Raw genomic sequence first — 56,438 nt, 5'->3', positions numbered from 1 at the left:
CCTGCTCGCGCCAAAGGCGTTCCGTCTGCGACGGTCCCCTGCCTCGTCGAGCTAATCCGAAGAACATGGCACTCACTATCGAGCCCGGAAAGTCGGCCGTACATGGACCATCGGAGCCGATTTTCGGGTAAACCCGGACTAGTTCCTCGGGATGCCGGGGGCCCAGCGGATGCCATGCGACAACGCGGCGGCTTCGGCGCGAGTGCTGACGCCGAGCTTGTTCAACAGGCTGTGCACGTGGTTCTTGACGGTGTGAACGGCGATGCAGAGCTGGTCCGCGATGTCCCGATTGGACATGCCCACCCTGAGCATTTGCAGGATCTGGGCCTCACGCGCCGTGAGAACTAGTTCCCGCCTCGCGGGTTCCCGCTCCGCGGCCAGGTCCGACAATCTTCGAAGTAGGACTGCGGATACCCTTGGCGAACAGAATGACTCGCCCGTTGCGACCTTGGCCATCAGCTCGAGCAAGTCCTCGAACGATTGGTTGCGGGTGTGATATCCGGCCACGCCGGCCTCCGCGCATGCCACGATCGACGCCTCGTCGTCCTCGGACACCCCCAGGACGACGAGCCTCGCCTCCGGGAACGTCGACGAAGCGGCATCCAACAGCGTTCCACTGTCGGCGGTCGCGACGTTGACGAGGATCACATCCGGGAACGTGTTCCGCACCACCGTGACCAACGTCGGCAGATCCCACGCCACACTCACGATGGCGCCGCTTGCCGCGATCGCGGTGGCGAGATTGCCGCGGAACAGCGCACAGTCGTCGACGACGAGGACGCGAAGATCAGGGGGGAGCACCGGAACCGTCGATTCCGCCGGTTCGGTGTTCGCCGTGCCAACCACGGATAGTCCCGTCGTCCGCCCATTGACACCAAGGACTTCGGCGCGACCGACTGCACCGCCACCGTCGGCATCGTGCTTGGATGCGACCACCGGTCTCGCAGAGCCGGCTGCATCCAGCGTCCAGTAGGGCGGCGCCACCGACCCGTAGGCCTTCACGGCGCTGGACCCGAACCGGAGCGTTGCGGGGTGCGAAGATCCAGCCCGGCTCCCGGGGGCTTGGGGAGCAGAACCGTCCGCGTCATCTGCCCAACCCCTCTTCGTGAAGCCGATCCCGCACCGGCCGCCATGAGCGATGAGAGCGAAGGGTAGTGCACGCCGATGCCGTCCACAAGAGTCAGATGTGCCCCAAAACGAAATCTTGGCGAAGTCGCATGTCTTTGCCATCACAACGGATCGCTGCGACGTCCTCGGTCGTTAGTCTCGCCAGATGCACGATCTCCGCAGGTAATCGATGCCGTTGATGCCGTCGCCTGCGCGTCCGACCGTCGACACGCCAGCCTGCTCGCGTTCCCCAAACCAGCGCGAGCGATATCGCGCCGCTAGGGCTCAGCCGAGGATCAAACCCGACGTCGGCACGCCGGTGCCCGCGGTGACCAGAACGTGCTCGACGTCCGGAACCGGGTTCACCGAGGTGCCACGCAGCTGCCGGACACCCTCCGCGATGCCGTTCATACCGTGGATGTAGGCCTCGCCGAGCTGGCCGCCGTGAGTGTTGATGGGCAGCCTGCCACCGATCTCGATGGCGGCGTCGGCGATGAAGTCCTTGGCCTCACCCCACCCGCAGAACCCCAGTTCCTCCAACTGAATCAGGGTGAAGGGGGTGAAGTGGTCGTAGAGGATGGCGGTTTGGATGTCGGTGGGCTTCAATCCGGACTGCGCCCACAGCTGCCGTCCGACCAAACCCATCTCGGGCAATCCGTCGAGTTCGGGACGGTAGTAACTGGTCATCGAGTACTGATTCGGACTGGACCCCTGCGCGGCCGCTTCGATCACCGCGGGACGATGCTTGAGGTCCTTGGCCCGCTCGGGCGAGGTGATCACCAGTGCGACACCGCCATCGGTCTCCTGGCAGCAATCCAGCAGTCGCAACGGCTCGGCGATCCACCGCGAGGCTTGATGCTCCTCGATGGTGATCGGCTTCTCGTAGAAGTAGGCCTTCGGATTCTTCGCCGCGTGCTTGCGATCGGCGACCGAGATCGCCCCGAAATCCCGGCTGGTGGCCCCGGACAGGTGCATGTACCGCTTGGCGATCATCGCGACTTGTGCTGCGGGCGTTGACAATCCGTGCGGATAGGAGAACGAGTTGTCCACCCCTGTCGAATCCGCGTTCTCCACCAGGCGCATCTGGACCTGGCCGAATCGCATCCCCGACCGCTCGTTGAACGCGCGGTAGGCGACCACGCAGTCCGCGATGCCCGTCGCGACGGCCATGGCCGCCTGCTGCACGGTGGCACATGCCGCGCCACCGCCATGGTGAATCTTGGAGAAGAACTTCAGCTCGCCGATGCCCGTGGCCCGCGCGATGGCGACCTCGGTGTTGGAGTCCATCGTGAACGTCGTCATGCCGTCGACGTCCGCCGGAGTGAGGCCCGCGTCGTCGATCGCGTCGAGCACCGCCTCCGACGCCAGGCGCAACTCACTGCGACCCGAGTTCTTCGAGAAGTCGGTCGCGCCGATGCCGACGATGGCCGCCTTGCCCGACAGAGCACTCACGCGCCTTCTCCGATCGTCAACGTGGCGGTCGCGATCACGTGATCGCCGAGGCTGTTGCTACCAGTCACCTTCAGGCTGACCAGGTCTGCGTCGACCGCGGTGACCTCACCGGTGAACGTGACCGTGTCGTAGGCGTACCACGGCACCCCGAGCCGGAGGCCGATCGACTTGATCACCGCGGACGGTCCCGCCCAATCGGTCACGTACCGCTGCACCAGCCCGGTGTCGGTCAGGATGTTGACGAAGATGTCCTTGGAGCCCTTTGCCTGCGCCTTGTCGCGATCGTGGTGCACGTCCTGATAGTCGCGCGTCGCGATGGCCGTCGACACGATGAACGTGGGGTCGCCGTAGAGCGTCAACTCGGGCAGCTTCGCGCCCACCTCCACCACCGGAGTCCTCATGCCGCACCTCCCGCGGGTTCCCACGCATAGTTGGTCCACGCCGGGCCGACGTCGTTGGCCGGGAAGTCGAGATAGAGGACCTGCACGGGCATCCCGATCTCCACCGTCGACGGATCGACGTTGCGAAGCTCGCCGAGCATCCGCACCCCCTCCGCCAGTTGGACGAGGGCGATGACGAACGGTAGGGACCGGCCGGGCACCTTCGGCGCATGGTGCACGACGTAGCTGAACACCGTGCCACGACCGCTCGCGACCTGGTATTCGGTCTCGGCCTCCCTGTCCAGCCAGAGCGCGGGCACGGGCGGGTGCTGTAATGAACCGTCTGCCCGCTTCTGGATGCGCAGTTCGTGCTCGTTGACCCCATCCCAGAAGAACTTGGTGTCCCTCGAGGAGGCCGGGCGCATCGCCGCATCCGGATCCAAGTCCGCCGGCACCGAGGACACCGATTCGGCCGAGGCCGGTTCGGCCGACGCGTCCTTGGGGATGAATTTCATGATGCGCCACATCATCTCGGCGACGTCCTCGTCACCGACCGACCAGGTGATGGTCTGCGTGATGAAGAACGCCTCGCCGAGCGCGGTCTGCTTCGGGCCGACCACGTCGGTCAGTTCGGCAGCGACGCCGACCTCTTCGCCCGGCCGCAAGTAACGGTGGTAGGTCTGCTCGCAGTTGGTGGCGACGACGCCGACATAGCCTGCCTCGTCGAACAATTCGAGAATCTTGCCGAGTGGGTCGTCGTCGGGACGGACGCCACCGAGCCCCATCATCGTCCACACCTGGATCATGGCCGGGGGCGCGACGACACCGGGGTGACCGGCCGCCCTGGCCGCGTCCTCGTCGCGATAGATCGGGTTCCGGTCGCCGATCGCGTCGGTCCAGTGGTCGATCATCGGCTGATTCACCGGATGTCGACCCTTGCGCGGCTTGCTCCTGCCCTCGGCCTTGACCCGTTCGGCGGCAGCTCTGATGTCGTCGACACTCATCGTGGCACCCGCGGCACCCGCAGCCCCGATGCCGCGATCATCTCGCGCATCACCTCGTTGACACCGCCGCCGAAGGTGATCACCAGATTGCGCTTGGTCTGGCTGTCGAGCCACTCCAGAAGCTCGGCGGTCGCGGGCTCGGCCGGATTGCCGTACTTGCCGACGATCTCCTCGGCCAATCGTCCGACGCGCTGAATGCGTTCGGTGCCAAACACCTTGGTGGCTGCGGCATCTGCCACCTCGATGGTCTCGGCACCCGCCGCGACCTGCCAGTTGAGCAGTTCGTTGATCCGCCAGATCGCCTTGATCTCACCGAGCAGGCGCCGCACGTCGTCGTGGTCGATCGGCGTCACCCCGTCGGCACCCGGCTTCGAGGCCCACGCGTACAAGTGGTCGTAGATGCCGGCCACCTTGCCCGCCGGTCCGAGCATGACGCGCTCGTGGTTGAGCTGGGTGGTGATGAGCCGCCAGCCGGCGTTCTCCTCCCCCACCAGCATGTCGACCGGCACCCGGACGTCGTTGAAGTAGGTCGCGTTGGTGTGGTGCGCGCCGTCGGACAGGATGATCGGAGTCCAGGAGTACCCGGGATCGGTGGTGTCCACGATGAGGATCGAGATGCCCTTGTGCTTCACGGCATCCGGGTCGGTGCGCACGGCCAGCCACAGGTAGTCGGCGTCATGCCCACCGGTGGTCCAGATCTTCTGGCCGTTCACGATGTACTCGTCGCCATGGCGGACGGCGGTCGTCCGCAGCGACGCGAGGTCGGTACCCGCCTCCGGCTCGGAATAGCCGATCGCGAAATGCACGTCACCGGCGAGGATCCCGGGCAGGAACTTCTTCTTCTGCAACTCGGTACCGTAGACCTGCAGCGTGGGACCGACGGTCTGCAGCGTCACCGCGGGCAGCGGCACGTCGGCGCGCGCCGCCTCGTTGACGAAGATCTGCTGCTCGATCGGGCCGAAGCCCAACCCGCCGAACTCCTTTGGCCAACCCACGCCGAGCTTGCCGTCGGAGCCCATCCGTTTGATGATCGCCCGGTAGGCCTTGCCGTGCCGGTCGACCTCCATCTCGGCGGCCTCTTCCGGCGAGATGAGCGTCGAGAAGTACTGCCGCATCTCGGCTTGCAGCTGGCGCTGCTCGGGGGTCAGTTCGATGAACATGCCTAGCTCCCGTCGCTTCGCTCGCCCGCTGCGGCGCCCACCAGCTCCAAACGGTGCGCGGGACCGCCCAACAACCTGGTGAGGTCCTTGATCGTCGAGTAGTACCGATTCATCGGATAGGTGATGTCCATTCCCATCCCGCCGTGCAGGTGATGACAGGTCTGCATCACCGGCGGCGCCTGCGAGGTGAGCCAGTAGCCCAGCACGTCGAGGTCGTCGTCGGCGGCGCGCCCCTCCGCCAGCCGCCACACCACCGACGTCGCGGCCAGGCCGATGGTGCGGGAGGCGATGTAGACCTCGGCGAGTTGAGCCGCCACGGTCTGGAACGTCGACAGCGGCCTGCCGAACTGCTCACGCTTGGCCACGTAGTCGGCGGTCAGCCGGAGCGCACCGGCGACGAGTCCCGCGGCGAATGCACCGATTGCTGCGAGCGCCAGCTGGTTCACCCGGTGCGGCTGGGCACCCCCGAGCACGTCGGAGTCGGGCACCGCGACGTCGGCGAACTCGACCACGTACTCGTCGGAGTGATTCGACGACGGAGTCTTGGTCAGCGTCACTCCGTCGGCGGTCGGCGAGACCACGACGACACCGTCGCTGGTGGTGACGACGAGCCAATCCGCTTGTTCGGCAAAGGGAACGCCGATCTTGGTACCCGACAGCCGGCCCTCCGACAGCGTCGTCCGCGGCCGGTCGGGCAACGCCGAACCCGGCTCGTTGAGCGCGGCGCTCAACACACCGCCCCCGGCGACTCCGGCCAGGAAGCGGTCCTGCTGTTCGTCTGAGGCCAAGTCCAGCAGCGGCAGGAGTCCGAGCCCGAGCGTCGCCAGTGCGGGGCTCACGGTGCCGTGGCGTCCGATCTCGGTCAGCGCCGTGGTGATCTCGGGAAGTCCCAGCCCATCACCGCCGAGACGCTCCGGCAGTCCGAAGGCGATCACGCCACCGGCGACGAGGGCGTCCCAGCCGTCGTTGCGCTCGAGTGCAGACGTCACCACGTCGGCGACGGCCTGCTGCCCTTCGTCTGGACTGAAGTCCACCCGAATCCTCCTTGATTCGATTGCGGCTCAGGCGCTTGCGCCGGAGTAGTCGACCTGCCAGTGCTTGATCCCGTTCAGCCACCCCGACCGTAGCCGCTCGGGCTCGCCAACGGGCTTGAGATCGGGCATGTGGTCGGCGACCGCGTTGAAGATGAGGTTGATGGTCATGCGGGCGAGATTGGCACCGATGCAGAAGTGCGCTCCGGTGCCGCCGAAACCGACGTGCGGGTTCGGATCTCGCAGGATGTCGAAACGGTGGGGGTCGGCGAAGACGTCTTCGTCGAAGTTGGCCGAGCGGTAGGACATCACCAGCCGCTGACCCCTCTTGATCGGCACGCCCGCGAGCTCGGTGTCCTCCTTGGCAGTGCGCTGGAAGGCCGATACCGGGGTGGCCCAGCGGATGATCTCGTCGGCCGTGGTCGACGGCCGTTCCCGCTTGAACAGCTCCCACTGCTCGGGGTTGTCGGCCATCGCGATCATCCCGTGGGTGATCGAGTTGCGCGTGGTCTCGTTGCCTGCGACCGCAAGCATGATGACGAAGAACCCGAATTCGTCGTCGGAGAGCTTCTCGCCCTCGACGTCGGCTTGGATCAGCGTGGTCACGATGTCGTCGGTGGGGTTCTTGCCCCGCTCGTCGGCCATGGCCATGGCGTACATGATGAGTTCCATCGACGATTGCGCGGGATCGACGTCGGCGTACTCGGGATCGGTGCCACCGGTCATCTCGTTGGACCAGCGAAACAGCTTGTCGCGGTCCTCCTGCGGCACGCCGAGCAGCCCGGCGATGGCCTGCAGGGGCAGCTCGCAAGAGACCTGCTCGACGAAGTCGCCACTGCCCTCCGCGGCCGCGGACTTCGCGATGTTCTGAGCGCGCTGGGCGAGTTCCGCCTCGAGCCGCCCGATGGCCCTCGGGGTGAACCCGCGGGAGATGATCTTGCGCAGCCGGGTGTGGTGCGGTGCGTCCATGTTGAGCATGACGCTGCGCTGCAACTCGACGGCCTCCCGCGTCATCTCCTTGGGCCACGTGGGAATGGCGCCGTTCTCCCAGCTGGAGAAGACGTCGCTGCGGCGGGAGACTTCCTTGACGTCGGCGTGCTTGGTGACCAGCCAGTAGCCGTGGTCCTCGAAGCCGCCGGCGCCGTCGGGGATGTCGACCCAGTGGATCGGCTCGGACTTGCGCAGCTCCGCGAGCTCCGCGACCGGCAGGCCGGCGAGGTTGACGTCCGGATCGAGGAAGTCGAAGTCACTGGGGATGTTGAGGGGTGCCATGCATGCGCTCCTAATTGCAACGTGTTCTAGTGCCATTGAAACACGGCTCCGGTGCAGATCAAAGGCGTGGTGGCATCGTCGCTTGTCAGACTTATGAAACGTGTTCTAGCCTGGCGTGATGGGTAACCCTGTCATCGTCGAAGCCACCCGCAGCCCCATCGGCAAGCGCAAGGGATGGTTGTCCGGGCTGCATGCCACCGAGCTTCTTGGGGCGGTGCAGAAGGCCCTCGTGGACAAGGCCGGCATCGACGCGGGCGACGTCGAGCAGCTCATCGGCGGCTGCGTCACGCAGTTCGGTGAGCAGTCCAACAACATCACCCGCGTCGGCTGGCTGACCGCTGGATTGCCCGAGCACGTCGGCGCCACCACCGTCGACTGCCAGTGCGGCAGCGCCCAGCAGGCCAACCACCTCATCGCCGGATTGATCGCCGGTGGCGCCATCGACATCGGCATCGCGTGCGGGATCGAGGCCATGAGTCGCGTCGGGCTGGGCGCCAACGCGGGACCGGACCGCTCGATCATCCGGGCGGCGTCCTGGGACATCGACATGCCCGACCAGTTCACCGCGGCCGAACGAATTGCCAAGCGGCGCGGCATCACCCGTGAGGAGATCGACGCGTTCGGCTTCGCCTCGCAGCACAAGGCAAAGGTAGCCTGGGCCGAGGGACGATTCGACCGCGAGATCTCCCCGATCGAGGCTCCGGTCCTGGACGAGAACAAGCAACCCACCGCCGAGCGAGCCCTCGTCACCCGCGACCAGGGTCTGCGCGACACCACGCTCGAGGGCCTGGCTGCGCTGAAGCCGGTGATGGAGGGCGGCATTCACACCGCAGGCACGTCGTCGCAGATCTCCGACGGAGCGGCGGCCGTGCTGTGGATGGACGAGGACAAGGCCAGGGCGCTGGGCTTCACGCCGCGGGCCCGGATCGTGAGCCAGGCCAACGTCGGCGCCGAGGCGTACTACCACCTCGACGGCCCCGTCCAGTCCACGGCCAAGGTGCTGGAGAAGGCCGGCATGAAGATGGGCGACATCGACCTCGTCGAGATCAACGAGGCATTCGCATCAGTGGTGCTGTCCTGGGCGCGGGTGCACGAGCCCGACATGGACCGGGTCAACGTCAACGGCGGTGCGATCGCCCTGGGGCATCCGGTCGGCAGCACGGGCGCCCGGCTCATCACGACCGCGCTGCACGAACTCGAGCGCACCGACAAGAGCACCGCGCTGATCACGATGTGTGCCGGCGGTGCACTGTCCACGGGCACCATCATCGAGCGCATCTGAGGTGGAGAGCGGGGAATTCGAGGCTCGCCGCATCGCGGCCCAGGCATACATCAGCGCGCTGGCCGATCACCGGGCCGACGACGTCCCCTTCGCGCCGGACTGCACCAGGATCGAGGTCGGCGTGAAGACCGGATTCTCGGGAGAACACCTGCGCCGCAGCCTCAATCGCGGCCCGCAGTACCGCATCATCGAGTCGACGACGGTGCCCGACTTCACCGTCGTCGGCACCGCACTGCGAGCCCGCTTCGACGTCATCACCAAGCCCTCGGTCGCCGGCCGCCGGGTGTGTGCGCACGTCGACGAGACCTTCACCTTCACCGCCGACGGCCAGATCCAGCACATCCGGGCCAGCATCCGGCCCTTCATCAAGAGGTAGCGTCCAGCACCATGGCAAACCCGCCACGCGCACTGAACTCCAAGCCGACCGACGTCGTCATCAAGTGGATGTCACGGGCCCAGACCTGGGTCTACAAGAAGTCGGGCGGCAAGCTCGGCGGCAAGTTCCTGCGCGGCGCCGCCGTCGGCATCCTGACCACCACCGGCCGCAAGACCGGAGAGCCAAGAGAGGTGCCGCTGCTCTATCTGCGCGAGGGCGGCCGAGTCGTGTTGGTGGCATCGTCGGGTGGACGCGACAAGCACCCGCCGTGGTACCTGAATCTCGTGGCCGATCCGCGGGTCACCTTTCAAGTCGGTGACGAGGTGCTCGCGCTCACCGCGCGCGACGCGACCGAGGACGAACGTGCCGAGTACTGGCCGAGACTCGACGCCATGTACCCGGACTTCGAGAGCTACCGTTCCTACACCGACCGGGTCATCCCGGTCGTCATCTGCGATCCCGCCTGACGGTGTTCACCGGCGATTCGTCGAGCTAGGCGCCGTACACGGGCACCGGCGGCCGCGCCTTGGCCAGCAGGTCGGTGACGACGGGAGCGAGTTCGGCCGGATCCCAGCGGGCCCCCTTGTCGATCTGCGGACCGTGCGCCCATCCCTCCGCGACGCGGATGATCCCACCTTCGACCTCGAAGACCTTGCCCGTGACGTCGCGCGACTCAGCGCTGCCCAGCCACACCACCAGCGGCGAGACGTTCTCCGGCGCCATGGCGTCGAATTCGGCGTCCTGGGTGGACATCATCTCGGCGAAGACCGTCTCGGTCATCCTGGTACGTGCCGACGGAGCGATCGCGTTGACGGTGACGCCGTAGCGGCCCATCTCGGCCGCCGCGACCAGCGTCAGGGCGGCGATGCCGGCCTTGGCAGCGCTGTAATTGGCTTGTCCCACACTGCCTTGCAAGCCCGCACCGGAGCTGGTGTTGATGATGCGGGCGTCGACGGAGTGACCCGCCTTGGACTGCGCCCGCCAGTAGGCCGCGGCATGCTTCATCGTGGCGAAGTGGCCCTTGAGGTGCACGGCGGTGACGGCGTCGAATTCCTCCTCACTGGTGTTGGCGAACATCCGATCGCGGACGATGCCGGCGTTGTTCACCAGGACGTCCAAGGCGCCGAAGCTGTCGAGCGCGGTCTGGACGAGGCCTTCGGCCTGGGCCCAGTCGGCGACGTTGGCGCCACTCGTAACGGCTTCGCCACCGCCAGCGGTGATCTCGTCGACGACACCCTGGGCGGCGCTGCCGCCACCCGCAGGAGAACCGTCCAGCCCGACGCCGATGTCGTTGACCACCACGCGGGCGCCCTCGGCTGCGAACGCCAGCGCATGCGCGCGACCGATTCCGCCGCCCGCTCCGGTGACGATGACCACCCTGCCGTCGAGCAAGCCCATGTCCGTTGTCTCCCTTGACTATTTGATTGCGTTGGTAGTGGCGAGGTAGTGCGGCGGTTCGCCGCCTCCGTGGACCTCCAGCGATGCGCCGCTGATGTAGGAAGCCACGTCGCTGGCGAGGAAGGCGGCAGCCCACCCGACGTCGGCCGGTTTGGCGAGCCTGCCCAGTGGCACGTTGGCCGAGATGGCGGCGATCGATTCGGCGTCGCCGTAGAAGAGCTCGGCCTGCTCGGTCTCGACCATCCCGACGACCAGTGAGTTCACCCGCACCTTCGGTCCCCATTCGACCGCGAGCGTAGCGGTCAGGCTCTCGACCCCCGCCTTGGCCGCGCCGTAGGCCGCGGTCCCCGGTGTCGGTCGGCGTCCACTGACGCTGGTCACGTTGACGATCGAGCCGCCGTCGGTCTGCTTCTGCATGTGCTCGTTGGCGTGTTGCGACACCGAGAGCGGGGCAAGGAGATTGAGCTCGACGATCTTGGTGCTGAACCTCGGCGAGGCATCGGCGGCCAGCACGTAGGGCGAACCACCCGCATTGTTGACCACCACGTCGATCCGTCCGTGCCGCTCGACGATGGTGTCGACGAGCGTGGCGACGGAGTCGTCGTCGCGGACGTCGCAAGCCAGGAATTCGTACGGCAGCCCGTCGACGGGACGGCGCGCGCACGTCACGACGGTGGCACCCTGACCTGCGAAGACGGCACTGATGCCGGCGCCGACCCCTCGGACGCCACCGGTCACCAGGACGACCCGGCCTCCGAGTCCAAGATTGATGTCAGCCGCGTCGGTCACTGTGCTAGCGTACCAAGCAAGTGCTTGCTTAGGTAGCCGGCCCTGGAGGAGCTGAGGAATCCGCATGACGATCAGTACCAAGACCGTCGAACCGGGGATCGTCTCGGTCACCGTCGACTACCCGCCCGTCAACGCGATCCCGTCGCGCGGCTGGTTCGAACTCGGTGACGCCATCACCGCCGCCGGTCGCGACCGCAGCACCCACGTCGTGATCCTGCGCGCCGAGGGCCGCGGCTTCAATGCCGGCGTCGACATCAAGGAGATGCAGAACACCGAGGGGTTCACCGCCCTCATCGACGCCAATCGCGGTTGTTTCCATGCCTTTCGAGCGGTGTACGAGTGCGAGGTGCCCGTCGTCGCGGCCGTCAACGGCTTCTGTGTGGGCGGCGGGATCGGGCTGGTCGGCAACTCCGACGTGATCGTCGCCTCCGACGACGCGAAGTTCGGTCTGCCCGAGGTCGAGCGCGGCGCCCTCGGGGCGGCCACCCACCTGTCCCGGTTGGTTCCCCAGCACATGATGCGCCGGTTGTTCTTCACCGCGGCCACCGTCGACGCCGCGACGCTGCATCAGTTCGGTTCGGTGCACGAGGTGGTGCCACGGGCCGAGCTCGACGAGGCCGCCCTGCGCGTCGCCCGCGACATCGCGGTGAAGGATACCCGGGTGATCCGGGCCGCCAAGGAGGCACTCAACCTCATCGACGTGCAACGGGTGAACGCCAGTTACCGCATGGAACAGGGTTTTACGTTCGAACTCAATCTGGCGGGCGTCGCCGACGAACACCGGGATGCCTTCGCCGGGACCTCGAAGGGCAGGGAATGACCGACAAGACGACAACTTTGGACGAGGCCGTCTCATCGATCGAGAGTGGCATGACCATCGGCCTCGGGGGTTGGGGCTCACGTCGCAAGCCAATGGCCTTCGTCCGGGCACTGCTGCGCACCGGTGTCACCGACCTCACGGTAATCACCTACGGCGGGCCGGATCTCGGGCTGCTGTGTTCGGCGGCCAAGGTCAAGCGCGTCTACTACGGCTTCGTCTCCTTGGACTCGCCGCCGTTCTACGACCCGTGGTTCGCCAAGGCCCGCACCACCGGAACCATCGAGTCGCGCGAGATGGACGAGGGCATGGTGCGGTGCGGCCTGCAGGCGGCAGCACAGCGGCTGCCGTTCCTGCCGATCCGCGCCGGGCTCGGCAGCGACGTGCGTGCCTTCTGGGGTGACGAGCTCAAGACGGTGCGTTCGCCGTACCCGACGGGGGACGGCTTCGAGGAGCTCGTCGCCATGCCGGCGCTGACGCTCGACGCCGCCTTCGTCCACCTGAATCTCGGTGACGCCCAGGGCAATGCGGCCTACACGGGGATCGACCCCTACTTCGACGACCTGTTCCTCATGGCCGCCGAGAAGCGCTTCGTGTCGGTCGAGCGCATCGTACCCACCGACGAGCTGGTCGCGGCAGTACCGCCGCAGGCGCTGTTGGTGAACCGGATGATGGTCGATGCGGTCGTGGAGGCACCGGGCGGCGCCCACTTCACCACCGCCGAGCCCGATTACCGGCGTGACGAGAAGTTTCAACGGCACTACGCCGAAGCTGCGTCCTCCGATGAGTCGTGGGCCGAATTCGTCGGCACCTACCTCTCGGGCAGCGAGGCCGACTATCAGGCCGCCGTGCGCCGATTCGCCGAGCAGCAGGAGGCCTCGAAGTGACGACCCCGACCCGCGCCGAGGTGTGCGCCGTCGCGTGTGCCGAATTGTTCCGCGACGCCGGCGAGATCATGGTCAGCCCGATGGCGAACATGGTGTCGATCGGCGCGCGGCTGGCTCGGCTGACCTTCTCCCCCGACATCCTGCTGACCGACGGTGAGGCCCGATTGCTGGCCGACACCCCCGCGCTGGGCGCCACCGGTGCCATCGAGGGCTGGATGCCCTTCGGGCGCGTCTTCGAGACGCTGGCATGGGGCCGTCGCCACGTCGTCATGGGCGCCAACCAGATCGATCGCTACGGCAACCAGAACCTCTCGGCCTTCGGGCCGCTGCAACACCCGACCCGGCAGATGTTCGGCGTCCGCGGTGCACCAGGCAACAGCATCAACCACGCCACCAGCTACTGGGTGGGCAACCACTCCAAGCGGGTGTTCGGCACCGGGGTCGACATCGTCTCCGGGATCGGCTGGGACAAGGTCGATCCCGCCAATCCGGCGTACCGATTCGTCGACGTCTACCGCGTGGTGTCCAATCTCGGCGTGTTCGACTTCAACGGACCCGAGCACCAGATGCGCGCGGTGTCTCTGCACCCCGGGGTCGAACCCGACCAGGTCGCCGAGAACACCTCCTTCGAGGTGCACGATCTGGAGTCGGCGGAGCAGTCCCGGGTGCCCACCGCCGACGAGCTCGAGCTGATCCGCACCGTGATCGACCCGAAGTCGCTGCGCGACAGAGAAGTACGGTCATGAGCGCGCTCCGGACACCGTTGACCGAGCTGCTCGGCATCACCCATCCGGTCGTGCAGACCGGCATGGGTTGGGTGGCGGGCGCGCGACTCGTGGCGGCCACGTCCAATGCCGGCGGTCTTGGCATCCTCGCCTCGGCCACGATGACGCTCGACGAGCTGGCGACCGCCGTCACCAAGGTCAAGGCGACCACCGACAAGCCGTTCGGCATCAACATCCGGGCCGATGCCGGCGATGCGGGTGAGCGCATCGACCTCCTGATCCGCGAAGGAGTCAGCGTCGCCTCCTTCGCCCTAGCCCCCAAACAGGACCTGATCGCCAAGCTGAAGGAGGCCGGCGTGGTGGTGATTCCGTCGGTCGGAGCCGCCAAGCACGCCAAGAAGGTGGCGGGCTGGGGTGCCGACGCGGTGATCGTGCAGGGCGGCGAGGGCGGCGGTCACACCGGTCCGGTGGCGACCACCCTGCTGCTGCCGTCGGTACTGGATGCGGTGGACATCCCCGTCGTGGCCGCGGGCGGCTTCTTCGACGGCCGAGGATTGGCCGCGGCGCTGTCCTACGGCGCGGCCGGCGTGGCCATGGGAACCCGGTTCCTATTGACGTCGGATTCCACCGTGCCCGACGCCGTCAAGCAGCGATACCTGGAGGCCGCGCTCGACGGCACGGTGGTGTCCAAGCGCGTCGACGGCATGCCACACCGCGTGTTGCGCACCGGCCTCGTCGAGAAACTCGAAGGTGGGTCGCGGGCCCGGGGTTTCGCGGCGGCGGTGTCGAACGCCCAGAAGTTCAAGAAGATGTCGGGCATGACGTGGGCGTCGATGGTCAAGGATGGCCTGGCCATGCGACACGGCAGGGAACTGACCTGGTCGCAGGTCGTCATGGCGGCGAACACGCCGATGCTGCTGAAGGCCGGCCTGGTCGAGGGCAACACCGACGCCGGCGTGCTGGCGTCGGGGCAGGTCGCCGGCATCCTGACCGATCTGCCGTCGTGTGCAGAGCTGGTTCCGGCGATCGTGGCCGAGGCCGTCGCCCATCTGCGCGCCGCCGAGAGCTACGTCGTCGACTGAGCCCGATTGAAGCCATGGACTTCATCTGGTGCTAATGAAGCTATAGTCTTCATATGCAGAAGGTGAAGTCGGATCCTTCATCGAAGGCGACGTTGATCGGTGACGTGGTGGCGTCGCGGAGTTCCGCCGACCGCCGCGCCCTGCACCGCGGGCTGACGGCGGCCCTCGCCGACGTCGCCGGCGGCGCCATCGACCGTCCAGCATTCACGGTCGGCGACGAGTTCCAGGGCAGCTACCCCACGGTCGGGGCCGCGATCTCCGCCGCGTTCACGCTGCGGCTCGCGGTCGCGCCAGGCATCGACGTCCGCTTCGGCATCGGCTGGGGCGAGACCACGGTGCTCGACGCCGACTCGGGCATCCAGGACGGGCCTGGATGGTGGGCGGCGCGCGAGGCGATCGAGTGGACCGCGGCCACCCAGCAGCAGGCGACGTTGGCGCTGGTCCGCACTTCCTATCGGACGGCAGACCCGGCCGGTCCACCGGCGGAGGCGATCAACGCGGCCCTGATGTGTCGGGACCATCTGCTTGGATCCCTCGATGACAGGTCCGTCCGCATTCTGAGAGGTCTCGTGCAGCAGCGATCGAAACGCGAACTCGCCGCCGAGGAGGGAATCAGCGCGTCGGCGGTATCGCAGCGCTCGGCTCGCGACGGGCTCGACCTCATCGTCGCGGCGTCTCGGCGACTGGCGGAGATCCGATGAGCGCGCTGGCCGTGCTTCTGATCGCGGTCGGGATCGGCGACGTGTGCCGTCGCCTGGCGGACAACCGGTGGGTGGCCCCGGTGGTCGCCGTCGCGACGGTCGTGGCGTGTGCGCTGCTCGGTGGGCTGTGGCACGCCGGTGACGTCGTCCTGCTCGTCGGCGCGGCGGCGGCCGGCGTCGCGTGGTTGCTGCTGTGCGATCGCGTCGAGCGGACCGGGCAGCGACACGTCACGCCCCTGGTGGTGCTGGGCGGGGCTGCGGTGGCGTTGATCCTGTCGTCCGGCCTCGGCTCCGACGTCCACGGGGCGATCGCCCGCTGGCTCACCTGGGCCGGGCAACCGGTCGACACCGACGCCAACCGGTTGCTGATGGTCGTCGGCGTCATGCTGGCCCAACTGGCGACGGGCAATGAGCTGGTGCGCCTGGTGCTCGGATCGGTGGGCGCCGTGCGGCCGGCGGGCCAACCTCAGGCCTCCGATCAGCTCAAGGGCGGCCGGCTGCTCGGACCCATGGAGCGCGTGCTGATCGTCGGGCTGGGCCTGGCCGGGCAGCTGACCATGGCGTCGGCGGTGGTGGCGGCCAAGAGCATCATCCGGTTCCCGGAGATCAGCGCCAACCGCGGCGATAAGGGCGACTCCACACGCGTCGGCATCGACGACGTCACCGAGTACTTCCTGGTGGGCAGCTTCGCCAGCTGGATCGTGGCGTTCGGCGGCTTGGCGCTCGTCCACTGAGCCGCGCGAGTGTGAATCTCACGACGCCAAACCTCGATGATCCGTCGCCAGTTTCACGATCGCGGGGACGGCCGCGCCACGCTCGCGCAAGGCCGCCTCGACCCGTGCCACGTACGTCGGCCGGCGGTGCCGCAGGAGGTCCCGGCTCACACGGATGATCACCCAGCCCAGCGCGGCCAGCTCGAACTGCTTGTCGATGTCACGCTGCCGAACCGCCGGATCGGTCCAGTGCTGCGCCCCGTCGTACTCGATGCCCACCTTCGACTCGCCGTACGCCATGTCGAGCCGTGCAATGAACTCGCCGTAACGGCCGAGGACGCGAAACTGGGTTTGCGGGCGAGGCAGACCCGCGTCGACGAGAGCCAGCCGGGCCACTGTCTCCTGCGGCGACTCGGCGCCGCCGTCGACCAGCGGGAGGATGCTCCTCAGCCGCCGGGCGCCCCGCGCTCCCGGGTGGTGGGCGGCGACGCGTTGCACGTCGCCGACTGTCAGCCGGGTCGCATTCGCAAGGGCGTCGAGCCGTTGCACGGCCAGCACCCGGGCCGCGGTATGCCGCCCGATGTCGAAAGCCGTGCGGGCCGGCGTGGTGGCCCGCATCCCCCCGACACACTGCACCTCCTCTGCGGCAAGCGATTCGGTCCGTACGACGAGCAGTTCCGGCGGTCTGCGGTTGTCGTGGATGAGCTCGGCCGGTCGAGCACCGTCGATCCACTTGACGCCCAGCATCGCGGCCGCCGACGACCCAGCCAGGACGCCGCGTCGTCCCGACCACAGCCACGCCGCCACGGCGCGTTGACGAGCGGTCGGGTCGATGCCGCGCGGCACGTACACACCCGGATAGAGCGCGACGAAGGACTTCCGCATCGCACGCTCGGAGATGGCGCCGCGCGCCACGACTTCGGCACCGATGAACGGCCACGGGAGTTCGGTCATGGCCGCATCCTTGCGGCCGACACCGACCAGATGGCCTGCCACTCAGGCATTCATCCACGAGCGCGAGTGTGAATCTGACGACGAGATTGGGCTGAAGTCGTCGCCAGATTCACACTCGGCGCTAGAGACGCTCGATGATCGTGACGTTCGCGGTGCCGCCGCCCTCGCACATCGTCTGCAGGCCGTAGCGACCACCCGTGCGCTCCAGCGTGTTCAGCATCGTCGTGAAGAGCTTGGCGCCGGTGGCTCCCAGCGGATGACCCAGCGCGATCGCGCCACCGCTCGGGTTGACCTTGGCGTAGTCGGCCTTGGTCTCCTGCAGCCACGCCATCACCACGGGGGCGAAGGCCTCGTTGATCTCGACGGTGTCGATGTCGTCGATCGACAGGCCGGTCTTCTCCAGCGCGTACTGCGTCGCCGGGATGGGGCCGGTCAGCATCAGCACCGGGTCCGCACCGCGGGCGCTCACGTGATGGATGCGGGCGCGCGGCGTCAACCCGTGCTCGGCGACGGCCTGCTCGGAGGCAAGCAGCACCGCGCTGGCGCCATCGGAGATCTGACTGGCCATCGCCGCGGTCAACCGACCACCCTCGACGAGGGTCTTGAGGCCGGCCATCTTCTCCAGCGAGGTGTCCCGCGGACCCTCGTCGGTGACGAATCCCGCCCCATCGATCTGAACGGGGATGATCTCGTTCTCGAAGTAGCCGGCGCGGATGGCCTCCTGCGCGCGTTGGTGACTCGTCAGGGCGTACTGCTCCATCTCCTCTCGGGAGATGTTCCACCGCTCCGCGATCAGCTCAGAGCCACGGAACTGCGAGATCTCCTGATCGCCGTAGCGGTGCAGCCAGCTCTTCGACTCGTTGGTGGGCGAGGTGAAGCCGAACTGCTCGCCAACGATCATTGCCGAGCTGATCGGAATCTGGCTCATGTTCTGCATGCCACCGGCCACGATGAGGTCCGCCGTTCCGGACATGATCGCTTGAGCGCCAAAGGAAATGGCCTGCTGACTGGAACCGCACTGCCGGTCGACGGTGACACCGGGCACCTCTTCGGGGAAGCCGGCGGCCAGCCAGGAGAGCCGGGCGATGTTGCCCGCCTGCCCGCCGATGGCGTCGACGCAGCCGGCGATCACGTCGGTGACGGCACCGGGGTCGACGTCGTTGCGGTCGAATAGCCCCCGCCAGGCAGCCGCCCCGAGGTCGACGGGATGAACGCCCGCGAGCGATCCGTTGCGCTTGCCGACTGCGGTGCGAACGGCATCGATGACGTACGCCTGCGCCATGATCAATCTCCTTCGGTGGTGATTCCGCCAAGAACGATGGCGAGGTATTGCCGCCCGACCTGCTCGGCCGTCAGAGGCCCACCGGGTTGGTACCAGCGGACCGACACCCAGGTGGTGTCCCGGATGAAGCGATAGACGAGGTCGACGTCCAGATCGGGCCGAAAGCGCCCTTCGGCGACGCCCTGCTTGAGGATGTCCACCCACATCGTCCGCTGCTGACGGTTGCGCTCATCGACGAACCCGAACTGCGGCAGCGATGAAAGTCGTTTGGCCTCATCCTGATAGATGACGACCTGGGCGTGACGGTGCTCGATGGCCTCGAACGACGCCATGAACAGACCCTCGACGCGCTTGAGCGGATCGGTCTCGGTCTCGACGATCTCCTGGTATCTGCCGAACAACCAATCGAGGAAGTCCCGCAGCACCTCCTCGACCATCTGCTCCTTGGACTTGAAGTGGTGATAGAGGCTGCCGGAGAGGATTCCCGCGGAATCGGCGATGTCGCGGACGGTGGTGGCCCGCAGTCCGCGCTCGGCGAACATCGCCGCGGCGAGGTCGAGCAACTCGTCACGGCGACTCGGAAGCGCCCTGTCCACCAGACGAGAGTATCAACCAAGCGCTTGCTTGGCCAGTCGTGGGTCCACCCGGACGTCAGGCGCGCTGACTGGAGACCGAAATTACCTCACCGGTGAGGTAGCTGGAGTAATCGCTGGCGAGGAACGCCATGGTGGCCGCCACCTCCCACGGCTCGGCCGCCCGGCCGAAGGCCTCGTCCCCGGCAAGCCGGTCCAGCAGCTCCGAGCTGCTGGTCTTCTCCAGGAACTCGTGCCGCGCGATGCTGGGTGACACGGCATTGATCCGCACCCCGTACTCGACGGCTTCGATTGCGCTGCAACGGGTTAGCGCCATCACCCCGGCCTTCGCCGCGGCATAGTGAGACTGCGAGTGCTGCGCGCGCCAACCGAGCACGCTCGCGTTGTTGACGATCACGCCGCCGTGCCCGGCATCGCGGAAGTACCGCAGCGCGGCCCGGGTTGCCCGCATCACGGAGGTCAGCGTCACGTTCAGGACGCGATCCCACTCCTCGTCGGTCATGTCGATCACCGGCGTCTGCCCGCCGAGACCGGCGTTGTTGATCAGGACGTCCAGCCGGCCCATCGAGGCCACCGAGTCGGTGATCAGTGCGTCGACGGCCGCGGTGGACGTCACGTCGCAGACCACCGATTCGACCCGACCAAGGCCGAGTCCGGCGAGCTCGTCCCTGGTCTCCCCGAGGCGCCGCTCGTGGAAGTCCGACACCACGACGTCGGCCCCCTCGGCCAGCGCGCGCCGGGCCGCCGACGATCCGATGCCCGTGCCCGCAGCGGCCGTCACCAGGACGACCTTGCCCGTGAGCAGCCCGTGCCCCTCGACTTCCTTCGGTGCGATGGAAAGATCCACTAGCCCTTCACCTCTCGAGGCAGACCGAGCACGCGCTCGGAGATGACGTTGCGCTGAATCTCGTTCGAACCGCCGTAGATGGTGTCCGAGCGCGAGAACAGGTAGAGCCGTTGCCATTCGTCGAATTCGCCACCGTCGAGCAGCAGCCCCGCCTTACCCCGGACCTCCATCGCGATCTCACCGAGCTCGCGATGCCAGTTGGCCCACAACAACTTCGACACCGAGTCCTGCCCGGGACGCTCCACGTCCATCGTCGCCAGCGCGTAGGATCGCATCCGCTGCAGACCCACCCACGACCTGGTCAGTCTCTCCCGGATCACCGGATCGTCGATCGCCCCGGCGTTCTTGGCGAGGTCGACGATGCCGGAAAGCTCACGCGCATAGCGGATCTGTTGTCCGAGCGTGGATACGCCCCGCTCGAAGGTGAGGGTGCCCATCGCCACGCGCCAGCCGTCCCCCGGCTCACCGACCACCAGGGAGGCGTCAGTACGGGCGTCGTCGAAGAAGACCTCGTTGAACTCGGAGTCACCGGTCAGCTGGACGATCGGGCGGATCTCGACGCCGGGCTGGTCCAGCGGCACCAGCAGATAGGACAGGCCGGCGTGGCGCTTGGCGCCCCTCTCGGTGCGCGCGATCACGAAGCACCACTGCGCCCAGTGCGCCAGCGACGTCCACACCTTCTGTCCGTTGATGACCCATTCGTCACCGACGAGCTCGGCGGTCGTGGCTACGTTGGCGAGGTCGCTACCCGCGCCCGGCTCGGAGTACCCCTGACTCCACAGCTCGGTGACGTCGAGGATCCTCGGCAGAAAGCGTTGCTGCTGCTCGGGCGTGCCATAGGCAATGAGGGTCGGGCCCAACAGCTCCTCACCCAGGTGATTGACCTTGTCGGGGGCGTTGGCGAGGGCGTACTCCTCGTAGAAGGCGACGCGGTGGGCCACCGAGAGTCCACGGCCGCCGTGTTCCTCGGGCCAGCCCAGGCAGGTCAATCCGGCCGCGGCGAGATGCTGGTTCCACGCGCGACGTTCGTCGAACGCCTCATGCTCACGACCCGGTCCGCCGAGACCCTTCAGCGCCGCGAATTCGCCGACCAGATTGTCGGCGAGCCATTGCCGGACCTCGGCCCGGAATTCCTGGACCTCTATCACCCCTGTAGGCTAACCTACCAAGCACTTGCTTTGTTAGAGGGAGTCGATGATGCCCCATCCGAGGACCATTCCCGGGGTCCTGGACCGGATCAGCGACGAATTCTCCGACCATCCCGCACTCGTCACCGAAGACCGGAGCCTCACCTACGCCGAGCTGAGGACCGAGGTGCGACGAGCCGCCGCGGCGATGATCACCCTCGGCGTGCAGGCCGGTGACCGCGTCGCCATCTGGTCCCCCAACACGTGGCACTGGGTGGTCGCCTGCCTGGCCACCCACTACGCCGGCGCCGTCGTGGTGCCGCTCAATACGCGCTACACCGCCAGCGAGGCGACCGACATCCTCGCCCGCACCCAAACCCCGCTGCTGATCGGGATGGGCCGCTTCCTCGGCACCGATCGGACCGCCGAACTCGACCGGGCCGCACTGCCCGCGCTGCGGCACGTGGTGCGGGTACCGATCGAAGAGTCCGACGGCACGTGGGACGAGTTCATCGCGCGCGGAACCGATCTCGATGCGGCCGACGCGCGAGCCGCCGCGGTCACGCCGGACGACGTGTCGGACGTCCTGTTCACCTCCGGGACCACCGGGCGCAGCAAGGGCGTGCTGTGCGCGCACCGGCAGTCACTCGACGCCCCCGCCGCGTGGGCCGCCTGCGGCGAGCTCACCAGCGCCGACCGCTACCTCTGCATCAACCCGTTCTTCCACAACTTCGGCTACAAGGCCGGGATCCTGGCGTGCCTTCAGACCGGCGCGACGCTGATCCCGCAGCTCACCTTCGATCCCGAGCAGGCCATGCAGGCGGTACAGGACCAGCGCATCACCGTGCTGCCCGGCCCGCCCACCATCTATCAGACCCTGCTCGACCACCCCAAGCGCGTCGACTACGACCTAACCTCATTGCGATTCGCGGTAACCGGCGCGGCCGTAGTGCCGGTGGTGTTGATCGAGCGGATGCAGGGCGAACTCGACATCGACATCGTCCTGACGGCCTACGGTCTCACGGAGGCAAGCGGATTCGGCACCATGTGCCGGGCCGACGACGACGCGGTAACGGTCGCGACGACGTGCGGCCGGCCGATCGCGGACTTCGAGTTGCGGATCGACGGGGCCGATGAGGGCGAGGTGCTGCTGCGCGGCCCGAACGTGATGCTGGGGTATCTCGACGACCCCGAGGCGACCGCGGCGGCCATCGACGCCGATGGATGGCTGCACACCGGTGACGTCGGAAGGCTCGACGCCAGGGGCAACCTGAGCATCACCGACCGCCTCAAGGACATGTACATCTGCGGCGGGTTCAACGTCTATCCGGCCGAGATCGAGCAGGTGCTGGCGCGCCTGGACGGGGTCGCCGACAGCGCCGTGATCGGCGTACCCGACGCGCGACTCGGCGAGGTTGGCAAGGCGTTCGTCGTCCGCAAGCCTGGCTCCGAGCTCGACGAGGCGACGGTGATCGCCCACGCCCGCGAGCACCTGGCCAACTTCAAGACCCCGCGCTCGGTCGTCTTCCTGGACGTGCTGCCCCGCAACTCTGGCGGGAAAGTACTCAAACCTCAACTGCGAGAGCTGAAGTGATGGATCTAACGTTCGACGATGCCACCGAGGGATTCCGCACCGAAGTCCGCGACTTCCTGGCGGCCAACCGGTCGCACTTCCCGACGAAGTCCTACGACACCGCCGAGGGATTCGAGCAGCACCGGCGCTGGGACCGGGTGCTGTTCGACGCCGGACTGTCGGTGATCGCCTGGCCGCAGAAGTACGGCGGTCGCGACGCGACACTGCTGCAGTGGATCGTGTTCGAAGAGGAGTACTTTCGCGCAGGAGCGCCGGGACGCGCCAGCGCCAACGGCACCTCGATGCTGGGCCCCACGCTGTTCGCCCACGGCACCGAGGAGCAGCGGATGCGCGTGCTGCCCAAGATGGCCAGCGGTGAGGAGATCTGGGCGCAGGCCTGGTCGGAGCCCGACTCCGGCAGCGACCTGGCATCGCTGCGCTCGACGGCCACCAGGACCGATGGCGGCTGGAAGCTCAACGGCCAGAAGATCTGGAGTTCGCGGGCGCCGTTCGGCGACAGGGCCTTCGGGCTGTTCCGCTCCGACCCGGCTGCTCAGCGGCACAAGGGCCTGACCTACTTCATGTTCGATCTGCGGGCCGAGGGCGTCACGGTGCGGCCGATAGCCCAGCTCGGCGGTGACACCGGCTTCGGGGAGGTCTTCCTCGACGACGTCTTCGTGCCGGACGACGACGTCATCGGTGCGGTCGACGACGGCTGGCGGGCGGCGATGAGCACGTCGAGCAATGAACGCGGCATGTCGCTGCGCAGCCCGGCCCGGTTCCTGGCTCCCGCCGAGAGGCTGGTCGCGGCATGGCAATCCCACCGCGACCCCGCCTACGCCGATCGGGTCGCCGACGCGTGGATCAAGGCCCAGGCCTACCGGTTGCACACCTTTGGCACGGTGACGCGCCTGGCCGGCGGCGGTGAGCTCGGCGCCGAGTCGTCGGTGACCAAGGTGTTCTGGTCCGATCTCGACGTCGACCTGCACCAGACCGCCCTCGATCTTCGCGGCGCCGACGCCGAACTCGCCGACGACGCCTGGACCGACGGTCTGCTGTTTGCGCTCGGCGGCCCGATCTACGCCGGCACCAACGAGATTCAGCGCAACATCATCGCCGAGCGACTGCTGGGTCTGCCTCGGGAGCCGAAATGAGAGTTCAACGTGCACTTTGATCTAGACGCATCGCAACGCGACTTCGCCGCCAGCATCGACGGTGCACTCACCGCCGCCGACGTACCCGCCGCCATTCGCGCCTGGTCCACCGGTGACACCGGACCCGGCCGCAAGGTGTGGGCCACGCTGGCCGACCTCGGGGTGACGGCGCTGGCCGTGCCGGAGGACTACGACGGCATCGGCGCCCATCCGGTCGACCTGGTGGTGGCAGCCGAGCGCCTTGGCCGCTTCGGCGTACCGGGTCCTGTGACCGAGTCGATCGCCGTCGCGCCGATCCTGCTCGCCGGCGACGACCGCGGCGCGGCCCTGGCCTCTGGCGAGCTGGTCGCCACCGTCGCGATGCCACCGCACGTCCCCCGCGCCGTGGACGCCGACACGGCGGGGCTGATCCTGCTGGCCGTCGATGGCGGGGTCCGCGACGGACGCGCGGGCGAGCAGCATCGGTCGGTCGACCCGGCCCGGCGGCTCTTCGACGTGACCGGCTCCGGCGCCGTGCAGAAGACCGACACGGCAACGGCTTTCGAGTTCGGTGCGCTCGCCACCGCCGCGCAGCTGATCGGCGCCGCCCAGGCGATGCTCGACGGCTCGGTCGAGTATGCCAAGCAGCGCAGTCAGTTCGGCCGCATCATCGGCTCGTACCAGGCCGTCAAGCATCGGCTCGCCGACGTGCACATCGCCGTCGACCTGGCCAGGCCGCTGGTCTACGGTGCCGCCCTTTCACTCGGGGACGCATCCCCCAACACCGCCCGCGACGTCAGTGCCGCCAAGGCCGCCGCCGGTGACGCCGCACTGCTGGCCGCGCGGACCTCACTTCAGGTGCACGGCGCGATCGGTTACACCCAGGAGCACGACCTGTCGCTGTTGCTACTGCGGGTGCAGGCGCTGCGGTCGGCCTGGGGCGACCCGACGTGGCACCGCCGTCGCGTCCTGGAGGCCTTGGCGTCATGAGCGAAGAACGGGAGATGTTGCGCGACACCGTCGCATCGATCGTCGAGAAGCACGCGTCGTCCGAGGCGGTGCGGCGTGCGATGGAGTCCGAGCGCGGGTACGACGAGTCGTTGTGGACGCTGCTGTGCGAGCAGGTCGGTGCGGCCGCCCTCGTCATCCCAGAGGAACTGGGCGGGGCCGGTGGTGAATTGGCCGACGCCGCCGTCGTCATCGAGACGCTGGGGCGCGCCCTGGTTCCCACCCCCCTGCTGGGGACGACGCTCGCCGAGCTCGCGCTGCTGGCGGCCGAGGAGCCCGACGCCGGTGCCCTGGCGGGGCTGGCCGAGGGCACCTCGATCGGCACCGTCGTCTTCGATCCGGGTTTCGTGCTCAACGGTGACGTCGCCGACGTCGTCGTCACCGCCGAGGACGGTCGCCTGAGCCGGTGGACCAACGTGTCGGTCGACCCCGTCGTGACGATGGACCCGACACGGCGATTGGCCCGGCTCTCGGGCGGCGACGTCGCGGCGATCGGGCCGGACCCGGGGCTCGCCGACCTCGCCGCCATCCTGCTGGCGGCCGAACAGATCGGTGCTGCGTCAAGGTGTCTCGACCTGACCGTCGCCTACACGAAGGAGCGGGTGCAGTTCGGCCGCCCGATCGGCAGCTTCCAGGCGCTCAAGCATCGGATGGCCGATCTCTACGTCCTGGTGCAGTCGGCGCGGGCGGTGGTCGACGACGCGGTCGCCGAGCCGTCGCCCAGCTCGGCCGCCCTGGCCCGAGTGCTGGCCAGCGAGGCATTCGGCGCCGTCGCCGCCGAGGCCATCCAGATGCACGGTGGTGTCGCCATCACCTGGGAGTACGACATCCAGCTCTACTTCAAGCGGGCGCACGGCAGCGCCCAGCTGCTCGGGCCGCCGCGGGACTATCTGCGTCGGCTCGAGTCCGAGGTGCTCTGACCTGTCGGTCGTCCGTGGCAGAATCGAACTCATGTTCGATGATGGCGAAGCCGGCGCGCGCGATGAAGCCGCGCTGATCTCGCGGATCTCTGCGCTCGAGCTCTCGAAGTCGGCCGCCGCGGCCGAGCAGGCGGTGTTGACCGCCGAGCTCGACAGCAAGCGGCGCGCTCGCGAGACCGCCCGCGGGGTCCCCCCGTCCAAGCGCGGCAAGGGCCTGGCCGGCGAGATCGCACTGGCACGCCGGGATTCACCCCACCGCGGGGGCCGTCACCTAGGTTTCGCGCGTGCACTGGTCCACGAGATGCCCCACACCTTGGCCGCGTTGAAGGCTGGGCTGCTCTCCGAATGGCGGGCCACGCTGATCGTGCGGGAGTCGGCCTGCCTGACCGTCGAGGATCGCCGCGAACTGGATGTCAGGATGTGCGCCGATCAAGGCGCCCTGGAAGGCAAGGGCGACAAGCGGATCGAAGCCGATGCGAAGACGATCGCCTACGAACTGGATCCTCGTGCCGTCGTCGACCGTGTGGCGCGCGCCGAGACCGAGCGCCGCGTCGGCATCAGACCAGCACCGGACACGATGACCTGGGTGACGGCGCTTCTTCCGATGGCGCAGGGCGTTTCGGTCTACGCCTGCCTCTCGAGGGCCGCAACCGCCAACGGTGACGGACGCAGCCGGAGCCAGGTCATGGCCGACACCCTGGTCGAACGCATCACGGGTCGACCCGCCGAGGTTGCGACTCCAGTCGCCGTCGAACTCGTCATCACCGATGAGACGCTGCTCGGTGGCGACCCGGCCCCAGCGCGGGTACCGGGGTATGGGCCGATCCCCGCCGTGATCGCCTGCCGGCTGGCCGCCGACGCCGCCACCGACGAACGCTCCAGGGCCACCGTGCGCCGCCTGTACCGCCACCCCACCTCGGGTGCGCTGATCGCGATGGAATCGAGAGCCCGGTTGTTCCCGAAGGGAATGGCCCGCTACATCGCGGTCCGCGACGACACGTGCCGTACCCCCTACTGCGACGCGCCGATCCGGCACGCCGACCACGCCACCCCCAATGCCCGCGGTGGGCCGACGAGCATGATGAACGGCCTTGGGGAATGCGAGGCCTGCAACTACGCCAAGGAGGCTCCCGGTTGGCGGGTGCATACCTGGTGTGACGCCGATGGGCTGCACACCGCTGACTTCATCACTCCTACCGGTGACCGTCACCGATCCAAGGCGCCGCCTCTCCTCGGTGATCTGGTCCCCATCAAGGCCAGCGGTATCGAGATCCGTCTCGGCGACCGACTCGCTGGGCACCACGCCGCGTGATCAAGGTTCCACTGACCCGCTAGCGTGGCTGGCATGAGCGATCGCGTCGCGTTGCGTGCCGGCATCCCGCCGTTCTACGTGATGGACGTGTGGCTCGCGGCCGCCGAGCGCCAGCGCACCCATGGTGACCTGGTCAACCTGTCCGCCGGTCAACCGAGCGCCCAGGCACCCGCCCCAGTCCGCGCCGCGGCGACCACCGCGCTGGCCGAGCATGACTTGGGATACACCGTCGCACTAGGCATTCCGGAGCTGCGCGAGGCGATCGCGGACTTCCATCTGGCACGCTACGGCGTGACCGTCCAGCCTGAGGACGTCGTCGTCACCACGGGCTCGACCGGCGGCTTCCTGCTCGCCTTCCTCGCCTGCTTCGACGTCGGCGACCGCGTCGTCGTCCCCAGCCCCGGTTATCCCTGCTACCGCAACATCCTGGCGGCGCTGGGCTGCGAGGTCGTCGAGCTGCCGTGCGGCCCCGATACCCGCTTCCAGCCGACGGTCGAGATGATCGCGGCAATCGAGCCACCGGTCAGGGGCGTGGTGCTCGCCAGTCCGGCCAATCCGACCGGCACCGTCATCGCTGCGGGTGACCTGGCCGAGATCGCCACCTGGTGCGAGACCCAGGGTGTTCAGCTGGTGAGCGACGAGATCTATCACGGGCTGGTGTATCCGGGTGCGCCTGAGACCAGTTGCGCGTGGGAGACCTCACGCGAAGCCATTGTGGTGAACAGCTTTTCGAAGTACTTCGCGATGACCGGATGGCGGCTGGGATGGCTGCTGGTGCCGCCTGCGCTGCATCGCGCGGTCGACCGGTTGACGGGCAACTTCTCCATCTGCCCGCCGACACTTCCGCAGCTGGCGGCGGTCGCGGCCTTCGACCCGAAATCGATCGCCGAGGCCGACGCGCTGGTCGAGGGATACGCCGTCAACCGCGAGATGCTGCTGCGCGGCCTTCCCGAGATCGGCCTCCCCCGGCTGGCCCCCGCCGATGGCGCCTTCTACGTCTACGCCGACGTGTCCGAGTATTCGACGGACTCGCTGGACTTCTGCGCCCGACTGCTCGCCGACACCGGGGTGGCGATTGCACCCGGGATCGACTTCGACACCGTGCACGGTGGCGGGTACGTGCGAATGTCGTTCGCCGGAGCCACGACCGACATTGCCGAGGCGTTGACGCGCCTCGGGCCCTGGCTCACCGCGCAGCGGTGACTCGCTACCGCGCGCTCCAGCCGCCGTCCATCGTGTAGGACGCCCCGGTCACCATGCCCGCGTTCGGCGATGCGAGCCACCCGACCAGCGAGGCCACCTCCTCGGGTTCGACCAGTCGCTTGATCGCACTCTCCGACAGCAGGATCTGTTCGAGCACCTGCTGCTCGGGAATGCCGTGGGCGTGCGCCTGATCGCCAATCTGCTTGGTCACCAAGGGCGTTCGCACGTAACCGGGATTGATGCAGTTGCTGGTCACGCCCTTCGGACCACCTTCGAGCGCGGTGACCTTCGACAGTCCCTCGAGCGCGTGCTTGGCGGTGACGTAGGCGACCTTGAACTCCGAGGCCCGCAACCCGTGCACCGACGAGACGTTCACGACCCTGCCGAAGCCCTCGTCGTACATGTGCGGCAGCGCGGCGCGGATCAACAGAAATGGCGCCTCCACCATCAGTGCCTGCATGGCACGAAAGCGACCCGGGTCGAACTCGGGGATGGCCGCCACGGTCTGAATGCCCGCGTTGTTGACGAGGATGTCGCAGTCGAGCCGTAGGTCCTCCAGCCCGGCGACGTCGAGAAGATCTACGGCCCAGGCAGTTCCACCGATCTCCTCGGCCAGCGACTTGGCAGCCACGTCGTCGACGTCGGCGACGGTCACGTCGGCACCCCGGCCCGCGAGTTCCCTTGCGCATGCCGCACCGATGCCGCTGGCTCCGCCGGTGACGAGGGCGGTGCGCCCGCTCAGGTCCTTCATCCGACCGCGGCCCGACGCTCGGCATCGATCTCGTCGGCGTCGACGACGTCGAGCGCCTTGAGGTCGATGCCCTTGGTCTCGCGACTGAACACGACCGCCACCAGGGTGACCGCGCACGCCGCCGCCAGGTACAGCGCAATCGGCACCGACGAGTCATAGACCTCGAGCAGCTTGACCGCGATGATCGGCGCCAGCGAACCCGCGACGATCGAGGTGACCTGATAGCCAAGGGACACCCCGGAATACCGCATCCTGGTCGGGAACATCTCGGCCATCAGGGCCGGCTGCGGTGCGTACATGATGGCGTGGATCACCAGCCCGATGGTGACCGCCGCGGTGACGACGACGTAGTTGCCACTGTTCATCATCGGGAAGGCGAAGAAGCCCCACGTGGCACCCAGCGCCGCACCGGTGAAGTACACCGGGCGCCTGCCGAAGTGGTCGGCGAGCTTGCCCACCAACGGAATCACCGCGAAGTGCACCGCGTGCGCGACGAGCAGGTACCAGAGGATCGAGCTGGTGTCGGCCCCAACCTGCACCTTGAGGTAGGTGATGGAGAACGTGACGACCAGGTAGTACATGATGTTCTCGCCAAAGCGCAGGCCCATCGCGGTGAAGACGCCCCGCGGGTACCGCTTGAGCACCTCCAGCACGCTGAAGGACGTGGCCTTGACGCGTTCGGCTTCGCGCTGGGCCTCGACGAAGATCGGCGCGTCGGTCACCTTGGTCCTGATGTAGTACCCGATGAGCACCACCACGGCCGACAGCCAGAACGCCACCCGCCAGCCCCAGGACAGGAACGCGGCGTCCGACAGCGTCGTGGTGAGCACCAGCAGCACGATGGTGGCGAGCAGGTTGCCCGCCGGCACCCCAGCTTGCGGCCAGCTGGCCCAGAACCCGCGCTCTCGATTGGGGCTGTGCTCGGCCACCAGCAGGACCGCTCCGCCCCACTCCCCGCCGACGGCGAATCCCTGGATGAACCTCAGCGTCACCAGCAGCGCCGGTGCCCAGTAGCCGATCTGGCCGAACGTCGGAAGACAGCCCATCAGGAAGGTGGCGGCACCGACCAGCAGCAGGCTGAACTGCAGCAGCTTCTTGCGGCCGTACTTGTCGCCGTAGTGCCCGAAGACCACCCCGCCCAGCGGGCGGGCGATGAAGCCGACCGCATAGGTGACGAAGGCCGCGAGGATGGCGTCGAGGTCGCTCGTCGACGGGGCGAAGAAGACCTTGCTGAACACGAGCGTGGCCGCGGTGCCGTAGAGGAAGAACTCGTACCACTCGACGACCGTGCCCGCCATCGAGGCGGCGACGACCCGTCGCAACCCCGTCGGAATCGGTTTGCCCATCGGACTCTCCCTCCACGCCTCACACGAAAGACGCATTGTGACGCGCCCCACACCCGGTTCTGAGTATTCCTGCACCTCGACTTACACCGCAATGGCCAACGGTGCAGCACGGCTCTGCAAAAATGCAGATATGCCCGAGACGCCCAAGCTCAGCGCCGACGACCTGCTGGTCCTGCTGGCGGTCGGCCGCTCCGGGCGCTTCGTCACCGCCGCCGACGAACTGGGCCTCAACCACACCACCATCTCCCGGCGCATCGCCGCGCTGGAACAGTCGGTGGGGGGCAGGCTGCTGGCCCGCGCCGCCGGCGGGTGGGAACTCACGGAGCTCGGTAGGGAGGCGCTCGCAGCCGCCGAGGCCGTCGAGGCCGCCCTGCGTTCCCTGACCGGACCGGCCGGATCGCGGGAGCTGGAGGGCGTGGTGCGAATGTCGGCCACCGACGGATTCAGCGCCTACATCGCCGCCCCGGCGGCCGCTCGCGTGCGGCAACGCCACCCCGGCGTCACCGTCGAGATCGTCGCCGCCACGCGGCGGGCCACCCAGCACCGATCGGGACTGGACATCGAGGTCGTCGTCGGTGAACCACAGGTCCACCGCGCCGAGGCCGCCCGGCTCGGCGACTACCGCCTGGGCCTCTACGGCTCCCGTGAGTACCTGGACCGCAACGGCGTACCGTCCTCGCGAGCCCAGTTGGCCCGCCACCCGCTGGTCTACTTCATCGACTCGATGCTGCAGGTCGACGATCTCGACCTGGCCAGGACCTTCGCCCCCGGCATGCGGGAGTCGGTCACCTCCACCAACGTCTTCGTCCACGTCGAGGCCACGCGCGCGGCCGCCGGCCTGGGGCTGCTGCCGTGCTTCATGGCCGACCGGCACGACGACCTGGTGCGCGTCCTGCCCGGCGAGGTCGGCCTGCTGCTGACCTACTGGCTGGTGGCGCGCACCGAAACCCTGCGCAGACCCGAGGTCGCCGCACTGACCGCGGCCATCCGGGCGCGGATGGCAGACCAGCGCGACGCGCTCCTGGGAATTGGTTCCTGAGCACACCCGGCGGGTAACCGACCCTCGTGCACTTCGTCCAGAGCGGATCCGGAAAACCACTGCTGCTCGTCCACGGCATCTCCAACCTGCGCAACTGGGATCCGATCGTCCCGGCCCTCGCCCGGCACCGCACCGTGCTGGCGGTCGACCTCCCTGGTTTCGGGCAGACCCCGCCGCTCACCGGCGAGGTCACGGTGGCCACCCTGACCGATGCCGTCTCGGGGTTCATCGCCGAACACGAGCTGGGCGACGTCGACGTCGTCGGGAGTTCGATGGGCGCGCGGATGGCGCTGGAGTTGGCGCGACGCGGCCACCGCGGCAACGTGGTCGCCTTGGATCCCGGGGGATTCTGGACCGATCGCCAGGTCAAGATCTTCGGCGCGACCGTCGGGCCCTCGCTCGCCCTGGTCAAGCGCATCCAACCGCTCCTGCCCGCGGTGACGGGCACGGCACTCGGTCGCACCGCGCTGCTGCTGCAGTTCTCGGCCGCGCCGTGGAAGCTCGACCGCGACCTGGTCCTGCGCGAGCTGCGCAACTTCGCCTCGTCGCCGAGCCTCGACGCGGCCGTGCACGCGCTGGTTCACGGACCCAAGCAGGAGGGCGCACCGGCCGGCTCGCTCACCGGACGCGTCGTCATCGGGTGGGGACGCAAGGATCGCGTGACGCCACCCAGCGAGGCCCGGCGGGCAATCCAGCTCTTCCCCGACGCGACCCTGCACTGGTTCTCCGACTGCGGCCACTTCCCGCACTGGGACCAGCCCGAGCAGACGATCCAGTTGATCCTCGACACCATCGAGGATCGCTGAGTGGAATTCTTGCGGGACGTCCGCCCGCCTGCTGAAGTCTGCACATGCCATTCCTCGACACCGAAGACGGCCGGGCGTACTACCGCCACTGGGCCGCCGAGAACCCCCGGGCCGCAATCATCTTCCTGCACGGCTTCGGTGAGCACACGGGCCTCTACCACCGCTACGGCTTCGCCCTCAACGCGGCGGGCATCGACCTGTGGGCCGTCGACCAGTTCGGCCACGGCCTGACCCCCGGCGAGCGGGGTGACTTCCGGTCACTGGAGGCCAGCATCGGCCTGGCCGACCGCCTCGCCGAGTTGGCGGCCGCCGAGACGCCGGACCTTCCGTTCGTCGCGCAGGGACATTCCTTCGGCGCGGCGGCGACGCTGTGGAAACTGCTGGACGGCCCGCAGACCGCTGCCGGCCCCTATCGCGCCGCAGTGGTCTCCGGCGCGCCACTGGTCCCGGTGCCCGGGCTCGTCGACGCCGACTCGACGTTCGAGATCGCCCCCACCCAGTTGTCGGCCGATCCCTTCTACCTCGACGCCATCGAGAACGATCCGCTGGCCTTCGTCGACGCCGACGGCGGGCCACTGGCGCGGGAGCTGGACCGCGTGTGGGACGGCCTCGGCGCGCGGCTGCCCGGCCTGACCGTGGCGGCGCTGGCGGTGCACGGCGAGAACGATCCGATCGCCCCCGTCGGCGCCGTGCGGGCCTACGCCGAGCAGATCGAGGCGCTGTCGCTGGTCGAGATCCCCGGCGGCGGTCACGACATCCTCAATGACGTCACCCACCGCGAGATCGCCTCGCGAATCAGCACATTCGTGCTGGATCGGCTGTGAACATCGATTGAGCAGCCAAGACTTCGTTCATCCACAGCGGTTGTGCACAGTGTGGATGAATTACACGCGTGTGTTTCCCCCCCGCCCGGTGAGCTATAGCCAGGTGTCGGCGGTGGTGGAGGTGAGGAAGGCGTCGAGGTCGTCGCGCCACTGCGCGGGCGTCGTCTTGTCCGGCTCGATGCCGGTGTACTCCCCGCGGTAGAACAGCAGCGGGCGCGGCTTGGTCTTCGGCACCTCCGACAAGGAGTGCACCGCCCCGAACACCACGAAGTGGTCGCCGCCGTCGTGCACGGAGGCCACCGTGCAGTCGATGTGAGCGAGCGTCCCGCCGATCACCGGCGAACCGAGTGGCGACGGACTCCAGTCGACCCCGGCGAACTTGTCGGGCTCCCTGGAGCCGAAGCGCGCGGACACGTCCTTCTGGTTCTCGTGCAGCACGTTGACGCAGAACTTCCCGCTGGCCTCGATCGCCTGCCATGACCGGGACACCTTGGTGGGGCAGAACAGCACCATGGGCGGGTCGAGGGACAGGGCGGCGAACGACTGGCAGGCGAAGCCGACGGGCACGTCGTCGTGCACGGTGGTGATGATGGTGATGCCGGTACAGAACTGGCCGAGCACGTGGCGGAACGTGCGCGAATCGATGGCCTGCGCACTCATCGCCGGGATGCCTACTTGAAGCCGACGCTGAAGTCGTGGCCCCACAGGCTGACTGCGGTGCTCTCTCGTGCCACCCAACCGTTGTCCTCGACTTCGAGTCCCTCACAACCGAATTCGACGTCGAATCCGCCCGGGGTCTTCATGTAGAACGAGAGCATCTTGTCGTTGACGTGCCGGCCAAGGGTCGCCGACATCGGCACCTTGCGACGCAGCGCGCGATCCAGGCAGAGGCCGACGTCGTCGCTGCCCTCCACCTCCATCATCAAGTGCACGATGCCGCTGGGCGTCTCCCCCGGCATGAACGCCAGACTGTGATGGCGCGGGTTGACCCCGAAGAATCGCAGCCACGCCGGGGGATCGCCCGCCTCGCGGCCGACGAGCTGCGGCGGCAGCCGCATCGAGTCACGCAGTTTGAAGCCGAGCACGTCGCGGTAGAAGTGCAGCGACTCGGCGTCGTCGCGGGTGGTCAGGACCACGTGGCCCAGCCCCTGCTCCTCGGTGACGAACTTGTGCCCGTAGGGGCTGACGACCCGGCGGTGCTCGAGTGCCACACCGTGGAACACCTCCAGGGTGTTGCCGGACGGGTCGTCGAACACGATCATCTCGTCGACTCTGCGGTCGGCGAGTTCGGTGGCGGTCGCCTCCTTGTACGGCGTGCCCTCCAGGTCCAGGCGGCTCCGGATGTCCTGCAGCCCTTCGGCGTTGGCGGTCTCCCAACCGGACTGCAGCAACCGGTCCCGCTCACCGGGGACGACGATCAGGCGGGCCGGGAATTCGTCCATCCTCAGGTAGAGCGCACCATCGGTGGCACCCTTGCCCTCCACCATGCCGAGCACCTTGAGCGCGTACTCGCGCCAGGCCGCGACGTCGGTGGCCTCGAGCCGCAGATATCCCAGTGACCGAATGCTCATGCGCGTGCCTCCTTCGACTCGCTCAGGAAGTCGACGGTCAGCTCGTTGAACTCGTCGAACTTCTCCAGTTGCGCCCAGTGCCCACACTGGCCGAAGACGTGCAGTTGGGCCCGGGGGATCTGCTTGAGCGCCACCAGGGCGCCGTCGAGCGGGTTCACCCGATCCTCCCGGCCCCAGATCAGCAGCGTCGGCTGGCGCAGCTTGTATACGTCACGCCACATCATGCCGAGCTCGAAGTCGGCCCCCGCGAATGACTTTCCCATCGCCCTGGCCGCGGCTAGCGACTCGGGCTGGCTGGCGATCGCGAAGCGCTCGTCGATCAGTTCCTCGGTGACGAGCTTCTGGTCGTAGACCATGATGCGCAGGAACTTCTCCATGTTCTCGCGCGTCGGGTGCTGGGTGAACCGGCCGAGCAACTTGACGCCCTCGGTGGGATCCGGGGCGAACAGGTTAACGCTCAGCCCGCCGGGACCCATCAGCACCAGCCGGCCGGCCCGCTTGGGATTGTCGAGGGCGAAGCGCACCGCGGTGCCGCCGCCGAGCGAGTTGCCCACCAGCGCAGCGCGTTCGATGCCGAGGTGGTCGAACAGGTTCAGCAGCGCAGTGCCGCTATAGCGGTTGTACTGCTCGTGTTCGGTGTGCTTGTCCGACAGTCCGTAGCCGGGCTGATCGACGGCAAGCACGTGGAAGTGACGGGCCAGCACTGCGATGTTCTTCGAGAAGTTCGACCAGCTCGAAGCGCCCGGCCCGCCACCGTGCAGCAGCACGACGGTCTGCGGATTGCCAACGCCCGCTTCGTGATAGTGCAACCGCATGTCCTCGCGGACCTGCGCGAAGCGAGAGGTCGACTCGAAGGTGACCTCCTGCTGGTTCGCGACTTCCTTGGCGAACGACGTCATCAGACCATCGTGTCCGCAGGCGGCAGGCCGAACGCCTCGTTTCCGAAGATCAGGTACGCCCGCTCCGGCTCGTTGGCGGCGTGCACCCGGCCGGCGTGGGCATCGCGCCAGAAGCGTTGCACCGGCTTGTCGATCTCCAGCGCCGTGGCACCGGACGCCTCGAACAGCAGGTCGATGGACGAGATCGCGCGGGCCGTGGCGCGCACCTGGTCGCGACGTGCCCGGGCCCGCAGCTCGAACGGAATCTCCTTGCCCGCCTCGAGTAGCGCGTACTCGTCACCGACGTTGCCGATCAGCTGACGCCAGCCGGCATCGATGTCACTGGCGGCCTCGGCGATGCGCACCTTGGCGAATGGATCGTCCTTGGACTTCTCGCCGGCGAAGGCGGCCCGCACGCGCTTGCCCTGATGCTCGACGTGGGCGTCATAGGCTCCGTAGGCCATGCCCATGATGGGCGCGGTGATGGTGGTGGGATGCATTGTGCCCCAAGGCATCTTGTACACCGGTGCGGTGTTGTTCGCCAGACCGCCCGCGGTGCGGTCGTTCATGGACTTGTAGGACAGGAACCGATGGCGGGGCACGAACACGTCCTTGACGACGACGGTGTTGCTGCCGGTGCCCTTCAGGCCGACCACGTGCCACACGTCGTCGATCCGGTACTCGCTGCGAGGAATCAGGAAGCTGCCGAAGTCGACGGGCTTGCCGTCCTTGATGACCGGCCCGCCAAGGAAGGCCCAGGTCGCGTGGTCACACCCGGAGGACCACTGCCAGGCGCCGCTGACGAGGTAGCCGCCGTCCACCACGACGCCCGCACCCATCGGGGCATACGACGACGACACCCGCACCGTCGGGTCCTCGCCCCATACCTCTTCCTGCGCTTGCTGATCGAACAGGGCGAGGTGCCAGTTGTGCACCCCGATGATCGAGCTCACCCAGCCGGTCGAGCCGCAGGCGCTGCCGAGCCGGCGGACCGCCTCGTAGAAGAAGGTCGGGTCGCACTGCAGGCCGCCCCACTGCTCGGGCTGCAGCAGCTTGAAGAAGCCGGCGGCGTCGAGGTCGGCGATCGTCTCGTCGGGAATGCGGCGCAAATCCTCGGCGGCCTGGGCCCGCTTGCTGATCAGCGGAAGCAAATCGTCGATGCCAGCTAGTACCGACTGCACGTCTCGTTGTTCAATGGACGTCACTGGGTGCCTCCGGACGGTGTGGGCCGATATGGGGATCTAGACAAAGATTAGAACACGTTACGATTTGTGTCGAGTATGGCTTCCCTACGGCGGCTAGACCTGCGAAAGTCTGTTTTTGTAACCTGTTCTAGTTTTGGCCCGGTGCGGCGGCATGGAGGCTCTCGACTGATGGAGGATCGATCGTGACGGACGAGCCGCTCGGCACCCACGTGCTCGAGCTGCAGCTGGCCGATGTCGTCGACGAGACCGCCGACGCACGTTCGCTGGTCTTCAAGGTCCCCGACGGCCCCGACGGGCCGACCATCCCGCCCGAGCGGTTGCGCCACGCCCCAGGCCAGTTCCTCACCCTGCGGGTGCCCAGCGACCGGACCGGCTCGGTGGCCCGCTGCTACTCGCTGTCCAGCTCACCCTTCACCGACGAAGCCCTGACCGTCACGGTCAAGCGCACCGCGGGGGGATACGCGTCCAACTGGCTGTGCGACAACGCCCACGCCGGCATGCGCCTGCACGTCCTCGCCCCGTCGGGCACGTTCGTACCAAAGACCCTCGACACCGACTTCCTGCTGCTGGCGGCGGGCAGCGGCATCACCCCGATGATGGCCATCCTGAAGTCCGCGCTGTCGGAGGGCTCGGGCAACGTCACGCTGATCTACGCCAATCGCGACGAGAAGTCGGTGATCTTCGCCGGCGCGCTGCGCGATCTGGCGGCCAAGCATCCGGATCGCCTCACCGTCGTGCACTGGCTCGAGAGCGTGCAGGGGTTGCCCGGTGCAGCCGCCCTCGGCGGTCTCGTGGCACCCCACGCCGACCGCGAGGCCTTCATCTGCGGCCCCGGTCCGTTCATGGTCGCCGCCGAACAGGCCCTGCTCGCGGCGGGGGCCGCGCCGGGGCGCGTGCACATCGAGGTGTTCAAGTCACTGGAGTCCGATCCGTTTGCTGCGGTCGTCATCACCGAGGATGACGACGACGCGGGACCGGCGACGGCGGTGGTCACCCTCGACGGGACCACCCAACAGGTGCGCTGGCCGCGCAGCGCGAAACTGCTCGACGTCCTGCTCGACAAGGGCCTCGACGCGCCGTTCTCCTGCCGCGAGGGACACTGTGGCGCTTGCGCGGTCCTGGTCAAGACCGGCGACGTGGACATGGAGGTCAACGACGTCCTCGAGGCGTCCGATCTCGAGGAGGGCTTGATCCTGGCTTGCCAGGCGAGGCCGAAGTCCGATTCGGTCGAAGTCACCTACGACGAATGACCAACGGGCTAGCATTCGCTGAAATCCTTGGGAGAAGCCTGTGAAGCGGTTGGCTGGAAGTCTCTTGGCCGGGTCGGCCACGGTGCTGACGCTCGGCATCCTCACCCCGGCCGCCCCCGCGGTCGCGGCCGAGAACACGGCCACCTCCTCGATTCCCGTCGACGACGTCAACACCCTCGAGATGCACGCCACGGCGAACTGCGTGAAGGCCGACAACCAGTGCTACTTCACGACGACCGCGGACTTCCTCACCCCCGACGGCCCGACGGGGTTCCCGCCCGACTTCTACGCCAAGCAGACCACCACGCTGCGGACGTCGAATCGGCTGGTCTACCTGGACTCCGACTTCGACGCCCCCAACACCCGGATGTTCAAGTCGATCGGGCCGGTCGAGTTCGCGACGGTGTACTTCGGCGGTGGCCCGCCGGAGAAGTTCACACTGCACGGCAACACGCGCACGGTCGACTGGAGCACCGGCCAGCCGAGGACCGACTCCAACTACATCGTGTGCGCGCACATCCAAATCGTCTACGCGAACGTGAATCTCACCTCGCCGGACGCCTGCGCCCAGACCACCTACGCCTGAGGCACGGAACTAGCGCGGCAGCCCCAGCAGTCGCTCTCCCGCCACGGTCAGCAGGATCTGTTCGGTACCACCGGCGATCGACAGACACCGCGTGTTGAGGAAGTAGCGCACGTCCGGCGAGTCCACGATGCCCGAGCCGTCGCCGAACTCCATGATGACCTCGGCCAGCGACTGCCGGTATCGCACGCCGATCAGCTTGCGCACACTCGACGCCGCACCCGGATCGCGACCGCCGACCGCCAGCTGCGCGATCAGCCGGTCCAACAACGCTCCGACCTGTGCAGCCACGATGAGCACCCCGAGGCGCTCGGACTCGGCGGCGTCGAGTTCGTGGTCGCCGACGACGTCGAGGAGGTGCTCCATGCCCTTGTCGAGCGCACCGCCCGAGGCCATCGCGACGCGTTCGTTGGCCAGCGTGGTCCGTGCCAGCGGCCACCCGCCGTCGACGGGCCCGACCACCATGTCGTCGGGCACGAACAGGTCGTCGAAGAAGACCTCGTTGAACAGGTTCTCGCCGGTGATCTCACGCAGCGGACGGATGTCGATGCCCGGCGAGCGCATGTCGACCAGGAAGTAGGTGATGCCCCGATGCTTTGGTGCGTCGGGGTTGGTGCGCGCCAGGCAGACGCCCCAGTCCGCGCGGTGGGCGTTGGAGGTCCACACCTTCTGGCCGGTCAACTTCCAGCCCGACCGGCCTCCGTCCTGGGCACGAATTGCCTTGGTGCGCAAGGACGCAAGGTCCGAACCCGCACCCGGCTCGCTGAACAGCTGGCACCAGTACAGCTCGCCGGTCAGCGTCGGAGGGATGAAGCGCTCGATCTGCTGGGGCGTGCCGTGTTCGAGGATCGTCGGGGCCGCCCACCACCCGATCGAGATGTCGGGCCGCACCACGCCGGCCGCCGCGAGTTCCTGATCGATGACCAGCTGCTCGGCTGGAGATGCACTGCGGCCGTATGGCTTTGGCCAGTGCGGGGCCATCAGACCCGTCTCGGCGAGCGCGGGCTGACGTTGGTCCTCGGGCAAGGCGGCGATCGTGGCGACCGCCGCGGCGATCTCCGGACGTGTGTCCTCGGCTTCGGTGACGTCGACGTGCAGGTGCCGGCGGACCCCGTCGCGCGTCAGACTGGCGCTGCGGCGCAACCACTTCGCCCGACCGCCGAGGAACTGCGCGTTGGCGTAGGCCCGGCGCAGGAAGAGGTGAGCGTCGTGCTCCCAGGTGATGCCGATGCCACCCAGCACCTGGATGCAATCGCGCGCGTTGACCTTCGCCGCCTCGATGCCGATGGCCGAGGCGACGGCGGTGGCGATCGACAGCTGGTCGGGCTGCCCATCGGCGACGGCGCCGGCGGCGTCCGCAGCGGCGACGTCGATCTGCTGAGACCGCAGCAGCATCTCGGCGCACATGTGCTTGACCGCTTGGAAGCTGCCGATCGGCTTGCCGAACTGCTCGCGCACCTTGGCGTAGTCGGCGGCGACGCCCAGGAACCAGCGGGCCAGGCCGGCGGCCTCGGCCGCCAGCACGGTGGCCGTGAGGTCGACGACCCGTTGGTGGGGAAGGTCGATCCTGGTGGCCGGGGCCGACGCCAGGTCCACACTCGCCAGCGGACGCGAGAAGTCGGTAGCGCCCAGGGTCTGCACCGTCACGCCGGGATCGTTGGCATCGACGTAGATCCAGTCCCGTCCCGCGGGCAGCACCAGGATCCCGTCGACCAGACCGCCAAGCACGAACTTCGCCGTACCGGTCGCGGTGGTCCCATCGAACGCGATGTCCGCCGCGAGCGCGACGCCCGCGGTGCGCCGGCCGGAGATCAGGGCGTCGAGCGTCTTCTCGTCGGTGACGACCAGCGTCGCCAGCGCCGTCGTCGCCACCGGGCCGGGCACCAGGGCGGCGGCCGCCTCGTCGATCATCACGCAGAGGTCCTCGACACCAGCCCCCGCGCCGCCGAGCTCCTCCGGCACGGCGACCCCGAAGATGCCGAGCTCGGCCAGGCCGTCGTACACCGGGCGCCAGGCATCCGGGTCGCCCTGCTCGACGGCGCGGACCGCCGCGATCGCGCCGGAGGAGGCCCCCCAACCGCGAACCAACTCCCGCGCAGCAAACTGCTCTTCGGTGATCGTCGCCGACACCGCACCCGTATGAGCCATCGTCGGCCCCTCCTCAGCCTTGGAGAGAAGGCCATGCTTCTCACTAGAACGTGTTCTAATGGTGACATCGTTTCAGCGTCAAGTCGACCGCCATCGCAGCAGCACACGTCGACTGTCCGGGGGCACGGAGGTGGGAAATTTCTGATCCGCGTGCGTATCGTTTTCACCAACTGCGTACTACGAAGGAGCTGCCCGCCCCATGTCCGGCTCGTTGGTGTCATCAGGGGAGTCAGCTAGCCCCAAGTCCGGTTCGGCGGCCGTTTCGGCCACCGGCCCCCGCAAGGTGACGAACGTGGCTGTACTCGCCGAATCCGAACTCGGGTCGGAAGCACAGCGCGAACGTCGCAAGCGCATCCTCGACGCCACCCTCGCGATCGCGTCCAAGGGTGGTTACGAGGCTGTTCAGATGCGTGCGGTCGCCGAGCGCGCCGACGTCGCAGTGGGCACCCTCTACCGGTACTTCCCGTCGAAGGTGCACCTGCTGGTGTCCGCCCTGGGGCGCGAGTTCGAGCGCATCGACGCCAAGACCGACCGGGCCTCGCTGACCGGCGGCACGCCGTATCAGCGGCTCAACGTCATGGTCGGCAAGCTGAACCGCTCGATGCAGCGCAACCCGCTGCTGACCGAGGCCATGACGCGGGCATTCGTGTTCGCCGACGCCTCCGCGGCGGGTGAAGTCGATCACGTCGGCAAGCTGATGGACTCGATGTTCGCGCGCGCCATGAGCGACGGCGAGCCCACCGAGGACCAGTACCACATCGCCCGCGTCATCTCCGACGTCTGGCTGTCGAACCTGCTGGCATGGCTGACGCGCCGCGCGTCGGCAACCGACGTCAGCAAGCGACTGGACCTCGCCGTGCGGCTGCTCATCGGCGACGGGGAGCACCCTAAGATCTGAGCGTGCCGACACGAGGGTCAGACGACCAGGGGTCCTCGCTGCCCACCGATCTGGTCCGCGCCCTCGACGCTGCCGCGGCCACCAGCAGGCTGCTAGTCGCCTCGGACTTCGACGGCACGCTGGCGCCGATCGTCAACGATCCCGCCGATGCCCGCCCGCTGCCCGCGGCCGCCGCGGCCCTGACTCAGCTGGCGCAGTACCCGGCCACCGCGGTCGCGCTGATCTCCGGCCGGGCATTGAGCGTGCTGCGCGAGCTGTCGGGAGCCCCTGCGACGGTGCACCTCGTCGGCAGCCACGGTGCCGAATTCGACACGGGCTTCGCCCACCACGTCGACGCGGCGCTGCTGGCCAGGATCATCGCCGCGCTCGACGCGATCGCCGAGGGCCGGCCTGGCGTGACCGTCGAGACCAAGCTCGCCAGCGCAGCGATCCACGTGCGCAACGCGTCCCCCGCCGACGGCGAGGCCGCGCTCGCCGAGGCGCGCGAGGTGTCGCAGGAGTGGGACGCCCACGCCACCGAGGGCAAGGCCGTGCTCGAGTTCGCCGTCGTCTCCACCGACAAGGGCGAGGCCGTCGACATCCTTCGGGACCAGACGTCGGCCACCGCGGTGGTGTTCCTCGGTGACGACGTCACCGACGAAAAGGCGTTCCGGCGAATGCGCGACGGCGACGTCGGGGTCAAGGTCGGGCCAGGGGAATCGCTTGCGGCGTACCGTGTTTCCTCGCCTGAGGAAGTCGCCGAGGTCCTGGCTCACCTGCGGGATGCCCGCCGCGGAGTCGGTTAGACGGGCGGACCCGCGGTGCGGCCGCGCACCAGCTCGGTCCCGAGGATCTCGATCTCGGGCAGACCCGAACGCGGCGGGTTGTGCAGCAGGTACCCGGCGCGGCGCCCCTTCTCGACGCCGGGTTGCTTGACCGTCGTCAGTCCGCGGGCCAGCGCGTCGGGCACGCCGTCGAAACCTGTCACCGTCATCTGCCCCGGCACGTAGATGCCGTGCGCACGTAGGTAATCCATCGCCGACAGGGCAAGCACGTCGGCGGTGCACATCAAGGCCGTGATCCGCGGGTTGACCTCGAGGGCCACCTGCGCGGCCGCGCCGCCGGAGGTCGGCAGATGCTCGTGGCTCTCCACCACCGTCAGCGAATCCGGTTGCAGCCCAGCGGCCTTCATCGCATCGTGAACGCCGCGGATGCGCTCGCGCTGGACGTGGAAGTGCGGGGTCTGGATGCGCTGACGATCGGCGACCGCCGGCTTGGTGCCGTCATGCGGCCAGTCGCGGCCCAGTCGCATGGTGAGCAGCCCGATGTCCACGTGGCCAAGTCCGATCACGTATTCGGCGACGCTGCGCATCGCGGCGCGGTCGTCGATGCCCACCCGAGACGCACCGGGCACGTCCCTGGGCTGGTCGACGACGACCAGGGGAAGTGCGCGCTGCGCGACCACCTGAAGGTAGGGATCGTCGTCGGAGGTCGAGTAGACGACGAAGCCGTCGACACCCGCCGACAGCACCGCGGCGGTGCCGTCGCTCACGGCGCGATTCGGCCCCGCGGCGACCAACAGCAGCCCCTGGCCCGCCTCCTCACACGACTCGGCCAGCCCGGCGACGAAGTCGAGTGCGGCAGGGTCGCGGAACGAATAGTTGAGCGGCTCGGTGACGATCAGACCCACCGCGCCGGCCCGTCGGGTGCGCAGCGAGCGCGCTACTGGATCGGGTCCGGGGTATCCCATGCGCCTGGCGGTGTCCAGAATCCGCTCGCGGAGGTCGGCAGAGAGCTGGTCAGGCCGGTTGTAGGCGTTGGAGATCGTGGTTCGCGAGACCTTGAGTTCGGCGGCCAACGAGGCCAGGGTGGCGCGCCGTCGTGGCGCAGGACCTCTGGGCATGCTTGATGACGCTAGCGGACTCGGCCCACTTCACGACGTCGATGGGCCCGGTGCGGACCGTCGAGGTCAGCGCAGCGGCAGGCACGGTGCTCGACGTCCGCGGAGTCTCCGGCGAAGGCCCGAGTCGGCAGGGGTGTCCGGGCAGCGCGGCACGGTCGCCGGAGCTGCGCACCACCACACCGGGGACGGGTTCACTCGTCGCCTCGCTCGACCGGGTGGTGGTGGACGCCGAGTCGGAGCCCGACACCGCGGCGCCAGACCCCGACCCGGCTTCGACGGAGCTCGCCCCCCGTGGATGGCGTCGACCCCCCAGACGACACCACCCCGAGCTCCGTCTTCGAGTCCGGATCCCCCCGATCCGAACTCGCGACCATGGACGAATCCGAGGACGGGTCCGGCGTCGCATCGATCAGAGCGCCTACCCCTTGCCGTCGACCCCTCGAAGTAGTCCACCTAGATCATGGCAACCTCGCTCGGCGAGCGAATCGGGGATTTCCCTAGGGTTCTGCGGCTCGCCACCCCCGCGAGCCCCGGTTGGTGCGCCGGTCCACCATCCCTTAGAGTTTAATTAGAAATGGTTTTCATTACTACTGGAGAGTAATCAACGTGCCACGTCGCCACCTGGCCAAGTCCGCGCTGACGCTCGGAGCCACCCTGATCGCGTTCTGCGCTGCGGCCTGCACGACCTCGCCGACCCCGGACCGGTCCGGCCCACCGACGGTGATCGCCTCGACCGACGTCTGGGGCAGCGTCGCGGCCGCCGTCGCGGGCGACCACGCGACGGTCCGTTCCATCCTGACCAGCGCCACCGACGACCCGCACTCCTACGAGGCGACGCCATCGGATGCCGCGGCGATGGCCGACGCGACACTGGTCGTCTACAACGGCGGCCACTACGACCAGTGGGCCGACGACGTCCTGCTCGCCCACCAGGGCGTCACCACCGTCGACGCCTACGCGCTGACGCCCGCCCCGCCCGACGGTCAACCCGCCAACGAGCACGTGTTCTACGACCTCGCCACGGCCAAGGCGGTCGCAACGGCCATCGCCGAGCACCTCGCCACCGACGACCCCGCCAATGCGGGCTCCTACCGTGCCAACGCCACCGCCTTCGGGGTCCAGGCCGACGCGATCGCGGAGTCCGAACGCGCGATCGGACTCAAGCACCCCGGCGCGGCCGTGGTCGCGACCGAACCCGTCGCCCACTACCTGCTGGCCGCCGCCGGCATCGCCGATCGCACCCCGGAGAAGTTCGCGAGCGCCGTCGAAGAGGGCGACGACCCCTCGCCGGCCGACGTCGCGGCCATGCTCGACCTGATCGACGGCCACCAGGTGTCGGCGGTAGTCCTCAACAAGCAGACCGAGACGCCCGTGACGAACCAGATCAAGGACGCGGCGGGCGCTGCGGGAGTACCGGTGATCACGGTCGCCGAGACCCTGCAGAACGGGCTGGACTACCTCGGCTGGCAGCGCGCGACGGTCCAGGAGTTCGCCGACCAGTTGGACCGCGCGCCCGCCGTGACGCGATGATGGATAGCCGTGACCTCTGACCCTCGCCCCGTAGTCGAACTGGCGGGGGCCAGATTGGCCTTTGGTGGCCGCGTCCTGTGGGACCACCTCGACCTGACGGTGCGGGCAGGCGAGTTCCTCGCGGTACTCGGGCCCAATGGCACCGGAAAGACCTCGCTGCTCAAGGTGCTGCTCGGACAGGTGCCGCTCAGCGCGGGCAGCGCCGACGTCGGGGGCGGCATCGGCTATGTGCCCCAACACCGTTCGATGGACGGTGGCCTGACCCTGCGCGGACGCGACCTGGTCGGACTCGGCTACGACGGACACCGGTGGGGCATCACCAGTCCGCGACAGCGAGCAGCCAAGCGCGCCGTCGTCACGCACGCACTGCAACAGGTCAACGGTCTGCACCTGAGCGCGGTACCGGTCGGGCTGATGTCCGGCGGCGAGCTGCAGCGCATCCGCATCGCCCAGGCCCTGGCCACCGACCCCGCGCTGCTGTTGTGTGATGAGCCCCTGCTGAACCTCGATCCGGGCAATGCCCGGCTGATCTCCTCGCTGATCGATCAGCGGCGCCGGGAGTCGGGCACCGCCGTCCTGTTCGTCACGCACGAGGTCAACCCAGTGCTGCCATACGTCGACCGGGTGCTCTACCTCGTCGACGGCCGCTTCCGCGTCGGCACGGTGGCCGACGTGATGACGTCGGAGACGCTTTCGGAGCTGTACCGGGCCGACATCCAGGTCGCCAAGATCGGCGAACAGTACGTGGTGGTCGGCGAGCACGGCGAGACGCCGCTCGACCATTCCGACCACTCCAGCGGACACCACCATGTCTGATCGCCTGACCGATCTGCTGGCCCATCTCTTCGCGTTCGACGTCACCGCCGACCTGCTGGGGCGCGACTTCGTCCAGCAGGCCCTGATCGCCGCGGCGCTGCTCGCGCTGCTGGCCGGGCTGATCGGACCGTTCATCGTCATGCGCCAGATGTCCTTCGCGGTGCACGGCTCCAGCGAGCTGTCGCTGACGGGTGCGTCCTTCGCCCTGCTGACGGGTTTCAACGTCGGGTTGGGCGCGCTCGTCGGAAGTGCGCTCGCCGCAATACTCTTCGGCTTCCTCGGCCAGCGCGCCCGCGAACGCGACTCGGCGATTGGCGTCGTCCTCGCGTTCGGACTGGGTCTGGCCGTGCTCTTCATCCACCTCTACCCCGGGCGCACGGGCACCAGCTTCGCGCTGCTGACCGGACAGATCGTCGGCGTCGGCTACTCGGGCCTGGCCCTGCTGACGGTGATCACGGTGCTGGTGGTGGTGGTCCTGGCCGTCAGCTACCGGCCGCTGCTGTTCGCGACCGTCGACCCCGAGGTCGCGGCCGGCCGCGGCGTCCCGGTTCGCGCGCTGGGCATCGTCTTCGCCGCCCTGGTCGGCGTCGCCGCCGCCCAGGGCGTCCAGATCGTCGGCGCGCTGCTGGTGATGTCGCTGCTGATCACGCCAGCCGCAGCGGCCGCCCGAGTGTTCACCGCGCCGGCCACCACGATCGTGGCATCGGTGGTGTTCGCCGAGGTGTCCGCCGTCGGCGGCATCCTGCTGTCGCTGGCCCCCGGGGTTCCGGTGTCGGTGTTCGTGACGACGATATCGTTCACGATCTTCCTGCTGTGCTGGGCGGTCGGCGGCCGCCGCGTCAGCCGCCGGTAGCGATGGCCCGGCCCGGTTCCGCCGACCACTGCGACCAGGAGCCGGGAAACAGCGCCGCGTCCACCCCGATCGCAGCCAGCGCCGCGACCGCAACGGCGGCGGTGACGCCCGACCCGCAGTAGGCACCGTCGACACCGGCCAGCGCGCGGATCAGGTCGGCATCGGGCAGGAAGGTGCCATCGGCGGCCAGCAGCGCGGTGCTCGGCACGTTCACGGCGCCGGGGATGTGCCCGGCCACCGGGTCGACGGGCTCGACGTCGCCGCGGAAGCGCTCGGGCGCCCGGGCATCGAGCAATCGGGCCCCCAGTCCCGCCGCCTCCTCCGCACTCAGCGTCGGCATCGCACCCGCGTAGAGGTCATCGTGCGCGACGGCGACGTCACCTGGTTCGGGGGTGGCGTCACCGGTCTCCAGCGCACCGCCGGCCGCCGTCCACGCCGGCAATCCGCCGTCGAGGATGCGGACGTCGGGCAGGCCCGCGGTCCGAAGCACCCACCACGCGCGCGCCGAGCCCGCGCGATTCCAGTCGTCGTAGACGATCACGGTGTCCGCGGCGCCGATCCCCCACCGGCGCGCCGCGGCCTGCACGGCCGGCCCGGACGGCAGCGGATGCCGGCCGCGGCCGCTCACGCCGTGATCGGTCAGCTCCTCGTCGAGCGAGACGTAGACGGCGCCGGGAACGTGACCGGCCCGGTAGTCGGCGCGACCGTCGGGCTTCGCCAACTGCCAGCGAACGTCCAGGATCGTCAGCGGCCCGCCGCGGGCGACGAGCTGCTCGAGTTCGGTTGCGGTGACCAGTACCTCGCTGCGCACGACACCGAACGTACCCGCGGCGGGCCCTCGGTCGCCGGTCCCCCGCCTCGGCCGTAGGCTTGCCGCCGTGTCCTCGCCGATCGTCGACCTGAACGCCGACCTCGGCGAGGGTTTCGGAGTGTGGCGACTCGGTGACGACGACGCCATGCTCGACGTCGTCACCAGCGCCAACGTGGCATGTGGCTTCCATGCGGGCGATCCCGCCGGACTGTTGCGCGTCTGCGCGGCCGCCGCGGCGCGCGGGGTCGGCATCGGCGCGCAGGTGAGTTACCGCGACCTGGCCGGCTTCGGTCGCCGCTACATCGACATGGCGGCCGAGGACCTCACCGCCGACGTGATCTATCAGATCGGTGCATTGAAAGCCCTTGCGACAGCCTCGGGTTCGACGGTCGGCTACGTCAAACCCCATGGGGCGCTGTACAACACGATCGTCACCGACCACTATCAGGCCGCTGCCGTCGCAGATGCCGTGCAGGCGGTCGACCCGGACCTGCCGGTCCTCGGCCTGGCCGGCTCGGCTTTCTTCGCCGCCGCCGGGCACCTCGGCTTGCGCACCGTCCCCGAGGCGTTCGCCGACCGTGCCTACCACCCCGACGGCCAGCTCGTCTCCCGCCGCGAGCCCGGCGCCGTGCTGGGTGACGCCGACGAGATCGCCGACCGGGTGGCTTCGATGGTGCACGACGGCGTGGTCCGCGCCGTCGACGGCTCGACGATCCCCATCGTCGCGGAATCCATCTGCGTGCACGGAGATTCGCCAGGCGCCGTGCGCATCGCCACGGCCGTCCGCGACCGGTTGACCGCGTCGGGCGTGACACTGCGGGCGTTCGCCTGATGCGGGCGCGCCTCGGGCGGCCCGATCTCGGCGACTACCGCGCGCACTTCGACCAGCCCGCCGCCACCCCGCAGTCGCCGCTGCGGGTGACGTGGGCAGGCGTCACCACCCTGCTGATCGACGACGGGCACTCGGCCGTGCTGACCGACGGCTTCTTCTCCCGCCCGTCGCTGCTCACCGTAGGAATGCGAAAGCTGGCCCCCTCGGTCCCCCGCATCGACGGCTGCCTCGCCCACCTCGGCGTCGACCGGCTCGAGGCCGTCCTGCCCGTCCACACCCACTACGACCACGCGATGGACTCGGCCGTGGTCGCACAGCGGACGGGCGCCAAGCTGGTGGGCGGCCAATCCGTGGCCCACCTCGGCAGGGGCGCCGGGCTGACCGACGACCAGATCGTCGTCGTGACCCCCGGCGAGCCGGTGGCCCTCGGCCCCTACGACGTCACCCCGATCGTCGGTCACCACTGCCCTCCCGACCGCTTCCCCGGTGACATCACCGGCCCCGTCGTACCGCCGGTGAAGGCATCGGCCTACCGATGCGGTGAAGCGTGGTCGACGGTCATCGCGCACCGCCCGACCGGGCGGCGACTGCTCGTCGTCGGCAGCGCGGGCTTCGTCCCCGGCGCCCTGCGCGGGCAACGTGCCGACGTCGTGTATCTCGGCGTCGGGCAGCTCGGCCTCCAACCCGAGCGCTACCTGATCGGCTACTGGACCGAGACCGTGCGCACCCTCGGTGCGCGGCGGGTCGTCCTGATTCACTGGGACGACTTCTTCCGGCCGCTACACCGGTCGTTGCGCGCGCTGCCGTATGCGGTCGACGATCTCGATGCCTCGGTCCGGGTGCTCTCCCGGCTCGCGGCCGAAGACGGTGTGCCGTTTCACTTTCCAATGCCGTGGGAATCAGCTGACCCGTGGATCTGACCTTGGCGCTGGTGGCGCTGGCCGCCGTACTGGCGTTCGCCATGTTCCGGCCGAGGGGTTGGCCGGAGGCCGTCGCCGCCGTACCCGCCGCAGCGCTGCTGATCGCCCTCGGGGTGGTCTCGCTGCGCGACGCCCTAGCCGAGGTCGAGGAACTGCTCCCCGTCGTCGCGTTCCTCGCGGCGGTCCTGGTGCTGGCCAAGCTGTGCGACGACGAGGGCCTGTTCCACGCCGCGGGGGTGGCGATGGCCCGGCGCAGTGCCGGCGAGCCGCAGCGGCTGCTGGGCACCGTGTTCGCCATCGCGGCGGGCACTACCGCCGTGCTCAGCCTGGACGCCACCGTCGTACTGCTGACGCCGGTGGTGCTGGCCACGGCGCGCACCCTCGGCATCCCGTCCCGGCCGCATGCGTACGCGACCGCGCACCTGGCCAACACCGCATCGCTGCTGCTGCCGGTCTCCAATCTGACCAACCTGCTGGCCTTCACCACCGCGGGCCTGACGTTCGCGCACTTCAGCGCCGTCATGGCCCTGCCCTGGGTGCTGGCGATCGCCGCGGAGTACGTCCTGCTGCGGCTGTTCTTCCGCCGCGAGCTCGCCCAGCGGCCCGCCACCAAGGCACCGCCACCGCTGGCCGAGATGCCCATCTTCGTGCTCGTCGTCCTGGCCCTCACCCTGGTCGGCTTCGCGGTCACCTCTCTGTTCGACGTCGCGCCGGCCTGGGCGGCGTTGGCCGGGTCGGTGGTGCTCGGCGTCCGCGGACTGATCCGGCACAGCACGACCCTGCCCCGCATCGCGGTGTCGGCGAACGTGCCGTTCCTGGCGTTCGTGCTGTGCCTCGGGGTGGTGGTGACGGCGGTGATGAAGCACGGCCTCGGCGACGCCATGGGTCGCGTGCTTCCGCACGGCACCGGCCTGCTCGGGCTGCTCGGCATCGCCGTCGCCGCCGCGCTGCTGTCCAACGTCGTCAACAACCTGCCCGCCGTGCTGGTGCTGCTGCCACTGGTGGCGGGCATGGGGCCGGCCGCGGTGCTGGCCGTGCTGGTCGGCGTCAACGTCGGCCCCAACCTGACCTACCCCGGATCGCTGTCGAACCTACTGTGGCGCAGCGTCGTCCACGGCGATCGCATCAAGGCCAGCTTCGCCGAGTTCAGCCTGGTCGGCTTGGTCACGGTGCCGGTCACGCTCGTCGTCGCCGTGCTTGGCCTCTGGGTCGCCAGCCAGACGATCGGGGTCTGACGTGGCGCCCTCCCGTCAGTCGCTTCGCGCGCTGGACGCCCTCAACTTCTTCCTCGCCGACGTCCGCGACGGACTCGGCCCGTACCTGGCGATCTATCTGATCGCCGTGCGCGGGCCCAGCCACGGCTGGGACGAGGCGACCGTCGGTTCGGTCATCACGATCGCCGGCATCGTCGGGTTGGTCGCCCAGACGCCCGCCGGGGCGCTGATCGACCGCGTCCGCAACCGCCGCGCGATCATCGTCGTCGCCGCCCTGCTGGTCACGCTCAGCTCGGTGGCGCTGCCCTTCGTCGGCGGTTTCGCCCTCGTCACCGCCACCCAGGCCATCGCCTCGCTCGCCGGTGCGGTGTTCGCACCGGCGATCGCCGCGGTGACGCTCGGTTTGACTGGGCCGCGGCTCTTCGCCCCAAGGGTCGGCCGCAACGAGGCGTTCAACCACGCGGGAAACGCGACGGCGGCGGGCATCGCCGCCCTGCTGGCCTGGTCGTTCGGTCCGGTCGTGGTGTTCTGGCTGATGGGAGCGCTGGCCGTGTTCAGCGTGGTGGCCGCGTCCCGCATCCGCGGCGACGAGATCGACGAGGAGCTCGCCAGGGGCCTGACCGACGACACCGAGGCCAAGGCCGGCGGGTGGGCGACGCTGCTGACCAACCGGCCGCTGCTGATCTTCGCGGTGATTGCCTTCACCTTCCACCTCGCCAACGCCGCCATGCTCACCTCGGTGAGCCAGCTGCTGACCAAGGTCGTCGGCAAGGACAGCGCGACGTCGCTGGTCGCGCTGTGCATCCTGGCCGCCCAGCTGGTGATGGTGCCGATCGCCGTCGTGGTCGGGCGCAAGACCGACGCGTGGGGCCGCAAGCCCATCTTCCTGGTGGCATTCGGGGTGCTGGCGCTGCGCGGAGTGCTCTACACCGTGTCCGACGACGCGTACTGGCTGCTGGCGGTCCAGGCGCTCGACGGCATCGGCGCGGGCATCTTCGGTGCGCTGTTCCCCATCGTCATCGCCGACCTCACCCGCGGCTCGGGGCGTTTCAACGTGGCCCAGGGCGCGGTGTCGACGATGCAGGGCCTCGGCGCCGCGCTGAGCGCCACGATGGCCGGTGTCGTCATCGTCGCCGAGGGCTACACGATCGCGTTCTGGACGCTGGCCGCGGTCGCCGCGGTCGGGTTCGTCCTGTATGCGCGGCTCATGCCAGAGACCAAGCCGGCGGCGGTGCCGCCGGCGCAGGTGCCCAGCTAGCGGCGCTGGCGGGCGATCTCGGCGAGCACCACGCCCGCGGCCACCGAGGCGTTCAGCGACTCCGTGGGCCCCGCCATCGGGATCGACACCACGGCATCGCAATTCTCGCGGACCAGCCGCGAGAGTCCCTTGCCCTCGGATCCCACCACTACGACCATCGGGCCCGTGGCGTCGAGTTCGTCGAGTTGGGTGTCTCCACCCGCGTCCAGCCCGACGACCAGCAGCCCCTCGTCGGCCCAACTCTTGAGCGTCCTGGTCAGGTTCGTGGCCCGCCCCACCCGCAACCGCGCCGCGGCCCCCGCGCTAGTCCGCCACGCCACGGCCGTCACCGACGCCGAGCGGCGCTGCGGGATCAGCACGCCGTGGCCGCCGAACGCCGCCACCGAGCGCACGATGGCGCCGAGGTTGCGCGGATCGGAGATGTTGTCGAGCGCCACCAGCAGCGCCGGCGTCGCATCGGACTTCGCCGCCCGCAGCAGATCGTCGGGGTGGGCGTAGTCGTACGGCGGCACCTGCAGCGCGATGCCCTGGTGCAGGCCGTTGGAACTCATCCGGTCCAGGTCGTGCTTCTGCACCTCGAGGATCGCGATGCCCTTGTCGGCCGCCCGCTGCACCGACTCGGTCAGGCGTTCGTCGGACTCGGCGCCGAGCATGACCCACAGTGCGGTCGCGGGCACCCCGGCCCGCAGGCATTCCAGCACCGGGTTGCGGCCGAGGACGACCTCGGTCTCGTCGGTCTTCTTGTGGCGCCCCTGATCGGACCGCGCGGCCTTGGCAGCTCGCTTGCCGGCAGGGTGGTGGGGGCGGGCGTGCGCCGGCGGTGTAGCGCCCTTGGCCTCCAGCCCGCGGCGTCGCACTCCGCCCGAACCAACCGTCGGGCCCTTCTTGGTGCCGGCCTTGCGCACTGCGCCCCGCCGTTGAGAATTACCTGCCATCTACTTGCCCCCGTCGAGCAGCGTCCACTGTGGTCCGTCGGCGGTGTCGGTGACGTCGATGCCGGCCGCCTTGAGTCGGTCGCGAATCTCGTCGGCCTGCGCCCAGTCTCGTCGCTCCCGCGCCTCGGCGCGACCCGCCAGGGCCCACTGCACCAACTCGTCGACGGCGGCCAGGGCGGCGGAGGTCTCGTCGCGGTTCTCCCAGCGCTCGTCGAGGGGGTCGCAGCCGAGGATGCCCATCATCGCCCTGATCGACCTGGCGTGGCTCATGGCGGTGTCGTGATCGCCTGCGTCCAGCGCGCGGTTGCCCTCGGCACGGGCGGCGTGCACCTCGGCCAGGGCGGCGGGGACGGCGAGGTCGTCGTCCAGGGCGGCGCCGAACCGCTCGGTCCACTCACCGGGGACCACGGTGCCCACCCGGCTGCGCACCCGGTGCAGGAAGTCCTCGACGCCCGCATACGCCTTGACCGCGTCCTGCAGCGCCGTCTCGGAGAACTCCAGCATCGAGCGGTAGTGCGCGCTGCCGAGGTAGTAGCGCAGTTCGGCCGCCCGGACCCGCTGCAGCACCGCCGGGATGGCCAGGACGTTGCCCAGCGACTTGCTCATCTTCTCGCCACCCATGGTGACCCAGCCGTTGTGCAGCCAGTACCTGGCGAAGCCGTCGCCGGCGGCCCGTGCCTGGGCGATCTCGTTCTCGTGATGCGGGAAGACCAGATCCATGCCGCCGGCGTGAATGTCGAACTCAGGACCCAGGTAGGTCTCGCACATCGCCACACACTCGGTGTGCCAGCCGGGACGGCCACGGCCCCACGGCGTCGGCCAGGACGGCTCCCCGGGCTTGGCGCCCTTCCACAGCGTGAAGTCGCGCGGATCGCGCTTGCCCGTCGCGACGCCCTCACCCTGGTGCACGTCGTCGATGCGGTGGCCGGAGAGCTTGCCGTAGTCGGGGTAGCTCAGGACGTCGAAGTAGACGTCACCGTCACCCGTGTAGGCGTGGCCGTCGGCGAGGAGCCGCTCGATCAGCTCGACCATCTGGGTGATGTGGCCGGTCGCCCGCGGCTCGGCCGACGGCGGCAGCACGCCGAGGGCGTCGTAGGCGGCGGTGAACGCCCGCTCGAACGTGGCCGCCCACTCCCACCACGGCCGCTTGGCGTCGGCGGCCTTGTTGAGGATCTTGTCGTCGATGTCGGTGACGTTGCGGATGAAGGCGACGTCGAAACCCTTGGCCGTCAACCAGCGGCGCAGCACGTCGAAGGCGACGCCGCTGCGGACGTGCCCAATGTGGGGAAGACCCTGCACAGTGGCGCCACAGAGGTAGATGGACGCGTGCCCCTCGCGCAGTGGCGTGAATTCACGCACGGCACCCGTCATGGTGTCGTGCAGTCTGAGACCCTCTGGACGGCCTCCGCGTTCGGTCACGACGGGCCAGCTTACCGGCCCGTCAGCCCTCATTCGTCAAGCGTCACGACCAGGGCCGTCGCGATCGCCGCCAAACCCTCCCCGCGGCCGGTCAAACCGAGGCCATCGGTGGTGGTCGCCGATACCGAGACCGGCGCATGCAGCAGTTCGGAGAGCACCCGCTGCGCCTCGACGCGGCGCGGGCTCACCTTCGGCCGGTTGCCGATGACCTGGACGGTGGCATTGCCCACGCGGTAGCCCTCCGCGGCGAGCAGCCCGCGAACGTGCCGCAGCATCTCCGCACCACTGACCCCGCGCCACTCGGCGCGGTCGGTACCGAACACGGAACCGACGTCACCCAGGCCGACGGCGCTCAACAGCGCATCGCACAATGCATGCGCGGCAACGTCACCGTCGGAATGTCCAGCACAGCCGTCGGCGTCGTCGAAGGACAGACACAACAGCCGGCACGGACGCCCAGGTTCGATCGGATGCACATCGGTGCCAAGACCGATTCTCGGCACCATCTAGAGCGTGGAGAACGTCAGGACGCGGCGGCCAGAACCTCGTCGAGGATGGTCTCGGCCTTCTCCTCGTCGGTGTTCTCGGCAAGGGCAAGCTCGCCAACCAGGATCTGACGGGCCTTGGCCAGCATTCGCTTCTCGCCGGCGGACAGCCCGCGCTCCTGGTCGCGGCGCCACAGGTCGCGAACGACTTCGGCCACCTTGTTGACGTCACCGGAGGCCAGCTTCTCGAGGTTCGCCTTGTAGCGGCGCGACCAGTTGGTCGGCTCCTCGGTATGCGGGGCGCGCAGCACCTGGAAGACCTTGTCGAGACCCTCCTGTCCAACCACGTCGCGAACGCCTACGTACTCGGCGTTGTCTGCGGGTACTCGAACGGTGAGATCACCCTGAGCGACCTTGAGTACGAGGTACTCCTTCTGCTCGCCCTTGATCGTTCGGGTTTCGATAGCCTCGATCAACGCAGCACCGTGGTGTGGATAGACAACGGTGTCTCCGACCTTGAAAATCATCAGTTTCGAGCCCCTTTCACAAGCCAATGTTAGCACGGGGCTAAGCCGCGCGTCGCGCAACGATGCAGGTCAGGGGCACCGTCGACGAACACTAGGGCTTGACACGATGAACAATCCATGCAACGCGCACGGCTGCGGGCAAACCCCGGCGGGCGGCGGGGGAGCCGGTCGCAACCGCTCCGCAGGCGTCGGATCGACCCGTCCGAAGCCCTCCGCTTCCGCCGCTTCTCGCTACCTACTACTCTGCATAGTCGACACGGGACGCACGTCACGGACGTCCCGTCGCCCGAGCAGGAGGCTTGAGTGACGCTCTCGACATCCCGATCTGCCGCCACGGCGCTGGCTGCCTGCGGCCTCGCCGCGACCCTGGCCCTGTCCGGGTGCGGTGCGGGCCAGATCTCCCAGAGCGCCAACCAGCAGCCGGCCGTCAACGGCACGCTCACCTGGGTTGGCGACCCCACCACGGGTATCGCGCTGCGCAACGTGCACCTGCGCGCCCCGCAGACCGGCGACTACGTCCAGCCCGGCAGTGAAGCCGAGTTGCTGTTCGTCGCCGTCAACGAGTCTGCGGACAAGCCGGACCGGCTGGTGTCGATCACCTCGCCCGTCGGCACCGTGACCCTGACCGGAGACGTCCGGGTCCGCCCCGGGGGGACTCTGATCGTCGGTACCCCGGACGGCGCGCCGAGCCCGCTCGGCGCCACCGAGGGCGCCGACACGGTCGAGGCCACCGTGGCGCTCGTCAAGCCGATCAGCAACGGGCTGAACTACCCGTTCACCTTCACGTTCGAGCGGTCGGGGCAGAAGGAGGTCGAGGTGCCGATCTCCGCCGGTGAGGCACCGCGCCGAGAGGCTGCGGCCGAGAGCGCCCCGGCCGACACGGGCGGACACTAGCCACGATTGTCGGTGCCGACGGATACCGTCGGCACGTGACGAAGGCTGGTTCGAAGGCACGCTCGCAACACCGCTGTTCGGAATGCCACCACGTCATGGCCAAGTGGGTCGGCCGGTGCCCGGACTGCGGCAGCTGGGGCACCGTCGAGGAGATCGCGGTCCTCACCCCCATCTCCGGAGCCGCCACGGGCCGGGCCGTCGCCCCGAGCTCCCCCGCCGTCCCCATCAGCTCGATCGATCCGGGCACCACCAAGCACTTCCGCACCGGCGTCGCCGAGCTCGACCGGGTCCTCGGCGGTGGGCTCGTTCCCGGCTCCGTGACGCTGCTCGCCGGTGATCCCGGTGTCGGCAAGTCGACCCTGTTGCTCGAGGTGGTGCACGAGTGGGCCAAGGCCGGGCGCCGGGCGCTCTACCTCTCCGGCGAGGAATCGGCGGGCCAGGTCAGGCTGCGGGCCGAACGCACCGGTTGCACGCACGACGAGGTCTACCTCGCCGCCGAGTCCGATCTGCAGACCGCTTTCGGCCACATCGAGCAGGTGAAGCCGTCGCTCATCGTCGTCGACTCCGTACAGACCATGACCACCGCCGAGGCCGACGGCGTGCCGGGTGGCGTCACCCAGGTGCGCGCGGTGACC

The 56,438-nt window shown here is 68.7% G+C and carries 58 protein-coding genes (1 of these 58 only partly in view); 31 read left to right on the top strand and 27 right to left on the bottom strand.

What is annotated here, in order from left to right; translation table 11 throughout:
• Positions 1-138: 138 nt before the first annotated feature.
• From SBI80_RS10165 to SBI80_RS10135, 7 genes are all read right to left on the bottom strand, one after another.
• Entirely contained in the window at positions 139-1,002 is an 864-nt protein-coding gene (locus SBI80_RS10165) for a LuxR C-terminal-related transcriptional regulator (protein WP_318974325.1), read from the bottom strand.
• A gap of 390 nt (positions 1,003-1,392) precedes the next feature.
• Positions 1,393-2,550, bottom strand: coding sequence for a 17-hydroxy-3-oxo-4-pregnene-20-carboxyl-CoA lyase (locus tag SBI80_RS10160; protein WP_318974404.1), 1,158 nt, complete (start codon positions 2,548-2,550; stop codon positions 1,393-1,395).
• 5 nt (positions 2,551-2,555) lie between these two features.
• On the bottom strand, positions 2,556-2,960 hold the full coding sequence (locus SBI80_RS10155) for a MaoC family dehydratase (RefSeq protein ID WP_318974324.1): 405 nt from the start codon (positions 2,958-2,960) through the stop codon (positions 2,556-2,558).
• Positions 2,957-3,943, bottom strand: coding sequence for a bifunctional MaoC family dehydratase N-terminal/OB-fold nucleic acid binding domain-containing protein (locus SBI80_RS10150; RefSeq protein WP_318974323.1), 987 nt, complete (start codon positions 3,941-3,943; stop codon positions 2,957-2,959). Before SBI80_RS10150 ends, SBI80_RS10155 begins: the two co-directional genes overlap by 4 nt.
• The gene (fadE29, locus tag SBI80_RS10145; protein ID WP_318974322.1) at positions 3,940-5,103 is read right to left on the bottom strand and encodes an acyl-CoA dehydrogenase FadE29; all 1,164 of its coding nucleotides are present in this window, start codon (positions 5,101-5,103) and stop codon (positions 3,940-3,942) included. The genes SBI80_RS10150 and fadE29 overlap by 4 nt, the downstream gene beginning before the upstream one ends.
• Before the next feature lie 2 nt (positions 5,104-5,105).
• Positions 5,106-6,137: an acyl-CoA dehydrogenase family protein gene (locus tag SBI80_RS10140; protein WP_318974321.1), complete on the bottom strand. Its 1,032-nt coding sequence runs from the start codon at positions 6,135-6,137 to the stop codon at positions 5,106-5,108.
• 27 nt (positions 6,138-6,164) lie between these two features.
• On the bottom strand, positions 6,165-7,406 hold the full coding sequence (locus SBI80_RS10135) for a cytochrome P450 (RefSeq protein ID WP_318974320.1): 1,242 nt from the start codon (positions 7,404-7,406) through the stop codon (positions 6,165-6,167).
• Between the two features lie 118 nt (positions 7,407-7,524).
• Between SBI80_RS10135 and SBI80_RS10130 the strand changes: the two genes are divergently transcribed.
• The 3 genes from SBI80_RS10130 to SBI80_RS10120 are packed head-to-tail and all read left to right on the top strand — an operon-like array spanning position 7,525 to position 9,531.
• The gene (locus SBI80_RS10130) at positions 7,525-8,688 is read left to right on the top strand and encodes a steroid 3-ketoacyl-CoA thiolase (RefSeq protein WP_318974319.1); all 1,164 of its coding nucleotides are present in this window, start codon (positions 7,525-7,527) and stop codon (positions 8,686-8,688) included.
• Between the two features lies 1 nt (position 8,689).
• A complete protein-coding gene (locus tag SBI80_RS10125; protein ID WP_318974318.1) occupies positions 8,690-9,064 on the top strand; it encodes a DUF8021 domain-containing protein in 375 nt (124 codons plus the stop codon).
• A gap of 11 nt (positions 9,065-9,075) precedes the next feature.
• On the top strand, positions 9,076-9,531 hold the full coding sequence (locus SBI80_RS10120; protein WP_318974317.1) for a nitroreductase family deazaflavin-dependent oxidoreductase: 456 nt from the start codon (positions 9,076-9,078) through the stop codon (positions 9,529-9,531).
• Positions 9,532-9,556: 25 nt separating this feature from the next.
• Here the strand turns inward: SBI80_RS10120 and SBI80_RS10115 are convergent, their stop codons facing one another.
• Positions 9,557-10,462, bottom strand: coding sequence for an SDR family oxidoreductase (locus tag SBI80_RS10115; RefSeq protein ID WP_318974316.1), 906 nt, complete (start codon positions 10,460-10,462; stop codon positions 9,557-9,559).
• Between the two features lie 18 nt (positions 10,463-10,480).
• Positions 10,481-11,251 (bottom strand): SDR family oxidoreductase, encoded by a 771-nt coding sequence (locus SBI80_RS10110; protein ID WP_318974315.1) that lies wholly within the window; start codon positions 11,249-11,251, stop codon positions 10,481-10,483.
• A gap of 64 nt (positions 11,252-11,315) precedes the next feature.
• On the opposite strand from SBI80_RS10110, the gene echA20 reads away from it, so the two are divergent.
• From echA20 to SBI80_RS10080, 6 genes are read left to right on the top strand one after another with little or no spacing between them, the layout of a single operon-like run.
• Positions 11,316-12,071 (top strand): (7aS)-7a-methyl-1,5-dioxo-2,3,5,6,7,7a-hexahydro-1H-indene-carboxyl-CoA hydrolase, encoded by a 756-nt coding sequence (echA20, locus tag SBI80_RS10105; protein ID WP_318974314.1) that lies wholly within the window; start codon positions 11,316-11,318, stop codon positions 12,069-12,071.
• Positions 12,068-12,955 (top strand): cholesterol ring-cleaving hydrolase subunit IpdA, encoded by an 888-nt coding sequence (gene ipdA / locus SBI80_RS10100; RefSeq protein ID WP_318974313.1) that lies wholly within the window; start codon positions 12,068-12,070, stop codon positions 12,953-12,955. Before echA20 ends, ipdA begins: the two co-directional genes overlap by 4 nt.
• Positions 12,952-13,701, top strand: coding sequence for a cholesterol ring-cleaving hydrolase subunit IpdB (gene ipdB / locus SBI80_RS10095; protein WP_318974312.1), 750 nt, complete (start codon positions 12,952-12,954; stop codon positions 13,699-13,701). The genes ipdA and ipdB overlap by 4 nt, the downstream gene beginning before the upstream one ends.
• Positions 13,698-14,762, top strand: a complete 1,065-nt coding sequence (gene ipdC / locus SBI80_RS10090) for a (3aS,4S,5R,7aS)-5-hydroxy-7a-methyl-1-oxo-octahydro-1H-indene-4-carboxyl-CoA dehydrogenase (protein WP_318974311.1) — start codon at positions 13,698-13,700, stop codon at positions 14,760-14,762. Before ipdB ends, ipdC begins: the two co-directional genes overlap by 4 nt.
• A gap of 53 nt (positions 14,763-14,815) precedes the next feature.
• Positions 14,816-15,463, top strand: a complete 648-nt coding sequence (locus SBI80_RS10085; RefSeq protein WP_318974310.1) for a SatD family protein — start codon at positions 14,816-14,818, stop codon at positions 15,461-15,463.
• Positions 15,460-16,197 (top strand): hypothetical protein, encoded by a 738-nt coding sequence (locus SBI80_RS10080; protein ID WP_318974309.1) that lies wholly within the window; start codon positions 15,460-15,462, stop codon positions 16,195-16,197. Before SBI80_RS10085 ends, SBI80_RS10080 begins: the two co-directional genes overlap by 4 nt.
• Positions 16,198-16,215: 18 nt before the next feature.
• Here SBI80_RS10080 and SBI80_RS10075 read toward each other — a convergent pair whose 3' ends face one another.
• The 5 genes from SBI80_RS10075 to ipdE1 all read right to left on the bottom strand — a co-directional run bounded on the left by SBI80_RS10075 (position 16,216) and on the right by ipdE1 (position 21,000).
• Positions 16,216-17,130: an endonuclease domain-containing protein gene (locus SBI80_RS10075; RefSeq protein ID WP_318974308.1), complete on the bottom strand. Its 915-nt coding sequence runs from the start codon at positions 17,128-17,130 to the stop codon at positions 16,216-16,218.
• Positions 17,131-17,251: 121 nt separating this feature from the next.
• Positions 17,252-18,412, bottom strand: a complete 1,161-nt coding sequence (gene fadA6 / locus SBI80_RS10070; RefSeq protein WP_318974307.1) for a steroid 3-ketoacyl-CoA thiolase FadA6 — start codon at positions 18,410-18,412, stop codon at positions 17,252-17,254.
• A 2-nt stretch (positions 18,413-18,414) separates the two neighbouring features.
• Positions 18,415-19,008 carry a TetR family transcriptional regulator KstR2 gene (kstR2, locus tag SBI80_RS10065; protein WP_318974306.1) on the bottom strand — a complete coding sequence of 198 codons (594 nt, stop codon included), beginning with the start codon at positions 19,006-19,008 and terminating at the stop codon, positions 18,415-18,417.
• 55 nt (positions 19,009-19,063) lie between these two features.
• Positions 19,064-19,852: a (5R,7aS)-5-hydroxy-7a-methyl-1-oxo-2,3,5,6,7,7a-hexahydro-1H-indene-carboxyl-CoA reductase gene (gene ipdF / locus SBI80_RS10060; protein WP_318974305.1), complete on the bottom strand. Its 789-nt coding sequence runs from the start codon at positions 19,850-19,852 to the stop codon at positions 19,064-19,066.
• Positions 19,852-21,000, bottom strand: a complete 1,149-nt coding sequence (ipdE1, locus tag SBI80_RS10055; RefSeq protein WP_318974304.1) for an acyl-CoA dehydrogenase IpdE1 — start codon at positions 20,998-21,000, stop codon at positions 19,852-19,854. Before ipdE1 ends, ipdF begins: the two co-directional genes overlap by 1 nt.
• A 46-nt stretch (positions 21,001-21,046) precedes the next feature.
• On the opposite strand from ipdE1, the gene fadD3 reads away from it, so the two are divergent.
• From fadD3 to SBI80_RS10025, 6 genes are read left to right on the top strand one after another with little or no spacing between them, the layout of a single operon-like run.
• Positions 21,047-22,573 carry a 3-((3aS,4S,7aS)-7a-methyl-1,5-dioxo-octahydro-1H-inden-4-yl)propanoate--CoA ligase FadD3 gene (gene fadD3, locus SBI80_RS10050; protein ID WP_318974303.1) on the top strand — a complete coding sequence of 509 codons (1,527 nt, stop codon included), beginning with the start codon at positions 21,047-21,049 and terminating at the stop codon, positions 22,571-22,573.
• Positions 22,573-23,706, top strand: coding sequence for an acyl-CoA dehydrogenase family protein (locus tag SBI80_RS10045; protein ID WP_318974302.1), 1,134 nt, complete (start codon positions 22,573-22,575; stop codon positions 23,704-23,706). Before fadD3 ends, SBI80_RS10045 begins: the two co-directional genes overlap by 1 nt.
• Positions 23,707-23,715: 9 nt before the next feature.
• On the top strand, positions 23,716-24,675 hold the full coding sequence (locus tag SBI80_RS10040; protein WP_318974301.1) for an acyl-CoA dehydrogenase family protein: 960 nt from the start codon (positions 23,716-23,718) through the stop codon (positions 24,673-24,675).
• Positions 24,672-25,613, top strand: a complete 942-nt coding sequence (gene ipdE2, locus SBI80_RS10035; protein ID WP_318974300.1) for an acyl-CoA dehydrogenase IpdE2 — start codon at positions 24,672-24,674, stop codon at positions 25,611-25,613. Before SBI80_RS10040 ends, ipdE2 begins: the two co-directional genes overlap by 4 nt.
• 31 nt (positions 25,614-25,644) lie before the next feature.
• Positions 25,645-26,925, top strand: a complete 1,281-nt coding sequence (locus SBI80_RS10030) for an HNH endonuclease (protein WP_318974299.1) — start codon at positions 25,645-25,647, stop codon at positions 26,923-26,925.
• Positions 26,926-26,958: 33 nt separating this feature from the next.
• A complete protein-coding gene (locus tag SBI80_RS10025; RefSeq protein ID WP_318974298.1) occupies positions 26,959-28,128 on the top strand; it encodes a pyridoxal phosphate-dependent aminotransferase in 1,170 nt (389 codons plus the stop codon).
• A gap of 4 nt (positions 28,129-28,132) precedes the next feature.
• Here SBI80_RS10025 and SBI80_RS10020 read toward each other — a convergent pair whose 3' ends face one another.
• Positions 28,133-28,879 carry a 3-hydroxybutyrate dehydrogenase gene (locus SBI80_RS10020; RefSeq protein ID WP_318974297.1) on the bottom strand — a complete coding sequence of 249 codons (747 nt, stop codon included), beginning with the start codon at positions 28,877-28,879 and terminating at the stop codon, positions 28,133-28,135.
• Positions 28,876-30,225: an MFS transporter gene (locus SBI80_RS10015; RefSeq protein WP_318974296.1), complete on the bottom strand. Its 1,350-nt coding sequence runs from the start codon at positions 30,223-30,225 to the stop codon at positions 28,876-28,878. Before SBI80_RS10015 ends, SBI80_RS10020 begins: the two co-directional genes overlap by 4 nt.
• 91 nt (positions 30,226-30,316) lie before the next feature.
• On the opposite strand from SBI80_RS10015, the gene SBI80_RS10010 reads away from it, so the two are divergent.
• From SBI80_RS10010 to SBI80_RS10000, 3 genes are read left to right on the top strand one after another with little or no spacing between them, the layout of a single operon-like run.
• Positions 30,317-31,264, top strand: coding sequence for a LysR family transcriptional regulator (locus SBI80_RS10010; RefSeq protein WP_318974295.1), 948 nt, complete (start codon positions 30,317-30,319; stop codon positions 31,262-31,264).
• 26 nt (positions 31,265-31,290) lie between these two features.
• Complete coding sequence (locus SBI80_RS10005; protein WP_318974294.1) at positions 31,291-32,070, top strand: alpha/beta fold hydrolase; 780 nt, start codon at positions 31,291-31,293, stop codon at positions 32,068-32,070.
• Positions 32,071-32,114: 44 nt separating this feature from the next.
• Positions 32,115-32,894, top strand: coding sequence for an alpha/beta hydrolase (locus SBI80_RS10000; RefSeq protein ID WP_318974293.1), 780 nt, complete (start codon positions 32,115-32,117; stop codon positions 32,892-32,894).
• Between the two features lie 93 nt (positions 32,895-32,987).
• Here the strand turns inward: SBI80_RS10000 and hsaB are convergent, their stop codons facing one another.
• From hsaB to hsaA, 4 genes are read right to left on the bottom strand one after another with little or no spacing between them, the layout of a single operon-like run.
• Positions 32,988-33,554 carry a 3-hydroxy-9,10-secoandrosta-1,3,5(10)-triene-9,17-dione monooxygenase reductase subunit gene (gene hsaB / locus SBI80_RS09995; RefSeq protein ID WP_318974292.1) on the bottom strand — a complete coding sequence of 189 codons (567 nt, stop codon included), beginning with the start codon at positions 33,552-33,554 and terminating at the stop codon, positions 32,988-32,990.
• 11 nt (positions 33,555-33,565) lie between these two features.
• Positions 33,566-34,465: an iron-dependent extradiol dioxygenase HsaC gene (gene hsaC, locus SBI80_RS09990; RefSeq protein ID WP_318974291.1), complete on the bottom strand. Its 900-nt coding sequence runs from the start codon at positions 34,463-34,465 to the stop codon at positions 33,566-33,568.
• A complete protein-coding gene (gene hsaD / locus SBI80_RS09985) occupies positions 34,462-35,364 on the bottom strand; it encodes a 4,5:9,10-diseco-3-hydroxy-5,9,17-trioxoandrosta-1(10),2-diene-4-oate hydrolase (RefSeq protein ID WP_318974290.1) in 903 nt (300 codons plus the stop codon). Before hsaD ends, hsaC begins: the two co-directional genes overlap by 4 nt.
• Positions 35,364-36,548, bottom strand: coding sequence for a 3-hydroxy-9,10-secoandrosta-1,3,5(10)-triene-9,17-dione monooxygenase oxygenase subunit (gene hsaA / locus SBI80_RS09980; RefSeq protein WP_318974289.1), 1,185 nt, complete (start codon positions 36,546-36,548; stop codon positions 35,364-35,366). The genes hsaD and hsaA overlap by 1 nt, the downstream gene beginning before the upstream one ends.
• Before the next feature lie 182 nt (positions 36,549-36,730).
• Here hsaA and SBI80_RS09975 point away from each other — a divergent pair, with 182 nt between their 5' ends.
• Together SBI80_RS09975 and SBI80_RS09970 are read left to right on the top strand one after the other, a co-directional pair.
• The gene (locus SBI80_RS09975) at positions 36,731-37,798 is read left to right on the top strand and encodes a 2Fe-2S iron-sulfur cluster-binding protein (protein WP_318974288.1); all 1,068 of its coding nucleotides are present in this window, start codon (positions 36,731-36,733) and stop codon (positions 37,796-37,798) included.
• A gap of 40 nt (positions 37,799-37,838) precedes the next feature.
• Entirely contained in the window at positions 37,839-38,384 is a 546-nt protein-coding gene (locus SBI80_RS09970) for a hypothetical protein (RefSeq protein WP_318974287.1), read from the top strand.
• Positions 38,385-38,393: 9 nt separating this feature from the next.
• Here SBI80_RS09970 and SBI80_RS09965 read toward each other — a convergent pair whose 3' ends face one another.
• Positions 38,394-40,511, bottom strand: coding sequence for an acyl-CoA dehydrogenase family protein (locus SBI80_RS09965; protein WP_318974403.1), 2,118 nt, complete (start codon positions 40,509-40,511; stop codon positions 38,394-38,396).
• Positions 40,512-40,728: 217 nt separating this feature from the next.
• Here SBI80_RS09965 and kstR point away from each other — a divergent pair, with 217 nt between their 5' ends.
• Both kstR and otsB read left to right on the top strand, forming a co-directional pair.
• On the top strand, positions 40,729-41,427 hold the full coding sequence (kstR, locus tag SBI80_RS09960) for a cholesterol catabolism transcriptional regulator KstR (RefSeq protein ID WP_413232685.1): 699 nt from the start codon (positions 40,729-40,731) through the stop codon (positions 41,425-41,427).
• A gap of 2 nt (positions 41,428-41,429) precedes the next feature.
• Positions 41,430-42,212, top strand: coding sequence for a trehalose-phosphatase (gene otsB, locus SBI80_RS09955; protein WP_318974286.1), 783 nt, complete (start codon positions 41,430-41,432; stop codon positions 42,210-42,212).
• On the opposite strand, the gene SBI80_RS09950 is transcribed toward otsB, so the two are convergent.
• Positions 42,209-43,309: an Rv3575c family transcriptional regulator gene (locus SBI80_RS09950; RefSeq protein ID WP_318974285.1), complete on the bottom strand. Its 1,101-nt coding sequence runs from the start codon at positions 43,307-43,309 to the stop codon at positions 42,209-42,211. The genes otsB and SBI80_RS09950 overlap by 4 nt on opposite strands.
• A gap of 606 nt (positions 43,310-43,915) precedes the next feature.
• On the opposite strand from SBI80_RS09950, the gene SBI80_RS09945 reads away from it, so the two are divergent.
• The 3 genes from SBI80_RS09945 to SBI80_RS09935 are packed head-to-tail and all read left to right on the top strand — an operon-like array spanning position 43,916 to position 46,508.
• Positions 43,916-44,839: a metal ABC transporter solute-binding protein, Zn/Mn family gene (locus SBI80_RS09945; protein WP_318974284.1), complete on the top strand. Its 924-nt coding sequence runs from the start codon at positions 43,916-43,918 to the stop codon at positions 44,837-44,839.
• Positions 44,840-44,848: 9 nt separating this feature from the next.
• Positions 44,849-45,655, top strand: a complete 807-nt coding sequence (locus tag SBI80_RS09940) for a metal ABC transporter ATP-binding protein (RefSeq protein WP_318974283.1) — start codon at positions 44,849-44,851, stop codon at positions 45,653-45,655.
• Complete coding sequence (locus SBI80_RS09935) at positions 45,648-46,508, top strand: metal ABC transporter permease (RefSeq protein ID WP_318974282.1); 861 nt, start codon at positions 45,648-45,650, stop codon at positions 46,506-46,508. Before SBI80_RS09940 ends, SBI80_RS09935 begins: the two co-directional genes overlap by 8 nt.
• Here SBI80_RS09935 and SBI80_RS09930 read toward each other — a convergent pair.
• The gene (locus SBI80_RS09930; protein WP_318974281.1) at positions 46,495-47,319 is read right to left on the bottom strand and encodes a sulfurtransferase; all 825 of its coding nucleotides are present in this window, start codon (positions 47,317-47,319) and stop codon (positions 46,495-46,497) included. The genes SBI80_RS09935 and SBI80_RS09930 overlap by 14 nt on opposite strands.
• A gap of 67 nt (positions 47,320-47,386) precedes the next feature.
• On the opposite strand from SBI80_RS09930, the gene SBI80_RS09925 reads away from it, so the two are divergent.
• The 4 genes from SBI80_RS09925 to SBI80_RS09910 are packed head-to-tail and all read left to right on the top strand — an operon-like array spanning position 47,387 to position 51,543.
• Positions 47,387-48,151: a LamB/YcsF family protein gene (locus SBI80_RS09925; RefSeq protein ID WP_318974280.1), complete on the top strand. Its 765-nt coding sequence runs from the start codon at positions 47,387-47,389 to the stop codon at positions 48,149-48,151.
• Positions 48,151-49,071, top strand: coding sequence for an MBL fold metallo-hydrolase (locus tag SBI80_RS09920; RefSeq protein WP_318974279.1), 921 nt, complete (start codon positions 48,151-48,153; stop codon positions 49,069-49,071). The genes SBI80_RS09925 and SBI80_RS09920 overlap by 1 nt, the downstream gene beginning before the upstream one ends.
• Positions 49,068-50,306, top strand: a complete 1,239-nt coding sequence (locus SBI80_RS09915; protein WP_318974401.1) for an SLC13 family permease — start codon at positions 49,068-49,070, stop codon at positions 50,304-50,306. The genes SBI80_RS09920 and SBI80_RS09915 overlap by 4 nt, the downstream gene beginning before the upstream one ends.
• Before the next feature lies 1 nt (position 50,307).
• Entirely contained in the window at positions 50,308-51,543 is a 1,236-nt protein-coding gene (locus tag SBI80_RS09910; RefSeq protein ID WP_318974278.1) for an MFS transporter, read from the top strand.
• Here the strand turns inward: SBI80_RS09910 and rlmB are convergent.
• From rlmB to carD, 4 genes are read right to left on the bottom strand one after another with little or no spacing between them, the layout of a single operon-like run.
• Entirely contained in the window at positions 51,540-52,478 is a 939-nt protein-coding gene (gene rlmB / locus SBI80_RS09905) for a 23S rRNA (guanosine(2251)-2'-O)-methyltransferase RlmB (protein ID WP_318974277.1), read from the bottom strand. The genes SBI80_RS09910 and rlmB overlap by 4 nt on opposite strands.
• Positions 52,479-53,897: a cysteine--tRNA ligase gene (gene cysS, locus SBI80_RS09900; RefSeq protein ID WP_318974276.1), complete on the bottom strand. Its 1,419-nt coding sequence runs from the start codon at positions 53,895-53,897 to the stop codon at positions 52,479-52,481.
• Between the two features lie 29 nt (positions 53,898-53,926).
• Entirely contained in the window at positions 53,927-54,403 is a 477-nt protein-coding gene (ispF, locus tag SBI80_RS09895; protein WP_318974275.1) for a 2-C-methyl-D-erythritol 2,4-cyclodiphosphate synthase, read from the bottom strand.
• 17 nt (positions 54,404-54,420) lie between these two features.
• Positions 54,421-54,909, bottom strand: coding sequence for an RNA polymerase-binding transcription factor CarD (gene carD / locus SBI80_RS09890; protein ID WP_163742018.1), 489 nt, complete (start codon positions 54,907-54,909; stop codon positions 54,421-54,423).
• 303 nt (positions 54,910-55,212) lie between these two features.
• Between carD and SBI80_RS09885 the strand changes: the two genes are divergently transcribed.
• The gene (locus SBI80_RS09885; RefSeq protein ID WP_318974274.1) at positions 55,213-55,803 is read left to right on the top strand and encodes a copper chaperone PCu(A)C domain-containing protein; all 591 of its coding nucleotides are present in this window, start codon (positions 55,213-55,215) and stop codon (positions 55,801-55,803) included.
• A gap of 35 nt (positions 55,804-55,838) precedes the next feature.
• On the top strand, positions 55,839-56,438 hold the 5' portion of the coding sequence (gene radA / locus SBI80_RS09880) for a DNA repair protein RadA (RefSeq protein ID WP_318974273.1). It continues 804 nt past the right edge of the window; the window shows 600 of its 1,404 coding nt (coding positions 1-600); the start codon lies at positions 55,839-55,841; its stop codon lies off the right edge, out of view.

The organism is Mycolicibacterium sichuanense (assembly GCF_033741125.1).
In the GTDB taxonomy this organism is placed as follows: domain Bacteria; phylum Actinomycetota; class Actinomycetes; order Mycobacteriales; family Mycobacteriaceae; genus Mycobacterium.
This window is presented reverse-complemented; position numbering and strand designations above follow the sequence as displayed.

Bases quoted from the DNA above. Each gene is read 5' to 3' on its own strand.
- SBI80_RS10030 (WP_318974299.1), top strand. From the start codon at position 25,645: ATGTTCGATGATGGCGAAGCCGGCGCGCGCGATGAAGCCGCGCTGATC.
- SBI80_RS10045 (WP_318974302.1), top strand. From the start codon at position 22,573: ATGGATCTAACGTTCGACGATGCCACCGAGGGATTCCGCACCGAAGTC.
- SBI80_RS10120 (WP_318974317.1), top strand. From the start codon at position 9,076: ATGGCAAACCCGCCACGCGCACTGAACTCCAAGCCGACCGACGTCGTC.
- SBI80_RS10085 (WP_318974310.1), top strand. From the start codon at position 14,816: ATGCAGAAGGTGAAGTCGGATCCTTCATCGAAGGCGACGTTGATCGGT.
- SBI80_RS10015 (WP_318974296.1), bottom strand. From the start codon at position 30,225: ATGGGCAAACCGATTCCGACGGGGTTGCGACGGGTCGTCGCCGCCTCG.
- SBI80_RS10150 (WP_318974323.1), bottom strand. From the start codon at position 3,943: ATGAGTGTCGACGACATCAGAGCTGCCGCCGAACGGGTCAAGGCCGAG.
- ipdE2 (WP_318974300.1), top strand. From the start codon at position 24,672: ATGAGCGAAGAACGGGAGATGTTGCGCGACACCGTCGCATCGATCGTC.
- SBI80_RS09950 (WP_318974285.1), bottom strand. From the start codon at position 43,309: ATGCCCAGAGGTCCTGCGCCACGACGGCGCGCCACCCTGGCCTCGTTG.
- hsaB (WP_318974292.1), bottom strand. From the start codon at position 33,554: ATGAGTGCGCAGGCCATCGATTCGCGCACGTTCCGCCACGTGCTCGGC.
- SBI80_RS10075 (WP_318974308.1), bottom strand. From the start codon at position 17,130: ATGACCGAACTCCCGTGGCCGTTCATCGGTGCCGAAGTCGTGGCGCGC.
- ispF (WP_318974275.1), bottom strand. From the start codon at position 54,403: ATGGTGCCGAGAATCGGTCTTGGCACCGATGTGCATCCGATCGAACCT.
- hsaD (WP_318974290.1), bottom strand. From the start codon at position 35,364: ATGACGTCGTTCGCCAAGGAAGTCGCGAACCAGCAGGAGGTCACCTTC.
- ipdC (WP_318974311.1), top strand. From the start codon at position 13,698: ATGAGCGCGCTCCGGACACCGTTGACCGAGCTGCTCGGCATCACCCAT.
- carD (WP_163742018.1), bottom strand. From the start codon at position 54,909: ATGATTTTCAAGGTCGGAGACACCGTTGTCTATCCACACCACGGTGCT.
- SBI80_RS09920 (WP_318974279.1), top strand. From the start codon at position 48,151: ATGCGGGCGCGCCTCGGGCGGCCCGATCTCGGCGACTACCGCGCGCAC.
- echA20 (WP_318974314.1), top strand. From the start codon at position 11,316: ATGACGATCAGTACCAAGACCGTCGAACCGGGGATCGTCTCGGTCACC.
- hsaC (WP_318974291.1), bottom strand. From the start codon at position 34,465: ATGAGCATTCGGTCACTGGGATATCTGCGGCTCGAGGCCACCGACGTC.
- SBI80_RS10025 (WP_318974298.1), top strand. From the start codon at position 26,959: ATGAGCGATCGCGTCGCGTTGCGTGCCGGCATCCCGCCGTTCTACGTG.
- fadD3 (WP_318974303.1), top strand. From the start codon at position 21,047: ATGATGCCCCATCCGAGGACCATTCCCGGGGTCCTGGACCGGATCAGC.
- fadA6 (WP_318974307.1), bottom strand. From the start codon at position 18,412: ATGGCGCAGGCGTACGTCATCGATGCCGTTCGCACCGCAGTCGGCAAG.
- SBI80_RS10115 (WP_318974316.1), bottom strand. From the start codon at position 10,462: ATGGGCTTGCTCGACGGCAGGGTGGTCATCGTCACCGGAGCGGGCGGC.
- ipdA (WP_318974313.1), top strand. From the start codon at position 12,068: ATGACCGACAAGACGACAACTTTGGACGAGGCCGTCTCATCGATCGAG.
- SBI80_RS10080 (WP_318974309.1), top strand. From the start codon at position 15,460: ATGAGCGCGCTGGCCGTGCTTCTGATCGCGGTCGGGATCGGCGACGTG.
- SBI80_RS10155 (WP_318974324.1), bottom strand. From the start codon at position 2,960: ATGAGGACTCCGGTGGTGGAGGTGGGCGCGAAGCTGCCCGAGTTGACG.
- SBI80_RS10020 (WP_318974297.1), bottom strand. From the start codon at position 28,879: ATGAAGGACCTGAGCGGGCGCACCGCCCTCGTCACCGGCGGAGCCAGC.
- SBI80_RS10010 (WP_318974295.1), top strand. From the start codon at position 30,317: ATGGCCAACGGTGCAGCACGGCTCTGCAAAAATGCAGATATGCCCGAG.
- fadE29 (WP_318974322.1), bottom strand. From the start codon at position 5,103: ATGTTCATCGAACTGACCCCCGAGCAGCGCCAGCTGCAAGCCGAGATG.
- rlmB (WP_318974277.1), bottom strand. From the start codon at position 52,478: ATGGCAGGTAATTCTCAACGGCGGGGCGCAGTGCGCAAGGCCGGCACC.
- SBI80_RS10135 (WP_318974320.1), bottom strand. From the start codon at position 7,406: ATGGCACCCCTCAACATCCCCAGTGACTTCGACTTCCTCGATCCGGAC.
- SBI80_RS10130 (WP_318974319.1), top strand. From the start codon at position 7,525: ATGGGTAACCCTGTCATCGTCGAAGCCACCCGCAGCCCCATCGGCAAG.
- SBI80_RS09935 (WP_318974282.1), top strand. From the start codon at position 45,648: ATGTCTGATCGCCTGACCGATCTGCTGGCCCATCTCTTCGCGTTCGAC.
- SBI80_RS10000 (WP_318974293.1), top strand. From the start codon at position 32,115: ATGCCATTCCTCGACACCGAAGACGGCCGGGCGTACTACCGCCACTGG.
- kstR (WP_413232685.1), top strand. From the start codon at position 40,729: ATGTCCGGCTCGTTGGTGTCATCAGGGGAGTCAGCTAGCCCCAAGTCC.